Origin of the sequence: Anabaena sp. CA = ATCC 33047, from assembly GCF_963870205.1 — a bacterium.
In the GTDB taxonomy this organism is placed as follows: Bacteria; Cyanobacteriota; Cyanobacteriia; order Cyanobacteriales; family Nostocaceae; genus Trichormus.
The window spans coordinates 61,942-119,612 of record NZ_CAWMSA010000036.1 but is presented as its reverse complement, the minus strand read 5'-3'; the positions used below and the strand labels follow the sequence as shown (position 1 = coordinate 119,612).

The window sequence follows — 57,671 nt, the reverse complement described above, 5'->3', positions numbered from 1 at the left end:
TGAATCTAAAATGCGACCAAAACCCAAGGCACAAGATGAGCAACATCGGGGTAGTGGTAAATTACAGGATAAAGTCGCCTTAATTACAGGTGGAGATAGTGGTATTGGTCGTGCTGTAGCGATCGCATTTGCCAAAGAAGGTGCAGATGTGGCGTTTGTTTATCTAGAAGAACACGGTGATGCGGAAGAAACTAAAAATTTAGTAGCAGAACATGGACGACGGGCATTATCGATAGCCGGTGATATTGCTGATGAAGCTTTTTGTCAGCGTGTTGTCAAACAAACAGTAGATGAGTTTGGTAAACTAGACATTCTCATCAATAATGCTGCTGAACAACACCCCCAACAAAGCATTGAAGATATTAGTCAAGAACAATTAGAGCGCACATTCCGCACTAATATCTTTTCAATGTTTTATTTTACTAAAGCAGCAATGAAACATTTAAAAGAAGGAAGTGCAATTATCAATACCACATCGGTCACAGCTTATAAAGGTAATCAGTATTTGCTAGATTACTCATCTACAAAAGGTGCAATTGTCGCCTTTACTCGTTCCTTATCACAAAATTTAATCGGCAAGGGAATTAGGGTAAATGCAGTTGCACCCGGCCCGATTTGGACACCTTTAATACCCGCGACTTTCCCAGCCGATCAAGTGGCAAATTTTGGCAAACAAGTACCCATGCAAAGAGCAGGACAACCAGAAGAAGTTGCTCCCAGCTACGTTTTCTTAGCTTCTGATGATGCTTCTTATATGTCCGGTCAAGTTTTACATCCCAATGGTGGCGAAATTGTCAATGGTTAATCAGTAACTCCACTAAAAAACGTCATACCCAAATCTCCGACTTCTTTGAGAAGTCGGGGATATATCCCTTAGTCATTTGCTGATGAATGATTTGAGTTTTGCATGATTGTGTCTATCAATGGGGGGATGATTGCAGACGAAACAATTGGTAATCTAGCTAAGGAAAAACATTTAAAAAGATAGCAACTAAAGTTTATGGCATCTCCAAAACCATTGCATGGCACAGATTTAGTAGATTGTGCTAGGGCTAATGCCAAGCAGGGAATCGAAACTGCTGCTTATCAATGTGGCTATGGTGATGATATCAATACATTTGCACGAGAACTGAAGCAAGCTTGTGAGCAAATGAATTTACAAGTTAAGGAACTCAGCCAACTAATTACTGACCAGGATATGATACTGAACTTGGGTACGGGAGATATCATCGCCCCAGACACATCATCAGAGCTGTAAAATTATCCGTGCTAAGTTGAAGTAGATTAAAACGCCCAGAACATCAACGGCTGTCGTGATAAATGGCGCAGACATCAACGCCGGATCTAAACGCAGCAACCGAAATAAAAATGGTAGTGCGGAACCAGAAACGGAAGCTAACACCGAAATAGCTACTAAACTGCTACCTACAGCGATCGCCACTTCTAATCTACCCTGCAAAAAGAAAGCCCAGACTGTGGCGATAGTACCTAACATACCACCTAACAAAGCACCAGCGATCGCTTCCCGGCCAATCACCTGCATCGCCCCAAGGGATCTAATTTCTTCAGTATTCATCCCCCGAATTACCACCGTTGAAGACTGTGCGCCCACATTACCGCCAGTACCCGTGAGTAACGGGATAAATGCCGTTAATGTCACCACTTTCGTTAAAATATCTTCTTGCGATTTAATAATTGTGCCTGTGACGGTATTAGTAATCAGCAACACGAATAACCACAATACCCGCTTGCGGGCTACTTGCAATAAATCCATCTGAAAATAATTATCGCCATCAGCCTGTACACCACCACCCACGGCGTAGATATCTTCAGTAGTTTCTTGTTGCAAAATATCAATCACATCATCAACGGTGACAATACCCACTAATCTGTCTTCTCTATCCACAACCGGCACAGCCAAAAAATCATACCGTTGAATTAATCTGGCTACTTCTTCTTGATCTGTATCGGTGTGAACCAGAATCACATCCCGTGTCATAATCTCGCCAATAATTTGCTCAGGCTGCGATGTCACCAGTTCCCGCAGCGAAACAATCCCCGTTAACCGTCTAGCTGCATCAGTCACGTAAAGATAATAAATCATCTCACTGGCATTAGCTAGTCGGCGCATCCTTTCTAGGGCTTGAGTGACTGTAAAGTTTTCTTTGAGCGCAATAAATTCTAAAGTCATTATCCGCCCAGCTGTACCAGCTTCATAACCCAAAAGTAAAGCTGTCGCTTGCCGTTCTACAGGACTAAGTTGTTCTAAGAGGCGATTGACGATTTTTGCAGGTAATTCATCAAATAACCTCGCTCGATCATCAGAAGACATTTGATCGACAATATCCCGGACTTCTTGACTTTTTAGTTCCTCAATCAGCCTTTCTTGCACGCTATAGTCCAGATATTCATAAACTTCAATCGCCTCACTTTTTGAAAGTAAGCGAAACGCCAAAGCGTGCATTGCTTCTGGTAAACCTTCAATCGCTTCCGCAATATCCGCAGGCTGCACAGGTACAAGAATCGCTTTCGCTCCTTGTAAGTCTCCAGCTTCTAATAGCATTCGCAGTTGAGTCCGCACTAAATCGCGCAATTCCCTACGTGACACATCCTGAAGGGCAGAGTTTAAATTGTTCGTCTCCGTCACTTTTCACTTTCCTCGACCAATGTGAACAAGGTTGCTGCCCTTAGTCTAAGGGATAGTGGCAGATGAGAGGTTAAACTTATGGTGATTTTTCCTACTTTAGATATGGTGTCTGGCAAAGTGGCTGATATCCTATGTTTCATGCCCAGCCTCATGAGGTTATATCTTGAGGACTTACGCAAGTGTGATCATGAAACTTTCTTGTAGGGTGCGTCAGCGCAGATAATATGGTAAAAATCAGCAGATTTTTGACATCTGACGCACCCTACTAAGGTGCCAGTTGCGTAAGTCCTGTCTTGTCAGGTGAAAAATTGATTATTCAGGGCGTAGGGAAGTTCTGAGCAGGGAAAAGAGAATTCTGCACAAATGCGGGGATGATAACTATTTAATCGAACATGATATTAATTTTTTATCTCTCTATTATGGAACATTGTTTCATACTCTTTTAGCAATATTTATTAATACAACTATAGTCAGACGCTCAGTTTTAACATAGCGTCTAAATTAAAGCCTATGAGGTGATTGAACTCGATCATAACAATTCATCAAAGAGGCTTTGAATATGGCTATACAACAATTAACCTTGCAAAAAGTTAACCAACAAAACCAAGAATGTATTCAAAACTGTTTAGACTGCTCTAATATTTGTTTAAATACTGCTACTGCCTACTGCACCACAAAAGGTGGTATGCACACAGAATCACAGCATCTACGATTAATGCTCGATTGCGCTGAGATTTGCCAAACCAGTGCTAATTTTATGTTACGTGGTTCTGACTTGGATGTGCGTACCTGTGCTGTTTGTGCTGAGGTGTGTGAACGATGCGCTCAGAATTGCGATCGCTTCGAGAATGATTCACAAATGAAGGCTTGCGCTGATATGTGTCGCCGTTGTGCTGAGTCTTGCCGCAGAATGTCTATGGCAAGGGCTTAATTTATCACCGACATTTTTATCGGTTAGATTATTACTACAGATGGATGTGCAATCATCAACCCACAGTTTAACTTAGATCCAGTTAAAAATAAACCTCTCCAATTTAATGTTTGAGAGGTTTATTTTATTAATATCCCAAAAAATTCATATAAATTAAATAATCATCCTATATCATTCATGGAAAAACATGATACTCGACTTCTGTGAGAGGTTGAGTATTTTTTAGTGAGCATTCAATAATACTGATTAAGATTTTTGTTCCTTATGTTACATTAAACCCAGCTAATTCAAATAAATATACTGCTATGCTATAGTATATATTGATAAACGTGATGTTTGTAATCATTACTTTGATTACTTCAACCTACTGCTGAGATACTCAATAATATCTAAATAAAAGTAGCTACGCAGTCATTAACCTAGTTAACTGTTGATGATAAGGTGATCACAGCATCAGTAAATCTACAAACATAGTCTGTAGCAAATACTGATTCTAAACTAATAATCTCTTGTGTAAATAAATCTCATCCTTTTGTCACTTACACTTTAGATAAAAACTCAGTTTTTACTACAATTTCAATTGTCCACTGACTCAAATGTAAATTAGTTTAGATTGTAGATTTGATGCAGCCAAATTTGAGAAATCAACACCTACATGAAAACAAAATCAAGTATGATTGTCATGGATACACCGAATAACAAATCAATTCCTTTGTCACCAAAATTAACAGAAGAAATCATGGAAGAACAGCGTATCCATGATGTACTACTTTTGTTAGAGAATTTATCATACAGAGAAGAAACAACAGTTAAGTTGATCATAGATTGTTTGTATGATGTAGGAGCTACTAACCTGATTAATCAAAAGTTTAATTCATACGCCATAAATGGGACAGTTAAGAAAGTTGCCAGATTTTCTAAGCCTGTATTCAGAATGATTGCTTGGCGATGGTTTAAGAAAAACTGTCCCCAACTAATTACGAATTGGCTGCATGATCAGGTGAGGTTTAAAAAAGCAATTCCAACACAGCCAGAAATAGTTGTAGAACAGGTACCAATTCAGCAAGATTTACCAATAATATTAGAAGATAAGAACAGAGAAGTTAAATATCTTCGTTCTCAAGTCAGATTATTAATTGCGATTTTTATCCTGGCAGTCACTTCATTTAGTGGTAGTTTTTTATGGCTCAATTATAGATTCGAGCAAGCCAACCTACAAACACTCGAACAACTACAAACTCAACTCAAAATCAAAGAGGCGAGTGTGAATAATCCTTAAACTTTGGGGTGTCGTACTCTCCACTAACCCAACCTACTGGACTGACACGACTAAAAGGATGCAAAAAAGTTGTAGGTTGGGGAGCCATCGCCGTTGACGGGTTTCCCGGCTTGGGGCGAATGGCGTTTGACGTAGGAAACCCAACACCAATATCTTAGTTGGGTTGCGCTACGCTTAACCCAACCTACATCTATTGCACTATTTTAGCTGTGTCAATCCACTACTTATCTGTGAGAAAAATCTCCATCAAGAAAACTTGGTCAAAAATGCCAAAAGTTTTTTTGTCTTGGGTGTTAGCAGTGTCCGACGATAAGCATCTGCGGCTTTTTTAATAGCTTCAGCTTGGGTGGGGTAGGGATGAATCACATTACTTAACTTATTTAAACCAATTTTATTAACTATTGCTGTCGTTACTTCTGAAATCATCTCACCTGCATGAGTCGCTACAATAGTTGCGCCGAGAATTTCATCAGTACCTTTTTTGTGATGAATTTTCAAAAATCCGACTTCTTCGGCATCTGCGATCGCTCGATCTACACTACTAAAAGGTATCTTAATTGTTTCCACATCAATCCCCATCTCCCTGGCTTGCTGTTCATACATCCCCACATGGGCAATCTCAGGATCAGTATATGTCACCCAAGGCATGACTAAACTACTCAATTGAGAACGTCCCAAACCAAAGGGAGAAAACAACGCATTCTTAATTACAATTCTCGCCGCCGAGTCAGCCGCATGGGTAAATTTCCAATTCATGCAGATATCACCCGCCGCATATATCTTGGGGTTGGTAGTTTGCAAGTAATCATTCACCTTGACACCGTGGCGTTTGTCATACTCTACCCCCACAGCTTCTAAATTTAATCCTTCCACATTCGGCGCACGTCCCGCACCTACTAAAATCTCATCTACCGTTACCGAATCTCGATGAGTATTGGAGGAAAAATACAACCGCTTTCCTTCGGTGACAGTCACCACTTCTTCTAACTTGCAATTCAGCACCAAGCGAATACCTTCTCGAATCAACGCTTGCTGTACAATTTCCGCCGCATCAGCATCTTCTTTATTGAGAACATGAGAACCGCTATGAAACAGCACCACCTCACAACCCAAACGCCGGAATGCTTGCGCCAATTCGCAACCAATAGGGCCACCACCTATCACCGCTAACCTTTCCGGGCGTTGAATTAAAGAAAAAACCGTTTCATTAGTCAAATAACCTACGTCTTCAATTCCTCTGATAGCTGGTGATTTCGCCCTTGCACCAGTAGCAATCACAGCTTTTTTAAACTTGAGAATTTTACCATCAACTTCTACAGTATCTTGACTAGCAAATCGACCGCTACCCAAGAAAACATCAACCCCCAGCGATGCAAAGCGTTCCGCCGAGTCATGATGACTAATTCCCGCCCGTACTCGCCGCATTCGCGCCATAACTGCGGAAAAATCCACATTAATCTGTTGTTTGGGAATATTTACCCCTAAATTTTGAGCATTCCAGATTTCACCCACCACCCGCGCCGACCGAATGATAGTTTTAGAAGGTACGCAACCGACATTTAAGCAATCTCCACCCATGAGATGCTTTTCAATTAACGCTACTTTCAAACCCAAACCCAAACCAGCCGCACCCGCCGCTACTACTAATCCCGCCGTACCAGCACCAATTACCACTAAGTCATAACAATCAGCCGGTTGAGGATTTACCCAATTTTTGGGATGGACATGAGCAATCAACTTCTGGTTATACTCATCTACTGGGCGAACAATCACTCTGTTGATTTCAGAATTGGACATCGGCGATATCTCCCTCAACAATTTAACTTTCAAAATTCCCAATTCAAAATCAGGACATTCCACCTCATGGTGTCAAGACTGGCGCATACAAGAGAGGACTAAAGTCCTCACTACGAACTTATAAAACTTCTTCTTCTAAAGCTTTGCGGGCGATACGGGTGACATAAATTGTCACGGCGACAGTGGCGAGAAAACCGATAATTCTAATTGTCCATTGTGCTGTGGGGTTGGTAGGTTGGCTGTCAGTCCCTATCATGGCGAGGTTTCCCGCCAGAGAACCAATATAAACGTACATGATAGTTCCGGGTATCATCCCTACTGAACCTATAAAGTAGTCTTTAAGTGTAACTCCTGTAATTCCAAAGGCGTAATTTAATAAGTTGAAGGGAAATATAGGGGATAGACGGGTTAACAGGACGATTTTTAAGCCTTCTCTACCAACTGCTTTGTCAATTGCGGCGAATTTTTTGTTATCTGCGATTTTCCGCGCTACCCAACCTCTGGCTAAATAACGTCCTACTAAAAATGCGGCTGTAGCTCCTAGGGTAGCACCGATGAATACGTAAACAGAACCCCAGCCGACACCAAAGACTACTCCAGCACCCAAGGTGAGAATTGAGCCGGGTAAAAAGGCGACGGTGGCAATAATATAAAGTAAGATAAATGCGATCGCTCCCCATGTGCCTATACTATTAATCCATTGCAAAGCATCACGTAAAATCGTCTGGGGATTAAAAGAATTGCTATTCGCTGATGCTTGCGCCCAGGCAAAATCTGTAGGGATGAAGTAGGCGATCGCTACTATCAAAAATGTTAGACTAACTAATCTAAAATTTCTGCTGTTAAATAGATTTCTGATAATTTGATTTTTCATTATTAAACGCAGATGGACGCAGATAAACGCAGATAAATTTATACTCAGGAGACTAGAAAAGGTTATATATTGCTACTGCTGGAAAAACTAAAATTTTTTTCTTTCCTTGTTTCCTACCTCCATGACGACAGTTTGAGCTAAAGCCTTTTGAGCAATCTTCGTGACATACACCGTCACACCTACAGTTGCCATTAATCCTAAGCCTTGGATGACCCATTGCATAATTTGGGTTTCTGGCGTAACCTGTTGATGATTAATATCCGCCATTGCCAAATTTGTGGCGAGAGAACCGATATAAACATACATCACAGTTCCCGGAATAATTCCTAAAGAACCTAATATATAATCTTTTAAAGATATCTGCGTCACTCCAAAAGCATAATTTAATAAATTGAAGGGAAAAATTGGAGAAAGGCGCGTTAACAGCACAATTTTCCATCCTTCTTTACCCACAGCTTGATCAATGGCTTGAAATTTCGGATGTTTAGCTATTTGTCGCGCTACCCAATCCCGTGTAAGATAGCGTCCGATGAGAAAAGCCAAAGTTGCACCAACTGTTGCGGCGATTAACACATAGACTGAACCCCAAAACACACCAAATAGACAACCACCTTTGAGTGTCAGCAGAGAACCGGGGATAAATAACAATGTAGCTAAATTGTAAATGATTATGTAGGCGATCGCCCCGAAAATTCCCAAACTCTCAACCCACAGCACTAATTGGTTGATAACTACTGAAAAGTTGAATTGTTTAGCAATAATTATCAGAATGACCACGATCAAACTTAACAGCAGTAGTTTGAGTTTGCTATTTAATCGCCGTTGATGCTTTGGAATCATGGGATTACCTAAGTTTTTACTGTTATTGTCCAGTATTTAGGGGTAATACTGATTTCCACAGTCAAAAAGCGCAATATTCCTGAAATTGCAGTTTTTTTAAAGACCTTTAACTAGAATATGCCAGTTTCATTAGCAACAGCTTAAATTTCAATTAATATTTATCCGTAATATTTTAAATTTTAAATTTTAAATTTTGAATTTTGAATTTTGAATTCCCCCGCAGGGGGTTGACGATACCATTGGCGAATTCGTTCTGGTTTGACTCCGAGTAAATAAGCAATAATCACGATTTGATTAATCAGCGTAGTTTTAAAGACTCCCTTTTTTATCCATCTCCGGGCAGAAGTAACAACGGGTACAGGAATTATAGTAATTTTCCCTATACGTTGTAAACGCCGTATTAGTTCAAAGTCTTCCATAATCGGAAGTTCCGGAAAACCGCCTATTTTTTCAAATATGGATTTAGTAATAAAAATTGCTTGGTCGCCGTAGGGCATTTGTAAAAGGCGCGATCGCCAGTTTACTCCTTTCTCGACCCAGCGCAACCCCCCTAAAGCCGCATCTATCCGCAACTCAAACGCACCTGCTACCACCTGCGGCTGTTGTAATGCGCTAGCAATCATCTCATCAAAACCCATTGGTAAGCGGGTATCTGCATGGAGAAACAGCAAAATTTCACCATTAGCTACCGTTGCACCTGCGTTCATCTGCACAGCACGACCAGGAGAAGATGAGATAACTTTTACACCTAATGATTGGGCTAGGGCGACAGTTTCATCCTGTGAGCCACCATCTACAACAATAATCTCTGTATTTATCCTGGGGTTAATCGTATTAATTACTGCTGTAATATTTGCAGCTTCGTTAAGTGTAGGGATGATCACAGAAATTGGCGGATGGTGAAGATTTTGACCCATAATGAAAGAAGAAGGGGATAGTAGGCGATCGCATCATAAAATAGAAAAGCGGCTTGATGACAATTGTTGTAGGGTGGGCATTCCTAACAACGTAAAACTAAATATTTTAGCAACTGGTAAGCAATGCCCACCTGACGCTAATTGAGAATAGTAGAAGATATCGCATCATAAATAAAAAAGGGATGATTTTCTAAATCCCTTTTCTACCAACAAATTTAATATTCAGTTTAAGTAATTAAAACACCCGAAAAATAAACGGATAACGGAACGGTTCATCAGGTTGGGTAAAACAGTGAACTAACGCCCAAATAGTTAAACCCCAGTGCAGTAAAAACCCAAAAGCCACCAAAGGGAAAAACAAAAGACCGCCCAGACCAAAGGTCAGCCAAGATATAATCCCAACAGGTACACCAATCACAGTTGCCCAGAACCAGACATTAAAGTGAAAATTAATCGATTCTTTGGCGTTACTTTTGACAACTGGATCATCAGAAACCAAGTTTATGGCAATGGGAACACCAATGGAAACTAACGCTGTACTAAAGAAAATCGCCCCATGACACAGACTTGATAGCAGTTTGCGCTTATCAGAATCGAATGTAACTTGCATCCTGGTGGCTCCTCAATTGACTTTATAGCTTCAATTTTAGAGGATACCGCAGAGATTTTGTGTTACTGTTTCCCGCACTCCAGCATTTTTCTGACTTTTCCTCGTGATCTGTAAGTTTTGTCTGCAACTAATCACGTTCAGAATATGAGGTTTACCGAACCCATAACTATGAAATAATCAAGAGTAGACCAAAGGTCTACCCTCAAAATAAAATGATGTGATCATTAAGCGTGGTGTTGTTTGCGTTTTAAGAGTGAACTTGCAGCAAAAGTACCAAATGCCAAAAGACCTAAGATAGAAGTAGGTTCAGGAACACTTTGAACAGTTCCTCTATATTTGATATCACCAATCCCAATACCATGATTACGCGGATTTATGGACGGATTGATGTCATCACCATCGGTGAAAACTAACTCAAAACCATCAATAGCACTAGCAAAGCTGACTAATACACTACCCTGATCTCCGTTCTCATTGTCCGACAGACTTCTAATACCATCTAGGGTGAAAGTATCGACTATCTGAACGGTGTTTTGAGCTAAAACTGGGGTAAAAATCGGGTTAACAACTTGGTTTCCCAACAATCCCTTAATAATTACTCTGTCTTGCCATGAGTTTCTACTAATGTCAATGTCATACAGCATGAATGAAACATCGGTGAGAGGGTTAGTAAAACCCTTAAAGCTAGTAGTCATAGTCATTGAGTTATTCCCCTTGATCAAACCCACTGCTTGTGCATCTATTTGTAAATGTAAACTTTTGTTATCTGCACCCTGACTACCATTAAGAGTGCTGCTAATAGCAGGAGTTATACTACCACCAAATCCCACAAAATTGATTTGTGAACCAAGCTCAAACTTCAAGTCAACCGTTCCTTCTCCGGCATTAAAGGTACGAATTTGACCCGAACTTGGGGCAGTCCATCCACTGGCTAGCTGATCCCAATCTATTAAAAATTGAGTATTATCCGCAACAGTTGCCCTGGCTACGGCTGGCATCAAAACTGCACCTGTTACAGCGATAAAACAACTAATGCGAGATAAAAAACGGTTATGAAACATATCAATAGTTATTTTTGATTTTTTTGCAGTAAGAGATTAGAGAATTGAGCTAACACGGATAATCGGAAAGATGCAGATATTAATACAGCAAATTTCCTCAGAGCTTGCAGTATGACGGTGACACAAGTTTTTATTAGTTAGCTTCACTTAATCTCATCATGTCATACCTCATGAAAAATAACTAGCAACTTATTTGTATCTTATTGTTTTCAGTGTAAATACAGAGAAAATCTTCAGACAATATTATTTAGTCATCTGAAAATCTAGAATCCTATTTTTAAAAGGCTTTGACGATGATCAAAGGCATCTTGATGTTAGCTAAAATAGAGATGTTGCTAATAGAAATTGTAAAATTAGTGTAAAGATATCTCTCGGTGGAGGTATCTCTTTTCTCCGTATTTAATAATTTGAAATTTTAAAAAATATATATTTATACGGTAACTTGCTGTTTCTCAACTAACATCAAATTATGTGCAACTGGTATTTTACCTGATATCAAACTTATTTAACAGAGGCAATTTACAATGGGTAGAATCAATCCCTACACACTGCAAATGCAGATTACTCGGATGTTTGAACAAGGACAATCATTCTTTGCTACGACCAAAGTGCAAGAATGGTTAAAAGAACGCAATCATAATCCATTAGACTATGAGATTATTTTCCATAAAAAACCTGCTCCCCCTGGTTCTCAAGAGGTGATGGTAGTAGAAATTGAATTGCGGCGTAAAGATGGACAACCTGTAGATCCTTGGTTGCAAGAACAAGCTAACCTTCATGCTTAATTTTCAGTTTCTAGTAGTAGGGGTTATATGCGTAGTTCCTCTCAGAGAAACTACGCATAGCTTGCTTACCCGCATCACAGTTTTTTACTTGTTTTGAATCTCACTCGCCATTTTAATATAATAATCCATCTTGGAACTTGGACGGCGACGTTCAGAGGTGGAAATGTTCGGTGTGGTATCTGGCTGGGTTTCCGTTGATTGTTTTTCTGAAGATTTCTTAATGCTTTTTGCTTCTTCAGAGTCTAAAAAATAACCAGGCTTATTTAATCCCAATAACCTGGAAAAAGCATTAAAAGCATTTCCAACTAAACCAAAAGTGTTTTTGATGCCAACAGATACAAAAGCCAGGACGCGAATTAAGGTATTTTGGATGATTTGAGTGAAACGAGCCATAGTAGTGGTTTTTTATATTTGTTTAGTTATTGTCGTATCAGTATCATGATTCTATATATAAGTTTTAAATGTCTCTATCGGTAGATGTGTTTTTATAGCTAACACTCATTTAATTGCCGAATCTATTACTTTCAATTAGCAATATCCTGCGAACAATTATTGTCAAAAAATAACTTAATAGACCAAAATCTAAACTTTTTATCTATACCCCTGCGTGAACCAACGCCAAATCAGCCTATGCCACTTTTTTCTTGTGCGTAATTGAGAAAGCAGACTCATGAATGTATACTGCTACAAATAAAGGTAAGAACCTCATCCAACATGAATTATTAGCAAAAATCGAAAATTGACAATGAACAAAAAACCCCGGCTATGAAACCGAGGTGATTGGGAGAAGTCCAAATGTTAGTGGAAGATATGGAAGATACCGATACCGAAGTCAGTTTGATATGAACTAAATTTACAAGAAACCTTTTTTTTGACGGCGTTGACAATTCAGTTGATAATTCCGCCTAGTCAACTGCAACAACCTTGCTGCTTTACGTAGTGATCAACAACTTGGTTGATTTTTGGTTTATTAGCTCAATATGTTGTCTTGTGTAAATAATTGTAACGAATTTGAAACAAATTCTGCAATAAAACTTGACATAGTAAATCAAATATATTTCATAATTAAATCTTATACTTCAGCCTAATAATGATTAAAGACTAGAGACTGAGAATTACTGTTAACTGATTTAAGTGGTATGGTAAGTGAGTTAACATATTCGTGTCAGACAGCTAGATATCAGCTAGCTTTGTATGATGACTTCCTCCGTAATTAAATAGGACAAATTAGGAGGCAACTATATCTTGGCAAATCATTCAGAAAGACTACATTCACAAAATGTTAAGCATCACTCTGATTTAGTAGTAGGCTTGCATATTCTGGTTGTAGATGATAATGATGACAGTCTGTTGTTAACTGCTTGTATTTTGGAAAGCTACGGTATTAAGGTATCAACAGCAACAACTGCCTTACAGGCTTTAGAGGCGATCGCTCAATTTCAATTCGATGGATTAATTTTTGACATTGCTATGCCGGATATAGACGGATATTCATTAATACGACAAGTCAGAGAAAATCAACTTTTAGCAGCGCGAACTGTTCCGGCGATCGCTCTGACGGCTTTAGGTTGCGAAGAAAGTTACAATCTGGCTTTGCAAGCTGGTTTTCAAAGCTACATGAATAAACCTATAGAACCGAATCTTTTGATAGCAGAACTGATGCAAGTCATGAATATTTCTGCCTGAGAAAATGGGAAAGAACAGGCATCATACAAATTAGTCATATCTGGCAAAAACTTACTACTTAATTATTCCCAAATTGCCGTCAAGATGTTGAAACAGCTATCAGCAAACAGATAAATAATAAACCCAGGATTAACAGCAAAGGCTGATGGCGTTTGAGCCAATTTTTGACAGTTTCTTGCCAACTACTAGCAGCACGCTGTTGTGCTAACTCAGATTCCCGTTCAGCAATATTTTGATAAAGGGTACACTCTTTTGCATAAGGACGTTGGGGAAAGTTGCAAGTATTATCAGCATGATAAGTACAACTGTCACACAGATACTCATTTTTGCTAGCACGGTGTAGCGGAATTCCGGGATGACCGTATGCTTTCAGTGCTGTGCGACAATAGGGACAAGTAAGAGCCTGACTGTCAATTATTTGGTGACAGTGGGGACAAGAGACAGTAGCCACAACTTCAACACAATTCAGGAAACATTCTGATTTTAGTACATTAAAGCAGGTGAGCAGGGACGCAGGGGACTTCCAGATAAAAAAAATATCTAAAGTGTAGGGTGCGTCAGTACGAGAAACCCTAGCTATAACAAGAAAATATTCATCCTGACGCACCCTACTAACAGTCGATTTGGATAATTTATGTTTTGGTGTTCCCTAATGACTAATAACTAAAGACTAATGACTATTAATTAGCGATCGCTCAATTTTGGTTAAGCTGGACTTGATACTCGTTTGACTCTACTAACTTATAACTATTTCCCAACGCTGCATTAAACTCTTGCTCTATCACCTCTAACTCGCTTGGGGGTATGGCTTGCCACTGCTCTTTAGTTGCCCAACGCATGATACATATAATTTCTGTAGAGTCATGGGGATTAATCCAGACTTCTTTACCCAAAAACCCTGGATACTTAGCCAAAGCTGTTGTCCAAATTTCTGCATCCTTCTCGATAAAACTGGCTTCCATGCCAGCAGCCACTTGAAACTTAAGAAATTCTATAATCAACTTCTTTCACCCTATGCCTTTGCCAATCTGCCAAAATAGAGTTGTAGGCTAGAATAACTACGCTTCCAGCATAGCTTGATTACACACACTCACAAGCTCAGGTCGGCTGGGTTGAAACAAGTAACGGGAAAAGAGTATGGATAGCAACAACTGGTTGCAGCAGTTAATGATGCTCGGTATTGGCACAACGTCTTTAGTGGCAGACAAACTCAAGCAAGTGAGTGATGAATTAGTCAAAGACGGTAAACTCAATCCTGAGCAAGCTAAGGCTGTAATGGATGACATTGTAGAACAGTTAAAGTCAGAGCAGGGAACTTGGGAAACCCAAATGCAAAGGCAAATGCGAAATATGATGCAAGATTTAGGAGTAGCGCGCCAGTCTGAGGTAGATGAACTACGGGGGAGAATTGACCGCTTAGAACGTCAAATACGCGATTTAGAAAATAAGCTTTGGCGTTAGGATATCCTTGTGATTTAAACTAAATTGTGTCCTGTTGGTAATGATCATTGCCAAACCACCCAAATAGGGAGGGCTAATTTTGAAAGCAATTTTACTCAGCGTGGGCTTAATGCTGGTCTGTGTTGTAGTTTTGGTACTGTCACAAATTGGCGGTAAGCAGGAATCTGCTGTAGCAGCTTCTTTAACCCAAACTCCAGCCGCACCCACAACTGTTACAGAAAACAATACCTTAATAGCGAGCAATATTATGGCTGATGCCTCCAACGTCGTTACTACCCCTTCCGGTTTGAAATATGTTGAACTAGAAGAAGGAACTGGTGCAACACCTGAACGTGGACAAACAGTAACAGTTCACTACACTGGTACTTTAGAAGATGGTAGTAAATTTGATAGTTCACGCGATCGCAATCGTCCCTTTAGCTTCACCATCGGCGTTGGACAGGTAATCAAAGGCTGGGATGAAGGACTTAGCACCATGAAAGTCGGTGGCCGTCGTCAATTAATCATCCCCTCAGAATTAGGTTATGGTGCGCGTGGTGCTGGTGGTGTGATTCCCCCCAACGCTACCCTACTATTTGACGTGGAATTACTTGACGTTAAATAAAAACTGGTGACTAGGGACAAATAAATTCAAAATACTCCTAGGTCGAAGCAAGCTACAAAAGTCAAAATTCAAAATTTTTGAATTTTGACTTGTTTGTTGCCCCATGCCCCATTTACTATGCCTAATCTCTAATTTAAAATGTCTAAAAATCCTGCTCAAAGTCGTCTGTTTTCTGCAAATGCTCACTCTGATCAATGGCAACAGAGGTTAGGACAGGTAGCATTACGCTTTAATAAACAGTATCAAAATCAATCTTTTGAACTGCCAGCAGAAGTTCAGGCGATGCCGATATTTCAAGAGTGGGCTTCGGGGTTGTTGACAGGGAGACTGGTTTCGCCGTTCTGGGAAATTGCTAAACCGCAAAAAAATCAGCATTGTTTAGACATTGGTTGCGGTGTCAGCTTTTTAATCTATCCTTGGCGAGATTGGCAAGCATTTTTTTATGGGCAAGAAATCAGTAATATAGCCAGAGATACGCTGAATGCTCGCGGTTCGCAGTTGAATTCTAAGCTGTTTAAAGGTGTGGAATTGGGCGCGGCGCATCAATTAAATTATGCTCCAGGGCAATTTGATTTAGCGATCGCTACAGGATTTAGCTGCTATTTTCCCCTAGAATACTGGAATATTGTCTTGGGCGAAGTCAAACGAGTCTTAAAACCCGGCGGACAATTTGTGTTTGATATCCTGAATTCCGCACAGCCTTTAGCAGAAGATTGGGCAGTTCTAGAAACTTATTTGGGTGCGGAAGTGTATCTAGAACCTGTCGCTGAATGGGAAAAAATAATTAAAGCTGCTGGTGGGAAGGTAGTGACACGGCAATCAGGAGAATTATTTGATTTGTATAAAGTGCGGTTTTAACCACAGAATTTAATAATTACCTGGTCTCGCTAAATTTTTAAACTTAGTAAATTGCGGATCAAATAATAGTTTAACAGTCCCAGTGGGGCCGTTGCGGTGCTTGGCGATAATCACCTCGGCAATACCGCGATCAGGACTATCAGGATTATAATAATCATCTCGATATAACATGATTACTAAATCCGCATCTTGTTCAATCGATCCCGATTCTCTTAAATCTGACAACATCGGACGCTTATTAGTGCGTGCTTCTACCCCACGACTTAGCTGTGAAAGTGCAACCACCGGGACGGATAACTCCCGCGCTAAACTTTTCAGAGAACGGGTGATTTTAGATAATTCTTGGACACGATTATCACCTGCACCTTCCATCAATTGCAGATAATCTATTAAAATTAAACCTAATTCTGTATTTTGTTCTGCTTGCAGTCGTCGTGCCTGACTACGCATTTCTGTAATAGTTATATTGGGAGTATCATCAATAAAAATTGGCATATCTTCAAGAATCTGAATGGCATGAGTTAATTGTTCCCATTGATTCTGACTAATGCGACCACTCCGCAAATAACTACTTTCAATTGCTGCTTCACTTGCTAATAAACGTTGTGCCAATTGTTCTCTAGACATTTCTAAGCTGAATATAGCTGTTGGTAGTCTTAAACTACTAGCTATGTAGTGAGCTATATTCATAGAAAAGCTGGTTTTTCCCATTGCCGGCCTGCCAGCAACTATAATTAGGTCAGAACGCTGAAAACCACCGTTAACCATTGAATCTAAATCATAAAATCCAGAGGATATGCCAGGTAAGGCGATACCTTGGTTACGTTCTTCAATATCTTGGAAGTTATTAATTAAAGCATCAGATATGTGGATTAATCCTGATTGGGGTTTTTCTTGGGTAACGCCAAATACTTTCTGTTCTGCTTTGTCGAGGACTACGGGTAACTCTGTTTCTGTCTCGTAACCGAGTTGAACAACTTCATTTCCGGCTTTGATTAATTGCCGTCGCAAGTATTTTTCTACAACTAACCCGGCTAAGGCATCTATGTTGACTGCGGAAACTGTACGGTCTAAAAGAGTTGCTAGTTTATTTCTACCACCTATTTTAGTGAGTAAGTCATGGTCAGCTAACCAACTGGTGACTGAGAGTAAGTCTGTGGGTTGCCCTTGTTGGTGTAGACGCAGTGCGGCTTGATAGATGTCTTTGTGCGCGCTAATGTAAAACATTTCCGGTTTGAGGCGATCGCTCACTCGATTAATCGCCTCTGGATCTAGTAAGATGCCTCCCAAAATTGCCTCTTCCGCCTCGATATTTTGGGGAGGTAGGCGATCGCTACCCAACGATGCAAAACTTAATTCTTCAGCCATAACCTATCCATTGGGGATTGGGGATTAGGGATTGGAGATTGGGGATTGGGAAAGAAGAATTGGGGCAGGTTGCAGGGATGCACAGGGGAGAGAACTTTCCCCGTTTCTCCCTGCTCAGAGATCCCTTGCCTCCTCTGCTTCAAGAGGCTCCCTCTGCTCCCCTGCTCAAGAGCTTCTTAACAGTCCCTAGTCCCTAGTTTAACTAGCCACTACTTGAATATTGATTTGCGCTGTGACTTCAGAGTGCAACTTAATATCTGCTTTGTAAGTACCCAACTTGCCAATATCTGGGATGCTAATACCACGACGATCTATTTCTTGGCCTGTCGCTGCTTGGATAGCATCAGCCACATCTTGAGTAGTGACAGTACCAAAAATCGCTTCGTTTTCACCAACTTGTTTGGCGATTGTCAAGTTGCCAACTTTTTCTAAAGCGGCTTTTTGTTCTTGTGCTTGTTGTTTGAGTTCTAATTGACGCTGCCTTTCGATTTCTCTACGGCGTTCTACTTGCTTGAGAATACCTGGAGTAACATGAGTTGCCAAGTTCTGAGGCAGTAAATAATTCCGAGCATAGCCAGGAGCTACATCCACTAAGTCGCCAGATTTTCCTAGTTTACTGACATCCTGAGTTAAAACTAATTGTACGCGTTTCGCCATGATTTTCTGTTTTTCCTGTAAAATCTCATTAACTTGGGTTGCAGCTGGATCATCTACATGAGTGTAGCTGTATCCCAAGCAGCTGTAACTATACCCCAAAGCTTACAGATCCTAGCGAAAGGTAGGGGGCGATCGCAACTATTATCTGCGAAAAAATCTAAAAATGGGGATTGGGGATTGGGGATTGGGTAGGCAAGGGAGCAGGGGAGCGGAAAAAGAAAAACTAATGACTAATGACTAATGACTAATGACTCGTAACTAAAACATATCCTTCATTCCCCGAATTCGCGCAAAGGTTTGCACTGGATCACTACTGTTAGCTGCTAATTGTAGTGCTGGTTGTTCCCAACGTAAAAAGGGATTGGTCAGCTTTTCTATCCCTAACAGTGACGGTACTGTAGCTTCTTGGCGACTGCGTTGTGTTTTCACTTCATAAATGCGTTTTTGTAGTTCGGTATTATTACCATCTACTGTCAGGGCAAACTGTAAATTTTTTAACGTGTATTCGTGGGCGCACCACACACGGGTATTATTTGGTAAAGACCTGAGTTTAGTTAAAGATTCCACCATTTGTGCAGGTGTTCCCTCAAATAAGCGACCACAACCACCAGCAAACAGGGTGTCACCACAAAATAATTCTCCTGGTTCGTCGGCTGTTTCCGGTGGAAAGTAGTAAGCAATATGAGCGCGGGTATGGCCAGGGACAAAGAAAACCTCAGCTACTCGATCAGCAAACTTGACGCGATCGCCTTGTTGCAAAAACACCTGTTGTCCTGGTATTCTCCCTTGATCTTCCGCACCACCATAAACTTTTACTTGCGGAAATTTTTGCATTAACTGCTGATTACCACCTACATGATCATGGTGGTGATGTGTATTAAAAATTGCCACTAATTCCGCATTTAATTGTGCCAGTTGCTTGAGAACTGGTTGAGACTCTGCCGGATCTACAACAGCCGCAATATTTTGTTTATGGTCATGTAGCAGGAATATATAGTTGTCTGAGAGTGCCTCAAGACGGATAATCTGCATTGGCTCTACTCCCTCACTGGATAACAGTTTATATTTATTAACGATTCTTTATCCCAGTAATTAATTAATTTCTTCACAAAAGCCATATCAACTACGGATATATTTTCTTGATTACAGCTTAACTCTTTATCAACGATCATAATACACAACCGTACTTACACTGAAAATGTACTCACACACAACAAAGAATATCTTGATTTATCAGTAAAACTGCTCTGGGAATAACTATAAATCCAAAGTTAAATTTGTTTTGTGCTTTTTAGCACCCCCAACCCCCAAGAAATTATGTACAAAAAAACACTACGTAGTATTTTTTAGTGAAAATTTTACATAGTTTTTCAATTGTTACATATATCTTCTTGTTCACTAAAGAAGCAAATTTCGCTATCAAACTTGGTCTTGAAAGAAAAAATATATGAGTAGTTACCAAAGCGACATCTACACTTACAGTGAGCATCCATCAGAGGTGCAAGTCAAGAAACTTGCGGATAAAATTTTACGCTCTGGTAAAATCAGTCCTCAAGACTACGAATTGTTTACCTCTACAGCTTTCAATAACGGTGATGACATAAGTGACGGCAAGCGTCGTCAAATTAATCGTATTTTTGACCAAATCCAAATGGGGCAACTTAAATTAGTCAACTGGTAATTCCAATGATGTTGATGCTGGTTGAGCCAGCATACACTTCAGTTAGAAACAAAGCTAACTCAAATATTCTCATGGATGAGGCTATTTTGATGACTATAGCCTTGACAGTCAAAAAAATATGATACAATTTACACAGATATTTAAAAATATCAGTATTATTACGGAGGATATATTTAATTAAAATTAACCAAACAACTTCATAATCCCTAACACAATCAACAAAAGTCAAAATTTAGAATTTAAAAAACTCTACCCAGGCAAAATAGAGTTTTAGATTACTGATATATAAGACTTGTTGTGCCTCAAGTTCGGCTTGGTTTTCCACAAATATTCATCCGTCAGTCACACACAATAAGCCAGATGAATTCTGACTTTTGATTGGCGAATTATAGACCAAAAAAATTAATCGCTATTGTAATTACATTAAACTATCACGGAAATATAAAATCGTGAAGCTACAGGAGAATAAATCCCAGTTGAAGATTTCCATAGTTGTCAGTGACTTATCCATTGCTGGTGCAGGAAGGTGGGGAGGTGGTTCTGTTCGTTCCTTTCTACTGGCTCAAGCACTACAGAAGCTGAACTATCAAGTCGAGATTTTAGGATTTGTTTTTGGTGAGACAGCAGCAGTATTTCCGCCATCTGCAATTCAGATAAATCAATTTATAGGTCATAAATACCCAAAATTTTTATTGTCGGCGGCTCAACTTTTAAAAAAACTGGATGGTGATATTATTTATGCGATGAGACCTAAACCCACAACTTTAGGTTTATCCTTATGGCACAAAATCAGAAAACATCGGCCTGTAATTTTAGATATCGATGATTGGGAACTCAGTTGGTATGGTGGCGAAAAGTGGCAGTATAACCCCTCTTTAAAGCAACTTTATCGAGACATTTTCAAACCGGATGCTGCGTTACGCAATCCCGATCATCCCCTATATTTAAAATTTGTGGAAGGGATGTCATCACAAGCTGATGCAATCACCATTCACACAAAGTTTTTACAAGAACGTTTCGGTGGGATTTATGTCCCCAATGGCAAAGATACTGATTTATTTAATCCTACACATTATGATGCAGAAACAAGTCGAGCCTATTATGGTTTGTCAGGCTACAAAATTTTAATGTTTCCCGGTGCGCCTAGACCATATAAAGGTGTAGAAGATGTGCTAATGGCGTTGGATATACTCAACGAACCTGACTTAAAACTGGTGATTGTGGGTGGTAGCCCTTACGATGACTATGATACTCAACTCACGGAAAAATGGGGGCGTTGGATTATCAAACTGCCAAAGTATCCGCCTACAGAAATGCCGAAAATTGTAGCGGCTGCACATCTGATTGTTGTTCCCCAAAGGAATACATCGGCGGCTTTAGCGCAATTCCCCTTGAAATTAACTGATGGTATGGCAATGGCAAAGCCAGTTTTGGCAACACGAGTTGGTGATATTCCCGAAATTGTCGGTAATACTGCTTACTTAGTAGAGCCTGCTTGCCCTGAACAAATGGCAACAGAAATTAAATTGATATTTCAAGATTTAGAAGCAGCTAACGAGCGAGGTCGTCAAGCTAGAATAAGATGTATAGAAAAATACAGTATAGATGCTATGGCTTCTACTTTACAATCAGTGATTACTAATTTGTAGATGTTGATAGTACAAGAAGATGATTGCTGGCAAAGAAATTAGAAATTAATCCCAGGCTTAAAGGTTTATTTCCCAAAAATCCACCACTGTTACCTAAATAATTAAATGTCTACCAGGAGCCTACTACTAAAATTTGCGAAACCCTACCCAGGGTTAGTGATGCTGACAATATTATTAGGATTTTCTGGAGCTTTATTTAATGGGGTGAGTACGGCTCTGATTGTGCCAGTAATTTTAAGAATAGTGGGGCAATCAGTAGACTTAAAAGGCTCTCCGGCTTTACTCCAAGCTATCATGACTCCATTTGATCAAGTTCCAGAAAACTACCGCATTGGAGTAATGGCGGGAGCAATTATTTTCACAATTACCTTAAAAAACTTAGCTACATATTTTAGTTCATTAGTATCGAAAACTTTAACCCGTAGACTAACATCGGATATCCGGGAAGAAGGAATAAATTTATTACTAAATATTGATATAGATTACTATGCGAAAACAAAAGTTGGTGATATCATCAACCTTTTGGGTGGAGAAATTGGACGTGCTGCCACTTCTATAGGGAATGCAATTAAATTATTTGTCCTGATTGCTACTATTTTAGTTTTTATAGGTTTGTTATTGTCAATTTCTTGGCAATTAACTATAGCTGCCACAATCTTGCTGTCATTGGTGACGTTGATTAATCAATCTGTAGTTGCGCGTTCTCGGAAGTTTGGCAAGCAGCTAAGTGAAATGTCAAAAGCCTATTCTATCTCAGTGCTGGAAACACTCAATGGTATTCGTTTAGTCAAAACTACAGGCAACGAAAACAGAGAATATGAAAAGCTGAAACAGTTAATTCATGAGCGGGAAAAAGCAGATTTTAATTCTCAAGTAAATTCCGAATTAATCGGGCCAGTCAGTGAAGTGATGGGTATTACATCCCTGCTGTTCATTGTGTTTTTAAGTAAAACATTCTTTTCTGAACAAATTTCTGCTTTATCAGCTGTACTACTGACTTATTTATTAGTATTACTGCGACTGTTACCCTTAGTTTCTCAGTTGAATAGTCTTCGGGGTAGCTTTGCTAATAATTCCCCCAGCGTCAAGATTATTAGTGAGTTTTTACGTCGTGATGATAAGCCATTCATGAGGAATGGTAATGTGATATACACAAAATTACAGGAGGGAGTGCATTTTAACTCTGTGTCATTTGCCTATCCAGGCAATGAGAAGTTAATACTCAAAGAGATAAATTTATATTTACCCCGTGGTACAACTTTAGCGTTAGTAGGGGGTTCTGGTGCTGGTAAATCCACATTAGCAGAGCTATTACCCAGATTTTATGACCCCACCTCTGGCAATATTACTATTGACGGTAAAGATTTACGTGAATTTGATATTTCATCGTTGCGAAAGCGAATGGGAGTAGTTAGTCAAGATACTTTTCTTTTCAATGACTCAGTGCGAAATAATCTAGCCTATGGTGTCCGAGAAGCTACTGAAGACGAAATTATCATGGCTGCAAAGCGGGCAAATGCTTACGAATTTATTGAGAAATTACCACAAGGATTTGAGACAATCATCGGCGATCGCGGTGTGATGTTATCCGGTGGACAAAGACAAAGATTAGCGATCGCCCGCGCTTTGCTGCAAAACCCAGAAATCTTAATTTTAGATGAAGCTACCAGTGCTTTAGATACTGTTTCCGAACGTTTGGTACAGGAAGCTTTGGATGATTTGAGTCGTGATCGCACCACCTTAGTAATTGCTCACCGTCTTTCCACAGTCCAAAACGCTGATCAAATCGCCGTCTTAGATCAAGGAAAGGTAGTTGAAGTCGGAACCCACGAGCAACTTTTACAAAAAGGTGGTTACTACTCACATTTGTACTCAATGCAATTTTCTAGTAGTTCTGAATCTTCCGAAAAAAAGAGTAAGATATTAAGCCGGGTTTCTTATGAAATACGCACACAATTAAACTCGATGATGGGTTTACTCGGCCTCGTACTTGATGATTTGGTTGATCACCCTCAAGAACGCCAGGGATTAATTCAAGAATCGTACAAATCAGCCTGGAGAATTCTTAACACTATAGATATTTGTGATGATATTATCAATCAGCAAAATCAAGGATTATTGGTGGAATTAGATGAAGAAAACCGTAGTCGAATTACTAACTATTATCAAAAATTAAATCATATTTTTGTTGATATTCGCAATTGTATAAATCCTCTAGTTAGCTGTCTTTGCAACCTCTTAGATAATGAAGTTTATTCCAGCGAAGAACAAAATAAACTAATTGGCCAAGCTTATGAATATACAACTTATCTCTTAAGTAACTTAGGCAAGCTTGAAAATAGTATCAATGGATAAAATGTAATATGAAAAAATCCCACAACAACTATATTTTTTTCGTGAACTCAGAGTTACCCCAACCAGAAGCTCACCTTGTACAATCTACCAATGCAGCTAACGGAGCAGCTAATTTAGGTTATTCTACAGTTCTAGTTTATCCCCAAAAAGGATTAGCAGCAGTTAACCCTCTTTCTTTAGCTCGTCCTTTTCAACCACGAAAAATCGACTCAAAATTAATTAATTATTACAATCTTCAAGATAAATTAAAAGCTGCTCCTTTACCAATGCCTTGGCCAATTGATTATTTTAAGAGCAAATTTACCAACTCTAATACTATAGCTACTAAATATTATTTTCCTGTTCATATTATCCCCTACACCAAACTTGTACATAGTCGTAGCTGGAACTTTATCAAAGCAGCAATTAAAAATGGCATTCCAGCAATTTACGAACATCATCATCATGAAGATAAACAATTTGAGCCAGAAATTGTGCATAACCCCCTGTTACAAATTACCGTAACAGTTGTAGAAACAGTCCGGGAAAGCATGATAAAAAACGGCATACCACCAGAAAAAGTAATTACATTACACAATGGTTTTAATCGTTTATTTATAGAGAGACAACCAGAAAAAGCTGCCATTTGGCGAGGAAAGTTATTGCAAGATGGCAGAAAGCATTTAGTAGTATATGCAGGAGCATTACAGAAATTTAAAGGAATTGATTTACTAATTGATGTTGCTAAAGAAATGCCCAATGTACAATTTGCTTGTGCAGGAGGTAAACCAGAGGAGGTGGAATACTATCAGCAATTGGTAAAAGATCAGCAAGTTAATAATTTGAAATTTTTGGGCTACGTCTTACATAATGATTTACCCTCTCTGCTGCAAGCTGCGGACATTTTAGCTCATCCACATTGTTTAGGAAAAGCAGCAACTTTCACTTCTCCCCTGAAGCTATTTGATTATTTAGCCTCTGGTACTCCGATTGTTGCCACAAGAATTCCCTCATTAATTGAGTTTGAAAATACCCCGGCAGTTGCTGCTTGGTGTGAACCTGATAACCCTAGTCAATTTGTAGCTTGTCTGCAACAGGTGTTAGAAACTCATCCTAGAAAGATAGATGGTTACGAGAAAATGATTGAGTTTGTCAAGCAATTTTCTTGGGAAAATCGCGCCGCTAAAATTCTCAGCCATGTTGATCAATCTTTGCTTCCTGCCATCACAGGATAAATCAACCAACTCCATTTTAAGTATTCACTAATAACTCACCAGGAAAATGTCTTTAAAAACTGTCGGAATGATTAGCGGTTATCGTAATCTTAACAAAAGAGGTGATTGGTTATGGCAACAAACTCCACATACCTTTGGAGTTTGGGGAAATATCCAAATGCAAGCATTGGCGGAAAAACCAGATTTTTTGCTGATGTATCAATTTGATTTCCCTAAAAAAAACCAGCCACAATCTTGGCTAGATAAATTACGACGAAAACACCCAAAACCAAAAATTAATGTGGAATCCCTCATCAGAAATGTACCCCAAGAAAGGATAATTTATCTGTTACGAGAACCGCCATTAGATGAGGTAATTGAAACTACTAAGCACAATTATCAACAAGCAAAACAGTATTGTGGGTATGTTTCAGGCCCGGATGATTTTGCTCCTACTCCTGATTATATGCCAGCTATTTGGTATCATAGCAACTCATTTCGGGAACTCAATGAAATGCCCATACCCGAAAAAGTTTCTGCTTGCAGTTGGATTACTTCTGGAATTAACCGCAGTGTTAATCATCGTCGTCGATTGCAGTTTTTAGAACTCCTGCAATCTAGTGAAGTTCAGTGTCATTTGTATGGACGCGATTTACCTCAATGGGCAGAATCATCAGGAGAATTGGGTAATAAGTGGTATGGAATGTCTCCTTATTATTACAATTTATCCATTGAAAATTATGCTGAAAACGATTGGTATGTCAGCGAAAAATTATGGGATGCTTTGCTGGCTTGGTGTTTACCAATTTATTATGGTGGTGCGGCGGCTGATAAGTTATTACCACCAGGTAGTTTTTTACGCTTACCTAGTTTAGATGAAAAAGGTATTGCTTATATCAAAGAAGTAACTGCAACTCCTGATGCTTGGTATGCGGCTAAGGATGCGATCGCCGAAGCCCGTCAAATCATTTTACATAAATTAAATCTGCTCAATTGGCTGTCTAATTTTGTTTCTCAATCCTAAGAAATTATGAATGGTATTTGCACCCTCGCTAATGACTATGTTTTCGATCAATTAGTGGCTTTGCTCAACAGTATTGATGTGATATTAGGCAAAGAAACCCCTGTCTGTATTTATCCTTTTGATCAGCAAACACAACGCATTGCTGAGGAAATAGCTAAACGTCCTAATGTATTTCTTTACGATGATCAAGCATCGATTAATCGTTGGGATCAATTTATGCTAAAAGCAGCAGCAGAACGGATGAATCCTAGTAAACACCGTCTCTATGGCGCACACCGTCGTTTTTGTGCTTTTGATGGCCCTTTCGATAAATTTATCTACTTAGATGCAGATACCTTAGTTATGAATTCACTGGATGCAGTGTTTCATCAGCTAGATGTTTATGACTTTATTGTTTACGATTTTCAATTTAAAGATATTAGTAAAATATATAATACCAAATCACCTAAATTACTGCAAGTTTTCCCCCAATCACGCCTCAATACAGAAATATTTTGTTCAGGATTCTATGGCGCAAAACGTGGCTTGTTTAATTCAGAACAAACAGATTGGCTGATAGAAAATCTCCAAAATGGTGAAGCCGAAATTTTGTATGGCGGTGCGGGTGAACAACCACTGCTCAATTATATGGTGATGAAGTCTGGATTGAAAACTTATAACTTTGCTCAACAATTACCAGAGAATCAAAAAACAGGCTGTTCTGCTACTTCTAAACACTTTGAAGAACAAGATTATATTCTTTATGACAAAGGTAATAGACTTACTTACCTGCATTATATTGGAGTTCCTCCTCAAGTGACTCAAGCAGTATGTGCAGGTGAAAATATTGATTTTCCCTATCGAGATTTATTCCTGCACTACCGTTATTTGCACGAACCAGAAAACCGTCCAAATTTCACCACTACTGCACAGTCTTATCAAGCTCCAGCACCGAATTTACTGACAAGAGCTTTGAAAAAAATCAATTTAATCAAATAAGGATTATTTATGACTAGGGGAATTTATATAGTTGCTAATGACCGCGTAATTGAGAATGCGATCGCACTCCTCAATAGCATTCGTTGTTACGATTTAGAAGTTCCAGTTTATCTCATACCATTTAATGAAAATTCTCAGAAAGTAGCAGATACACTGTCTAGTTTACATCAAGTACAAGTTTTTCCCTATCTCCAACTTGTCGAGGAATTTACCAATCGTATAGGAGAAATTTTTGCTCAAGATTTTTTAGCTCTACCAAACAAAATGCGTAAATTGGTAGCATGGTTTGGCCCTTTAGATGAGTTCATTTATATCGACACGGATATTGTTGTCTTTGAAAAAATTGCCGATAATTTAGACAAACTTTCAGAAGTTGATTTCTTCTGCTGTGACTATCACCATGCTAATGACAAGCTAAGAAATATCTTTTCACCCTTAGTCAAAGAGCAACAAATTTTTACAGACGCACAATTAGAAGATGTATTTAATAGTGGCTTTTGGGGTTCACGCAAGGGTATTATAACTCAGGAACAAATGGAAGCTACACTACGCGAATGTGCAGAACATCGAGAATATTTTGATTTTACAGAAGGAGTTACAGACCAACCTATTCTAAATTTTTTAGTTCTCAAATTAATTGCCAAACGTGGCAATCTCGTCAAAATTCCAGGGGGAGGTGCTGGTAGTTGGGCAGGTTCTCCCAATTTCCAACAACAAAATTATATGCTTTATGACAAAGGAAAACGACTAAAATATCTGCATTGGGCAGGGATAAAAATGAAGCCTGGTAGTCCTTATTGGCAATTATGGCAACACTATCGTTATCTACATCATGGTAAATTTGCCTTGGTTCCTAAAGTCACCAGTCGTTTATTTTCTTTAATTAAATAACTGAATTCAATATTAAGGAGTATTCCTATGGTTAACGGTATTTACACCCTAGCTAATGACGTAGTTTATGACCAATTAGTAGCTTTACTCAACAGTATAGAAGTTAATGCTGGTAGAGAAATTCCTGTTTGTGTGATTCCCTATGATCATAGATTAGAAAAAGTCAAGGCAGAGATTAAGACTAGAAAAAATGTCACCTTATTTGATGACGCTGCTTCTCTAGCTCGTTGGGAAGAATTTGGGAGTCGTGTATGTCAAGCCCATACTAGATCACAAGAATTAATGAAACAACAGGGTTTACCACCTAATTTCCGCACTCAAAGATACCGTAAACTTTGCTGTCTAGATGGAATGTTTGACAAGTTTATCTTCTTTGATGGTGATACACTTTTGATGAAGCCACTGGATGAAGTTTACCAAAGGTTAGATGAGTATGATTGGCTGACAAATGATTTTCAATATAAATCCGATCTCCACTATATTTTTAATTGGACAGAAGAAAAAATCAAGGAAGTTTTTCAAAGAGAAAACATCAGAAATGATGTTTTTTGTTCTGGTTGGTTTGCTTCTAAAAACTCGGTTTTTGATCAGACAATGTTAGCAGACTTACTAGATAAATTGGAATCAGGTGAAGCTGATGTATTACATTGGATTGCATCTGATCAAACGCTGATCAACTATTTAGTTTTACGTAGTGGAATTTCCTATTATAATTATGCTTATCATGGTGAAGGAACTGGATGTCATTGGTCTTCTAAATTTGATGTTGTAGATAATATTCTTTACGATAAAGGGAAACAGATAACTTATCTTCATTACATGAGTGTATATGCTTCAGATTTTACGCGGCTTTGTAGCGGTGAAGATGTTGGTATTCCCTATCGTGATGTTTTCCTACATTATCGCTACTTAAAGTCACCTGAAGCCAGACCAAAAAATTTTAAGCGTCCAAGTCAATTCCAGCGTTGGCAAGAGAAGGCTAGAAATTTTTTCAAACCAAAAAATCAGAAAATTCAGTTAAAGTCTCGTAATTTTCCCGAAAAAAAATGAGTAAATCACTAAAATTTTACATAAATACAGTAAATTTCATCTGAGTGAAGTACATAAGGGCGGGCTTTCCTGCCCACCCCACAAGATTGATGATATTAAATGTGTACCTGATTTATCTCTCAAGTGGTGTAAGTCCGCATGGGCGGACTAGGAAAAAGCAGGGGTTAGCCTGATGTATTTAGGGTAAAGAATCTAAATCTAGCGATCGCAGTCCTTGACGTTGTGCAAATGTGAGCATACTTCCCAACTGCAACCACACTAATAAGCAAGTCAAAATACTCAGGGGTAAACCAACTCCTAACGCCAGAAAGGAGGGAAAGCCGAATATTTCTAACCCTGAAGCCATAAATAAACAAACTCCCGCCGTAATTCCCAGAAAAGGTACAGATAATCTTTTTCGGAATGCAGCATTAGTTAAGGGATTTTCTGGATTATTCTTTTGCCATTTTTGGACAATTGATTGCAGTGTGCCAGATAAAGCAAAACCAGAAGTTATTGCCATAAACAAGCCCACAAATAGTAGAAAATATGGCGGTTGCAGAGGATAATAGTACATGAAGACTCCCAAAAATTAAAAAATAAATGGTCTCAATGAGCGAGTAAAAACTTTGATTTTTACTGTTGATTTTTTGATGTTTTGTCATCAAAAAATGCTAAAGATGTAGCTTGAGGTAGAATAGCAGCTACTCCTTCTCTAGATAAATCTGCTAGTAAACCCATTGCTACATTTAACAGCCGATTGGGGTTGATGTCATCTTTAACTAGAAGCCACAAACGTTGTACTTCTTCTGTGTGGAGTCGATCATCTTCTGTTAGTGCTAGTACCAACTGGCGGCGGAGAAATTTACCTTCATCAGATAGTAGATATTGCAACCCCATTCTGGCGGTAGGCAATATATCAAAATTACCATCGGTGCGGGCGATCGCAATTAAATTTTCCAAGCGTTGCCACTGAAATTTACCATCTTTAAATAAGACATTCAGTAATCGCCGCCTGAGTTCGGGAGATTCTCCCGTCAGCAACCGCCTAGCCACATAAGGATAACTCACCTCGACAATTTTGAAATTGGCATTGAGACTCAAAGCAATCCCTTCCTGCGTCACCAGAGAACGAATAATTAAAGCAAACTTGGCAGGGACGCGAAACGGATATTCATACATCAGTTCTGAGAACTGATCGGTAATAGTTTTAAAGTTGAAGTCTCCGACATTTTTACCAATGGCATTGCCTAAAACCGCCTCTAATGCCGGGACAATGGGAGCAATATTGGTGTCTGGAGTTAAAAAACCCAGATTGACAAAATCTGTCGCTAAATCGTTGTAGTCTTGATTCACCAGATGCACTACTGCATCAACTAGCGTTTCCTTGGTGGTTTCCTCCAACTGATCCATCATGCCAAAGTCAATGTAAGCCATGCGACCATCAGGCATCGCAAACAAATTACCAGGATGGGGGTCAGCGTGAAAGAAGCCGTATTCTAATAATTGTTGTAAGCCAGAGGTGACACCAATACGGATGATTGCTTCTGGATCTAAACCTGCTTCTTTAATTCGTTTTGTATCGGTTAGCTTGAAGCCGTTAATCCACTCCAACGTTAAAACCCGACTACTGGTAAATTGCCAGTAAATCATCGGAACTTTGACTTGGGGATCATTGCGGAAGTTGTTCGCAAATTTTTCCGCATTCCGACCTTCATTGAGGTAGTCAATTTCTTCAAATAACTTAGTGCCGAACTCGTCCACAATCAAAGTTAGATCATGACCGAGATTCAGAGGTAGCCAAGGGGCTAACCAAGAAGCAGCCCAACGCATTAAATACAGGTCGAGGGTGAGAACTGGGCGTAAGTACGGACGTTGTACTTTTACCGCTACTTCTTCACCAGTGAACAAACGACCGCGATACACTTGACCTAAACTAGCTGCCGCGACTGGAGCAGGCGACAGTTCACTGAAAATCTCAGAAACTGACTTATCTAATTCAGTTTCGATAATTTGATAGGCGATCGCATTATCAAACGCTGGTAATTGGTCTTGTAGTTTGATCAGTTCTTCTAAGAAATCTTTGCGGATTAAGTCAGGACGGGTTGACAGGGCTTGACCAACTTTAATAAATGTCGGGCCTAGCTTGGTGAGTAACTCTCTTAACTGGGTAGCCCGTTTTTCTCGGTTCTGCTCGACCTGATTTTGCCATTCATCCCATTTCAGACCGAAAACAAATACTGCAAAAGACCAAGTTATTGTTATTAACCGCCCCCAAACCTGCCAAGGGCGATAGCGATAATAACGAGCGATCGCGTCTGGATTGTAGCGTCTTAGCTGACCAGGTTGATACTGACCCACGCCTTTGTTTGCCTCTTCTACTACTGGAAAATTTACAATTTTGTTGGTTTTTTGAACTGCAAGCTGTTACGCTGCTGAGGATATCAATAATTTTTTATAAAAAAAACGATATAGAACATATAGCAGCAGTTTGGCGGTTTAGCTGTTGTCTACTGCCCAAATGTTTTGTATCTTCTTCTTAATTATACTTTATAAAAGTACAGCAATTTTTAGTTGCTTGTTAGTTATCAGGCGCAAATGGGAACTTTATGTATATTCCCATGTTGTTATAATGATTACAGGCTAAATTCATGTCTTTCCTTTCAAAACTCTATAAACGCCAGTGGCGACTACGTATATTCGCGGTGTTAGCAAGTCTGATAGCTACACTTTTGTTTACTCTGCCAGCAACATCTAGCTTCCCCACGACACGAGACAAATTTCAATGGCCCTTTTCGTCCACATCAATTTGGAATATGCCGCTTGGCTCAGGTGCGCGTTACATACCAGCCAAGATTCAAAAAGCGGGAAGGATATTATCAGATGACGAGCATTTTTTCCAGGTAAATACTGCTGATCCCAAACGTCCTGTTTATGCGAATGGTAGCTGGACTCAAAGATGTTCGGGTAGTAATTTTCTGAATTTCTACTTACCGATTCCTGATAGTTTAATTGTTCCCGACGCTACACTGGAGCCATATAGTACCCCAAATAATGTTTCTGCTTTTCTCATGCCGGATGGTCAAACTTTGGTACAACTTTCGCCTTTAGCTCGCTGTGTACAAGGAGGGCCTATATATGGTCAACGCTATTCTCCTGATGTGAATATATATGGTCAGGGAATAGGTGGAGCGCATTTTGGCTCAGGACTGTCTTCTATAGGTGGCTCTATTCGCAAAGGTGAACTCACAGGTAGTCAACCAATTCGGCACACTCTCAAGTTGTTGCTATGGGCCAAAAAATATTTGTATTATTCTGCAAGTGTGCCTGGATATCGCTGGCCAGCCGACAGAGCTGATAGCTATGCAGCAACTACTTATGGTGGTACAAACCCGGCTTTAGTGGAAGGAACGCTCTTGGCAATTCCGCCATTTATGTCTGAATCCACTCTCCAATTAAAAACACCAGCCGCCAAAAAGATTTTTCATGCACTGCAAGATTACGGTGGCTATGTGGTTGATGACGCAGCCTGGGACGCTCATTATATAGCTATGGAGAAAGGCGTTACTGATGAGTTTCGTCAAGCCTACGGCTATGAGTTTAATACCTCAACCGGAGTCTTCTACGAAGATATGATGAGAATATTTCAAAATCTTTACATCATCAATAACAATGGCCCAAATAGCATTGGCGGAGGTGGAAGCAGAAGACGCGCTCCTCTAGCTCCACCCATTGGAAATTGAGTTATTAGTTATTAGTCATTAGTTATTAGTCATTAGTTATTAGTCATGGGACAGGGGGCATAAAACAAGTCAAAAGTCCAAAATTTTGACTTGATTTTTCCCCAGTCCCCAGTCTAATGTTTAACAGTCTGAGATTTAGCTTCTAAATTTTCTAGACGGCTTTTGAGTTCTTGGTTTTGCTGTTTGAGTTGATCAAGTTCCTCCCGTAACTGACGCAGGGCTGTGTCTGTACCTATGTTTTTCTGCACCTTGGTAATTTGTTCTTCGGCAGAGCGACACACACGCCCATCTGCTGTTTGATTGGCTAGCGATCGCAACACTCCTAATGCTTTGGGTGTCTCCATTTGCCCCAAGGATGCTACTACCGCCATTTGCGTCAAAAAGAAGGTTTCTTTGGCTAGTTCTGCAAGTCTGTCTACTACCCGTTCTAAATTAACCGGACTTTGACCTACAGAAATTTTACCTAATGCACGAATTGCTGCTAAACGCAAGGGTTGCGGCACACCATTTTTAGTGTATTCCAGTAACAAATCTAGGGCTGCTGCTGAAGTTTTCAGTTCTGCTAAACCCCCAATTGCGCCACTGCGAACAACTTCATTCCAACCGGCTCTTGCTGCTAAAACAGATTGTAGAAGTTTGATCACCTTTTCTTCTTTGGGTTTATCTTCTAAATTAGCAGCTGCGATCGCTCCTAAACTCCGACAAGCAGCAGCTTCCACATAGTAACTGCGATCGCCATCTTTAACTACCTTTTTTACAGCCTTATAGCTAGCGCGAGTTTTAATTTCTCCCAATGCTTCTAATACCGCCCGTCGCACATAAGCATTCTCATCTTCTAAACCCGCAACTAACCCATCAAAAACTTGATCTAACTTAATCTCTGCCAATTCTTTAGCTACTTCTACCCGCACACCCCAAAATGGATCATGTTTCAAAGCTGCGGCTAAAGCTTTGATCGCTTCTAATCCGCCTTTTTTCGCCAAAGCTGTAGCTGCATAAATCCGAGAAATCGGGTCTGGGTCAGCTACTAACTGCGCTTTTAACTCTGGGATGGGATACTCCAAACAGACAGTCTTGAGAAAATTATTCCCCACATCAAAGCTGATAAAATCTGGTTTCTTGGCTAATGGGAAATAAAAACTCTGTTCCCGTTCATGTACTCTGACTGTAAAAGTTTGCAGTTTTGCTGTTTTCCCTGGTTGGGTGTAGCCAAAAGCAACGGGAATCTTTAAATCAAATAACTCTTTACTATTATTGTCTTTGGCTTGGGTTTGCGTCACCGTCAGTTTTGCTAACTTCGCCTCACCATCCCAACTATAAGCCACCTTAAAATCAGGATGACCACCACGATAAACATACTGATCAAACAAGAAAGCCAGATTTCGACCCGTGGCTTTTTCTATGGCTCGCAGTAAGTCGATAGTTTCCACCGTTTGGTGAGCATGATTCTGAACAAAAGTCTGAATTGCTGGCCAAAACAATTCTTCGCCCAGTTCCGCGCGAATCATATGATAAACACAAGACCCTTTTTCATAGATGTGGCGGTCATACAGTTCAATAGCGACGCGGTAAATGTGCGTTACCATTGGGCGACGGTAGCGGCTACTATCTTCACTCAGGTAACTACGAGCTTCTAATAATCGATAGTAAGCTGCTTCTTCCGAACCATACTCTTGTTCTGTCCACATCACTTCGGAATAAGAAGCCATCCCTTCCTTAATCCAAGCATGAGACCAATGCTTAATGACTAATAAATCACCAAACCATTGATGTGCTAGTTCATGAACCACTAAGCTTTCAGCATTGCGGTTATCTAAAGCGGCGCGTTCATCTAATAGACATCGGTCTGTTAACAGGGTGGTAGAAGTGTTTTCCATCCCGCCAAAGATAAAGTCACTGACGCAAACTTGGGCGTATTTGGGAAAAGGGTAAGCATAACCATACTTTTCACTCAGAAACTCAATCATGCGGGGAGTTTTTCCCATGCTACGTTTAGCGTCTGCTTCCCGTCCTTTTTCTACGTAGTAGGTAACGGGTTTACCTTGCCACTCTTCCCGAATTTCCGCGAAATCACCAACAGCGAGCGTCATTAAGTAGGTAGGATGTACTTGTTGTTGTGACCAATGGTAGATTTTGTCATTGCCATCTTCTCTAGCTTCAATCAATTCGCCGTTAGAGATGGCGATTAAATGTTTGGGAACACGGACACGAATTTCCGAAGTGGATAGTTGTCCGGGGTAGTCGAAGCAGGGAAACCAGAAGCGAGAGTCTTCATCTTCTCCTTGAGTCCAGACTTGAATGGGCTTGTCGGGGTAGTGTGCGTCTGGTTGAATAAAGTAAATACCACGTTGGGGTTTTTCCACAGAGTAGGCGATCGCAATCAATAACCGTTTCCCGACTTTGGTAGGCTCAGATAGCTCAATAGTTAGCTGTTCGCCGTCATAATCAAAGCTTTGCCCTACTTCATCTACCTGTACAGACTCGATATTCAAGTTAACCGCATCTAAAGTTAAGCGGTCAATACCGTTACGTATCGGTGATAGCCGAATATTACAAACACCCTGGTAACTTTGCTTGGGAATATCCAAGTTCAAGTCCAGAAAAATATGCTCTACCTGTCCAGGGCGATCTGGATTGTAGTGGGGTTTCGCCCCAGGTAACTCAAAAGATTTACGTCCGTTATTTTCTGTATCAAAATAATAAGAGTGAGGCATTGATGATGACTGACCTTTTATACTGAAACTTCTAGTTGTATATATTTTCCAAAATATATCGCTTATTTGTCCTGTGCAGTCAACTCTGCCAGCGAAAACAGACACTGATGCTCAAATGCGTCGAGTATCAATTTTCTCTGACAAATCAGGATACTCTGCACCTCATGTTGCTATTCATGAACTATCAAAGCTGGAAACTATTTCCATAGCTTAGGATAGCTTGTTGGTTTCCACCAAGCTATTTTTTTTGATTTTGACTATTTCGGTTGCGGATTTACTGGTCAGGATTTTGTAGTATTTTTTGGTGTCTTTGTCTAGTAATAGGGCAGAAATTGCATATTTCTACCAGTTAATTCGGAAAAATCAGTACATATCACGAAATAATTCCATAAACTCTACAATGACGTTTTTGTTAACCTCAGTCACAATTTGAGGAAAAGAGGATCATAACAATGCCCGAAACTAAATCCAAGTTTTTAATTCCTGCGGTTGGTGCTGCTGTAGTTGTCGCAGGAAGTGTAGCAGCTTATATATATCTCAAAGGCCCCTCTGGTGATGGTTCAGGTGCTTTAAGTAGTGCTAAATTTGTACCTGCTTCTGCATACATGGCTACCTATATTACTACAGACCCCCAAGCCTGGGCGAAGTTGCAGCAATTCGGTACACCAGAAGCACAAAAGTTACTGGCTCAAGGTTTTGAAAGTTTGAATCAAGATTTGTTGAGTGATAGTAACATTACTTACGAAAAAGATATTAAACCTTGGGTGGGTGGGGTAATGATGGCTGTGTTACCGCCAAACCCCACTAAAACCAACCAATTGAATACAGAATCGTCGGCAACACCAACACCAATTAAGCGACAGCAAGAACCACAAGTCTTAATGGTATTGGGGATTAAAGATAAACTGAGTGCTTTAAACTTTGCCAATAAATTAAAGGCACAAAAAGGGGTAAAAACTAAAGAAACTGATTATAAAGGCGAAAAAATTACCGAAACCGCGTCAGAAAATGGTAAGGCAACCTACACGGCGGTTTTAAATAATAGCTATATTGTATTTTCTCCTGAAAAACCAGCAGTTGAACAATCAATTGATGCTTTTAAAGGTCAACCTTCCTTGGCTAATAAAGCAGGTGCGAATACCATTTTGGCTAAAAATGTAGATGTGAAGAATTCCTTGGCTCAAGTTTACATCCCAGATTATCCGGGTATGATCCAGCAACTTGTGGCTGCCAATCCCCAGTCTAGCTTGACACCGCAAACCTTAAAACAGCTACAACAGGTAAAATCAGTGGTAGCGGCTGTGGGTGTGGATGACGCTGGGTTAAGATTAAAGGCGATCGCTAACTTAGATCCCCAACTCAACAAGTTTGAATATCAAAATTCTCCCTCTAAAATAGTCGGGCAATTTCCCAGCGATACTTTTGCTTTAATTAGTGGCCAAGGAATCAGTCAAAGTTGGTCAACACTGGTAGCACAATCTCAAGAATATCCCGAATTTAATCAAGTTTTAGAACAAGCCAGGGGACAACTCCAATTAGTCAATATCGACCTAGATAAAGAAGTTTTTGGTTGGATGAATGGGGAATTTGCCTTTGCCGCTATCCCCTCGAATCAAGGTATACTAGCTAGTATAGGTTTTGGGGGTGCAATGGTTTTTGATACGAGCGATCGCAAAACCGCCGAAGCTACCTTAACTAAATTAGATAATCTCGCCAAAGCCCAAACAATTAATGTCACCACCAGAAATATTGGTGGTAAAAATATCACAGAATGGCAAATACCGCAACAAGGTGCTTTATTCGCCCACGGTTGGTTAGATCAAGATACTGTATTTTTAGCTGTTGGCGGCCCCGTAGCAGAAGCACTGGCAAATAACAAAAATCAATCTTTGGAAAACAGCGATACCTTTAAAGCCATCACTGCTTCCTTGCAAAAACCCAATGGTGGTTACTTCTACCTAGATATGGACAAAACCATGTCCTTAGTTAATCGTTTTGCCGCACCAACTCAATCCATACCCCCAGAAGCTAATGCTATTCTCAGTTCTATTCGTGGTTTGGGTGTTACCGCTACCAGTCCCGATAAATCTACCAGTCAATTGGAGATGTTATTAGCTCTTAAACCCAGCACCGCCAAATAGTATCCTGTACACGGAAATACTGATATAATTGTACTCATAGGTGAAATACTGACCGTATTCCCACCAAAACTTTCATTGTTTGTAGTGAGGACTTTAGTCCTCTCTCAAAATCAGGACTTCAGTCCTAACTACAAACCCAACTCCGGTGATTCTCTAAACCGCCATGTTATCTAGTTCCAACGCCGTCAACAGCTGCCTTGCACCTGGTAATTTGCGTAAAGTGCATCATATTGCCCTCAATGTTCAAGATATGCAAGCATCTCGACATTTCTATGGCAATATCCTGGGTTTGCATGAACTGACTGGGGATGAAATCCCTACAACATTGGTAGAACTGGTAGCATCGGGGAAAGTTGCTAATTTCATCACTCCCGATGGTACGATTTTAGATTTATTTGGGACACCGGATTTAACCCCACCCCATCCCAACCCAGAACAGAGTTTTACCAGAGCATATCATCTAGCGTTTGACATTGACCCAGAATTATTTGAGCAAGCTGTGGCAGTTTTGCGAGACAATCAAATTCAGATAGCTCATGGCCCAGTCAGTCGTCCTACTGGTAGGGGTGTGTATTTTTATGACCCTGATGGCTTTATGATTGAAATTCGTTGCGACCCACAATAATAGTATGTCAATGCAGATATTTCAAGTTATTGAAGACGTAATCACAAAGCCAGCCATTCCCCACGAACCACATAAACAATCATTAAAAGCCTGGGCTATGTATTGTCTGCGAGATCGAGGGTTTATAGTTGTCTATGCTCAAAACGCTGACTTCGCTATTGAAGTCAAGGGTGGAAATAAGCTTTATTTTAAGGTGACGAAAAATCCCTCTGAGGTAGATAATTCTTGTAATTGGATAGTTTGGGATAGTGCCACCCATAGGGCTAGTCTGATTACACCACAGGCTTGAAGGTTTTAACAAAAAAAATTATTTTTCTCTACATACTGATAACAGTCCCAGATTATTTGTTATCCCCAACATACCCGACTGCTTTCAAACGTCGGGTATCTTTGTTTAGCAATTCTCACTACAGACTCTCATCCCGATGCTCTATCAAGACGGGCTTGATTAGAACCCCCTGTAGTCCCCTCTAGGCAGTCGGGGCATTCGCTGGGGTGATATTGCAGCTTCATAAAGAAACTTATAACAGCCGAATCATATTATTTAAATCAAGAAAATCAGTTTTATTTTCGTGATTACATATCAGATAAATGCAATTTTAGTTATAAAATTACTGTATTTTTATTGATTAAATTAGAGATTTGATTAACAAAAATTTTACCCATATTTTCCTCTGAAAATAGAGAAAAATAATATATATTTATTCCTAAATAAACTATAAAAAATATGATTGCTAATTAAAGATGATTATGTGATACTGGCACGTAAATATACTGGTATCTATTAAGAATTTTCAGCAAACATCATGTAATTTACATGACTGATATCGAAGTGAGAATGTATTGTTAGTTGATACCAGCGATCGCCAATCTCGTAACCACAAACTGGAATCTTATGAACAAGTTTCAATCTTTATTCCTTGGGGCAACTATGGCAGCCGCAACAGCCACAGTTGTATCCTTTGCCCCTTCTGCTGCTTTGGCCATTCAGCTATACGGGAACATCAGCATTCGTGGCGATGCTAACTTAGGTCCTAACAACCAAACTCCTGCAAATACTGCCATTACATGGACGAATGCTTCAGGTACAGTTAGTAACAACTCTAACGGTAGCTTTTTTGATTTGCGAAACACGACAGCCACTTTGCAAAACATCGCTTTGACCATCGCTGACCTTGCAAATGTTAGTAACACAGCACCCAGTTCTGCTGTCTATAACTTTGGAGCTATTGATAACTTCGCTAATTTTGGTAATGTTACTTTAGACGGAATAAATGGCCTACTGGCTTTTCACCTAGACCCTGGTAGCCTGACTAGAACAGTATTAGGAAATGATACTGTTGTAGTAACTCTAGACCAGGTTACTGGGAGATTTGATTTTAACGGCACAACTTTTGCCACCGCCGTGATGAGTGGAGAACAAAGTGGCAGTAGTGGCACTTTTGGTATATCTGCAACTGCTGTACCTGAACCTCTGACAATGACAGGTTTAGCCCTAGGTGTAGGCTTTGGAGGATTTCTTAAAACTCGCTATTCCAAAAAAGAAAAGCAACTTGAGAAAGTATAAACTCCAACCCTTGAGCTAACTTAACATCAAATCACAAGTATAAATTATATTTTGTGTTTCGGTGAGAGTCCACTCAACCCAAAACTCAAACCCAACTTTTGTAATTTTCTGCTCAACAGGCTAGGAATTAGAAGAAGTTTGGTAATTCTCAAAGTATACTAAAAACCCTTCTTCCATTCTCAACTTTAGAAATGTAGAGACGTTTCATGAAACGTCTTTACATATTTCACCATCTTCTTGTAGAAAAGAGGCTGGTGAGGTTTCCAAGACTTTGATGTTAATAGCAATACTGTTCCAACATCTTCTCAAATAGCTTGGTTAGAGTGTGGCCTCATAAGTGTTGATAAGTAAATAAATCTTTTGTATCCTGACATAAGGATAATTTAAACTTATTTTTATAAAAACTCAGTCACAAATATTCATAGTTGTGGGTGTGGTTACAAGTTGGTCTCTTTCTTTTTCTGCCTACCCCCACGGTAATTCATGCTTTGTAACGGCTTATTACATCGATGGACAGGAGAGCCGAAAAGTTTTACAATCTAAACTAAATAGAGTAAATCTACCTATTCCCCAATCAACCTGACCATAGTAAAGATTTTCTGGGGATTCCGCTAGAGGCGTGAATCAAGCTATTAATATAAAAAAGTATTTATCAGAGGGTTATAATCCAATGGAAGTAAAGCTTATTTTAGTGGGTTTAACTGTTATATTTACGATTTCGTGCCTGTTTTTTGGGACGAAAAACGGATTTTATGATTCAGACAACTACCACGGTAATGGCTCTGCTCATTGATCACACAACAATAAAAGGCAAGTTCCCTTGTCCCTTGGTTTGAGGGTTAATCAACAGTTTCTCGTGACTGAGGTTCTGATAACCAGTGCGGGTTAGCAAGAGGTGTCCTCTCCAATCTACAATCCAAATTCATAGGCTTTAGGGAGGCACTACGCAATTTACCCCTAGGCTATAAAACCCAAATCCGCATAAAACGGGGCGTTTGGGATATGTCAATGACAATGAGGTTGGAGGGGAAGGAAGCATGAGAGATAAGTTGTCAGAACACTCTCGTGTTGATACACAGGAAACAGCAACTGAACTAGAATGTTTTCCCTATAGTGTTCAACATCACGATGAGGGTGTGTGTTTATTGGTGCGGATGGGGCCACATCGCATCTTGCTAGACTGTGGGATGGCGGACATTTCATCTTTAAAAAAGAGTGTCACCACATCCACAGAGTTACCAGCAGATTTAGTCTTAGTCTCTCATGCCCACCCAGACCATGCTAGAGGGTTACTCTCTCTGCATCAAGCTTTCCCGAATTTACCCATCTATGCCAGTGAAGTCACCTGTAAATTGCTACCTTTGAATTGGCTAGATCAAGAAGCTCAAACAATTCCCCAGTTTTGTCACGCATTACCATTGCGATCGCCTATCGAACTACATGATGGGCTAGTTGTGGAAATCTTTCCGGCTGGGCATTTACCAGGGGCAGTAGCCATTCTCCTCACTTATACCACAGAGCAACGTCTGTATAAGCTGCTATACACAGGAGACTTTTTCTTATCAAATTCCCGGTTAGTAGAAGGTTTGCGGTTAGAAGAACTGCGGGGAATGGATTTGAATGTGTTGATTATTGAAGGCACTTATGGTACATCCCGTCACCCCCACCGCCGCAACCAAGAAAACCAACTAGCCGAACGAATTAATCGGGCGATCGCAGATGGTTGTTCTGTGCTAATTCCCACACCCGCTTTAGGTTTAGGGCAAGAACTCTTAATGCTGCTGCGTTCTCATCACCATTTCACCGGCAGAGACTTAGATATCTGGGTTGATGGTGCTGTGGCTATAGGATGCGATGCTTACCTGGAATTATTACCGCATTTACCCCCATCAGTACAAAACTTTGCCCGCCATCAGCCCTTGTTTTGGGATGAACGAGTCCGTCCCCGGATGCGGCGGTTGCTGCCAGAACATCACGCCACTGTGGGCAAATCTCCCTGTATTGTCCTCACAGATATCACAGCAGATTTTAACCAATACTGCCAACCGGAAACCGGGCCATGGCTAATTTTATTACCAGAAAAAATTGATGTCAATATTAACAAACAATATGCCACACCTACAACCATCGAAACCTATCTCCTAGCACAACATAGTGATGGCCCTGGTACTACCCAGTTAATTCACAACTTGCGTCCGCAACATGTTGTGTTTGTGCATGGTTCCTCTAGTTACTTGGCAGACTTAACCAGTTTAGAGGAGTTACAAAACCGCTACCACGTTCATTCACCATTACCAGGGACGCTGGTAGAATTGCCCATTGGCGAGACATTTTTACAACCAGCCGCCCCAGAGACAAACTATGAAGGTGAACTGACAGAATTAGGTACGGTGATTAACATTAGCCTTCCCGAAGCGATTACCGCCGATCCCCGTTGGCGACAGTTTGCCGATACCGGTTTAATTGAAGCCCGTTGGCAAGGGGAAGAATTAGTCTTGAGAGGATTAACCCAACGAGAACTGCTCAATCAAAATAGCGATCGCTATATTACCCCTGATATCGATTGCTGCGGTACCTGCCGACACCAAAGAGGACAACGGTGTTGGAATCCGGCTTCACCATTATATAACTTTAGAGTTACCTTAGAAGGTTATTGTCCGGCTTTTGAACGGCCAGCAGGTAATAGTCATTAGTTATTAGTCATTAGTCATTAGTTTTTCTTCTCTCCCCTGCTTCCTCATCCCCCAGTCCCCAGTCCTCACAAATTATCAATCCTGAGTAAGATAATTTACTCAGGATTGATAAATCGATGAATAAACAACAGGAGTGATGAGTGCTGAGTCAAGATTACTAGCTGTTGACAAGCTTCTCGCCTCAACACCTCTAGCCTCTAGCCCCGATGGCGTTTATTCAGGATTAGATTCAGGATAGTGGTTGCGGATACGTTCGGCTTCTGGACAGTCTTCAGTTAGGAGTGGCTCTATATTACCGCGTGGCACTGAAGCTAATTTTTGAGTCACAGCACCGATGCTTTCAAGACGAACCATCTCCTCCCAAGAACAAATTTCGTCTTCTTCATCTGTTTCATAGCGCAGGGTAACTAAATCTCCCTCTATGTCGATGATGCGGGCGCGTTCTATCCAGCGTTGCTGGTCCCGCAAGAAAACACATACCTCCCGCCCATCGCAACACAGTTGATAAATCTTGCGGTGTAGCATGTACTGCTTCTGCCTTTTTAAACAACGTCGTAGTTAAACTTTTGAAAATTTGGGTTTTACCCCAATCAGATGACACCCCTAGGAGGTCAGCTTCACGGTTCAGAATCAATGACCCAAACACTTAATCGTATGTTTAATACATCTAGGGAAATTTTGGGTCATACAGTGGTGGTTACTGCACCAAGATTCTATCTCTTTTAGGGTGATTTAGCGAATGTCTACTCCTTCATAGAAGTTCAACCATTCGGCAGTTTTACTCACCAGATGAATATTTGCTGGTAAGTCATTCCTACCATTATGTAATAATAAATACTCCAAATCAAGCGACGATTGCGGTTGTTTAATTTGCCTACTTGTAATCATTGGCATTGCTGAGAAGCCTGGGGCTTCGGCTTGACTGTTACCCCTATGTATTTGATCTTAACTCATTCTTTTGCTGACCATCACGGTTTTCAACAATAAAGCCCGAATAGTTTTGAGATGAGGATGGTTTGCTGAGTCAGTTTAACGATATCAATGCCAGAATGGGGCAGTATTAGCAAGTTTTGTAGGAGGTGAGAGACTCTAGAACCACTGGCGAAGATCCTTCTCGTTTAATTTTACCTGCCTGCACAGCTTCATATAAATCTGCCAAAGCTGCCAAATCTTCAGGCTGATAGCACTTATTAGCCAGCACTTGATGGAGTAAACCCTCAGATTCAACACTAAGATATCCAGTTTGGAAGGCAGATTCAATGAGTGCGCGAATCATCGTAGTTGGGGTAAAGTAAGCGGTTGATTACCTCCAGTTTGGAATATTTTCCATTCTTACTAATTGATATGGAACAGCCAGTATTGGTGATTTTAATGACAAATTTTTGTGATCCTGATCACATTTACTGACAATTGGGGATTGGGAAAGACCGAATATTCGTATTTTTCCTGAGTTGCTGCCGGGGTTTAGGCTGGCTTATCCTGGAAAAAACTGACGGAAGTCTTCATCTTTGCGGCTGAGTTGCACCCAATCTAAGTGTAAAGACTGAAATTTTTGTACTAAGCATTTACAGGCCGGGCGTTCAGTGGCATAGTGTCCAGCATCAATTAAAATTATATTGCGATCGCGGCTTTCTTGAAATTGGTGGAATTTACAGTCAGAAGTCAGATAAGCTTGCGCGCCTGTTTTCGCTACCGCCGAAATAAAACTCGCTCCCGAACCACCTAACACCGCGACTCTGGATATTGTCTGCTGTAAGTCCGCACTAGGGGAAAATATTAACTTTGGAGGTGCCAGGCGGTTGTGAATCACTGTCAGTAATTCCTCTAAAGTCAAGGATGGTTCTAATAACCCTACCCTGCCATAACCTAAACCGGCTTGAGTGGGTACGATGGGAGTCACATCCTTAAGTGCTAAAATTTGCGCTAAAACGTCTGCCGTACCGTCTGCAACTTGATCAAAATTCGTATGGGCGGAGTATACCCCAATATTGTGGGTAAAGGCTAACCGCGCCATTTCCGCAATTGGTTCACCAGTGCAGAGAGACTTGGGAGGACTAAAAATTAACGGATGATGGGCAAAGATGAGATTAGCATGACAGGCGATCGCTTCTTCCATTACCGCCAAAGTTGGGGTTAAACATACCAACACTCTCGCCGACTCTTGTAACACACCCGGCTCTATCTGCCAGCCACAATTATCCCAACTTTCGCACCAGCTTGGATTTGCCCACGCTTCAAACCAACTAATTAAATCAGCAATTTTCATTAATGTTTTTGCGGTTGAATGTTCAACTCTAATGCTAATTGCTCACGCATTTCCTGAAAAGGTTTGTTCCAACTGGGGTAAGCGTTCCAATCCCAAGCAGCCACAGGAATCAGTTCGGCTTGCGCTAAATAAGTTAATAAACGATATTCATCTTCTGGTTCGCGGGAGAATGCAAAAGGATTGCGAAAACCGTTATCACACAACTTATAATACTGGGACTGCCCAAGATGAATGCGTTGTATCAGTTCCTGCCCTTTCAGCAGTAGATAATCTAAAAACATTAAACTAAAAGGCTGGATGTTGCCGCGATTTTGTGGCTCTTTTTGTACCCACCTCGCCCAATCAAAACCATAAATAAAATCATGGACATAGCGAAATCTAATTGCATTATTAATACCAAATAACTCGGAAAGTATTACCATTTTTTTGCCAAAAATTTCTATAAAATCTACCGCCCCCTCTTCAGCTTCTAACGCCTGATTCAGCATACTAATTACCATAAAATCAAAATCCCAGAAGATATTTTCTGGGAAATTTATTACTTGGGAAATAACTATATTTTCTAATGTATTTTGCAGAGCATTAATTACTTGCTTATCTGTAACAATTTCTGGTATGATTTCCCCCATTTCTTCAAAGCTGGTCATGATTTTTTTATGGGGATTAAGAGTTAATAGATTAACAGAGTGTTGATTCAAAATTTCATCAATAAACTGGAAAGCATTATTGGGTACAATGTTTTGCTTCATTTTTATTGAAATAGCCTAAAAGCTGCAAATAAATTTAATTGTATCTCTAAGTTTGACATTTTTTAATCTAAAATAAACAAACTTAACTATTTGCGCTGAAAAATGACAAGCACAACAAGCTAAAGGTTTACTCTAAATTTGTAAACCTCCAGCAGTTATTTGAGATTTTGTTGACAAATCTAGCCGGAAATATGGACAACTAATTCTCTGGTATGACTACGCTGCCGATGTTCCCAAATATAAATTCCTTGCCAAGTTCCCAGCACTAAATGACCGCAATTTATGGGAATATGTTCAGAGGTGTGAGTCAGTGCTGTCCGTATATGTGCTGGCATATCGTCCGCACCTTCAGCATCATGAATGTATTGCCCTGATTCGGGTACAAGTTTCGCCATGAAGTTGGCTAAGTCAACCAGTACATCAGGATCGGCGTTTTCTTGAATGACTAAACTGGCGGAAGTGTGGCGTAAAAATAATGTACAAAGTCCTGTTTCTATTCCTGATTCGGCAACTATTGTCTCGATTTTTGAGGTGATGTTGTGAAAGGTTTTACCGTTTGTTGTGATTCTGAGCAGTTTTTGGTGGTGAGTCATGTTTGGTAAGGGGTAAGAGTTTTAAAACGCAGAGGTACGCTGAGGTAAGCGCAGAGGTACGCGGAGTTTTTTTGTTAGGTTTTTTGAGTGTGGAGATAATTGATGATGGTTTGTGCGATCGCTTGATTTCCATCTTTGGCAATTGGTTGTGTTTGCTTTGCTGGTTGCATTGGTTGATGGAGAAATTCCCAATTACCGTTAAACAATTCCTGTGGTGTCAAGATTTGATGAGTATTGTAATTCTTTAGCCCTTCTACTAGAAATGCTGCTTCGGCAAAATCATCACGGGTAATGGTGACAACTGGGATATCTAGTAGGGTGGCTTCGGCAAATGTTCCGTAACCAGGTTTAGATATGACTCTGCTACAGACAGGCATGAAATCTACAGGGCGGTATTTACGGTCATGAATTTTGATAAAATTGGCTAGGTCTGGGGCAGTCTGATCAAAAACTATAAATTGCCAGTCGCGGAAATGGCGGAGTTTTTCGTAGGGTATTTGTTGTAATCCTAAACCGCCAAAGGTGAGTAAGATTGTTTTGTCTTGTGGTGCGGTGATTCCCCAAATTGAACGGATTTCATCGGCACTGTAACGGGGAGTGCCACCAGTTAAGCCTACATCTATTATATGGGGGAAGGCTTGTAAAGGTTCGTGGAAAGGTAGACGAAACCAGCGATCGCTTTCTCGATAACATTCGCTAATCCAATCAGCAATCGGCACAAATTCGCCGCCCCAATCCCGGTAGACTAAATCCCAGCCAAAATTACTCATCATCCAACAAGGTATACCTGCTGCTTTCGCAAATACAGGCGCAAGAAATGGCACATCCGCTAATATCAACTGCACGCGATTTTGGCGAATAAAATTAACTTCGGAAGCTATTAAGGAATTTTGCTGTTTTTTGATATCTCGCAACTTTGTCAAAGTCGCTTCTTTATCCATCTTCAAGCTATCCGCTTGTACTACACCTAAATCAAAAGCGCGGGGACGATGGATAAAATCACCATCAATATAACATTCTAGTAACCACCTGGGCGCGGTAGTCACCATAATTAACAGCACTTCTGGACATAACTTTTGAATTGTTGCCGCTACTGATGCGGTGCGGGCAGCATGACCAAATCCGTGGTTTGTGATAGCTATGTATAAAATGGGGCGGTTCATCTTGGGGATTAATAACTAATGACTAATGACTAATAACTATTGACTATTGACTATTGAAATTTTTCTACTGCTGCCACCAACTTGTCAATTTCTGACTCTAAAGTTAAGTAGTGAACGGTGGCGCGAATGCAGTTTGGATCGGCAATGGTACGGGTTAAGATGTTTTGGGAATCTAAAAACTGCACTAACTTTAAAGGTTGCTGGTGAGTTAGTTGAAAAGAGACAATACCGCTTTCTGGGGGTGCGGTGCGGAGACATTTAACATGGGGTAATGTGGCTAACCTGCGCCAGAGATATTCACTGTTCTGGCGAATTTGGGCGTAACGTTCCTGGGGTGTTCCCCATTGTTGATGGGTGGCGATCGCCTCCCTCAAACCAAAGTACAATGGGTAAGCTGGGGTAGATACTTCATACCTTCTTGCATCCGGTTTCCAACTCACTGGTTGGGCTTGGCTATTGGTAATAATTCCGTACAAACCGATAAAAGTCGGTTGTAAACTTTCCTGAATCTCTGGACGCACATACAAACCCCCTACACCTTCAGGCCCGCATAACCACTTATGTCCTGTGAAAGCATAGAAATCTACGCCCAATTCTGTTAAGTTCAAAGGTAAAGCACCTACAGATTGGGCCGCATCTATGAGTAAGAAAGTGTGATTGTTTCTGCATACCTCCACAATTTTCTCTAGAGGTAGCACTTGTCCAGTGTTCCAAAAAACGTGACTCAGTACCACTAAGCGAGTATTTGGACGTAAATGTTCTGTAATTACTGCTACCGGGTCGCCCTCATTTAACGTAGCTTGCAGGGGACAGGTAGTCACTTCCACGCCAAACCTACGGCTAATTTCTTGGGTAGCCGCAATTACACCAGGGTGTTCGCAGTCAGACAGTAAAAGATGGTCGCCTGCTTGCCAGGATATCCCCCACAAGGCGATATTACAACCCACAGTGACATTATCAGTAAAAGCAATTGTATCAGGTGTGACATTCAACTCAGAGGCGATCGCTTCTCTCACAGTTTGCATTTGCGCGGTTAACCAACGCCCTGCCTCACTGCCAAAAGGGCCGATTTGCTGAATATGCGCTATTGTTTGGGTAATGGTGTCCATTGCGGCTTTTGGCATTGCCCCCTGTCCACCATAGTTAAAATAAGTCTTATTCCCTAAAGCTGGAAATTGTTCTCGATGCTGATGCAACCTAGCCTGTGCAGTGGAAATAGTAGTCATAAACAATTTAAAATTCAAAATAGTCCATTTTCTTAGTTTCCCATTCTCTGAGACTATTGAGGGAGCCGAAGCAGCAGGGGAGGCAGGGGAGGCAGGGAGCAGGAAGCGGAGGAGAGAAACTAATGACTAATGACTAATGACTAATAACTAATGACTAATGACTATTAACTAATGACTATTAACCAGATTGAATGTTAATTAATGCTGAACACCTTCTGCAATACCAACGCTGTAAACGCCGCCCTGTTTTAGATATTCACGGTGACAAAAGTCGGCGAGATGCGCCGAGTGAATTGTTGCTGAAACTGCAACAAGACAAAAACGCTTATCATCAAAGTATTGTGGCTCAGTACACATATCACCAACCCAATTATCCCAAAGGCAACTGGGAAGCAGGACAAGCCGCTACTGTAGAATTGATGCAGCGTGGAGTTGAGTATATCTATAAAGGAGTGCTGTTAGCTAAATACAGTCAGTTAGTAGATGCAGAACCGGATGTCAACTATACCCTCCTCAGTTGTCCCGATTTACTGGTTAAACAGCCAGGAGAATCTTGTTTTGGTGACTGGGTATATCAACCTGTCAATATAGAACTCGGTAAGCGTCCCAAACAAGAATACCAAGTTGCCACCGCTTTTCACGCCCAAGTTTTAGCCACAGTGCAGGGTGTTGCACCGCAAACCGCTTGGCTGATTCTGCGTAGTAAAAATCCCAACTATGCAGTAGATTTGTCTAAGTGGACTTTACAAATGCAAGCAATTTTGCAGGAGTTCATCGAGAGTTTACAGGTGACGACTGTACCAGAAATATTTATTTCCCGTCAGAAGTGTAATCTTTGTCTTTGGTATAGTCAATGTTATGCGATCGCTCAATCTCAGCAACATCTGTCACTGTTACCTGGAGTGACACCCATTCGTTACAGCCAACTACAAAGTCTTTCTATCACTACATTAGAATCTTTGGCTAATACCAGTTCCTCTATTTTAGAAAATCTCACAGGTTTTGATGCTCAAGTCGCAGCTAAATTAGTTCTACAAGCACAATCAGTTTTAGCAAAAACACCGATAATTTTACCTTTCCCACCGCCCAATGGGAATCTGACAAGTAACTCTCCTGTAGAACTCTACTTTGATATTGAAGCGCAGCCAGACTTAAATTTAGATTATCTTTTAGGGGTTTTGGTTGTGAATAAGCAAACCAATACCGAAGAATTTTATTCTTTTTTAGCAGAGAAGCCAGAAGAAGAAGAATTAATTTGGCAACAATTTTTAGATTTAGTTTGGCAATATCCCGAAGCCCCAATTTATCATTTTTGTGTTTACGAACTAGATACAGTCAAACGTCTAGCCAAGTTGTACCGTACTCCTCACACATTAGTACAACCCCTACTGAATCGGTTTATTGATATTTATGAATACTTAACCCAAACTGTAGCTTTACCAATAGAAAGTTACGCCCTCAAAGCTATTGCTAGGTGGTTAGGTTTTGAGTGGCGTGATCAAGAAGCTAGTGGTGCCAAGTGTATTTACTGGTATGAACAATGGTTAGAAACAGGCGATCGCAGTTTAATAGAAATCATCAGCCGCTACAATGAAGACGACTGTCGCGCCACCCGTCAAGTCAAAGACTGGCTAGAGAAGTTTTTAGCCTCAGCACCCCTAGACCTGTCTGCAATTAGGCGTGATATCTTGCTATAGATTGGGAAAATAATCTGATTTTTTTGCCTGACTCATGAAAAAGAAAATCTGGAAACAACCCAGAATAATTTATCTAGCGATCGCAATATTAATTATCAGCTTCTTTGTAGTTAATTTAGATAATAGTGCTGTTGAAATTAGTAACCTAGAGTTCATTGGACAAGCCACATTACCCAAAGGATTATCCTTCCAGAAAACAGAACTTGGCGGGTTATCTGGTATTACCTATGATGCCCAAAATGACCTTTATTACGCTATTTCCGATGATAGAGGTCAAAAAGCTCCCCCCCGTTTCTACAGCCTCAAAATCGATTTGAGTCAAGGTAACTTACAAGAAGGCGGAGTAATTCCAGTTGCTGTCACCACACTATTAAATGAGAATAATCAACCTTTCCCACCTAGCGAAACAGACACAGAAGGTATTGCTGTCACTAAAGCCGGAACAGTCTTTATTTCTTCAGAAGGCGATGTTGGTCGATTAAATCCACCTTTTATTAAAGAATTTGCCTTAGCTTCTGGTAAAGTCAATCGCACACTACCCATCCCCAACAAATTTTTACCTAATAAAAATGGTCAGCAAGGTATCCGTAATAATTTAGCTTTTGAAAGTCTCACAATTACACCTGATAATAAATATTTATTTACCGCCACAGAAAATGCTCTGATTCAAGATGGTTCAGCAGCTAAACCTAATCTTGGTAGTCCTTGCCGAATTTTACAATATAATCTGGTGAGTAATCAACCAGAAAAAGAGTTTCTTTACCCAACCGAACCAGTACCATCATATTTTAATCTTACAGGTAAATTTGCCAGTGGATTACCAGATTTACTCGCTTTAGATAATCAAGGTAACTTCTTAAGTATAGAAAGGTCTTTTACAGGTTTAGGGTTTGCTGTATCCTTATTTCAGGTTTCTTTAAAAGCAACCGACAATATTAAGAATATCAATAGTTTATTAGCAGTCGATACCCAAAAAATCAAACCAGTTCAGAAAAAACTTATCTTAGATTTAAGAACTATAAATGCACCACTAGACAACATAGAAGGACTAACTTTCGGCGCAAGGCTACCTGATGGTAAACGTGCATTAATCCTGATTAGTGATAATAATTTTAATGCTATACAACGCAACCAGATTCTAGCGTTTAAAGTCACAACGAAGTCAGCAATTACTAGGTTAGTAAATCGTTTCTTACCACTAGATTAAAATCTCTCATCCCCATTCTCAACGCAAAACTTCCTGTCTGGAAAATACTCTGGTGTTGGTAGTTGAAGATTTTTTTACCACCGACACCAGCAAAGAAAAACACAGTTGCTGGTGAAAGTCAGTCCTGAGCCACTATTTATTGGTACTTTTACCGTAAATATACTGAGGTTTTTTGTCCCAGCAATTTTGTCTATTTAGGGATTACGTGGATTTCCTCATAGCTTTTGCTTAAGCAATATGTTACATAGTATTTAGGCAATTTTCATGAAAAGCTGAAAATGCTTTACAGCAAGTTTCATATTGCATAATTAACTCTACACAATTTCTCAAACCTGAGAGTTAAAATTAATTTTAACAGATTTTAAAATTATATGATAGCGTCAAATTTCCAAATATGGTCAATTCAAAAACAGAACCAGATACTTATATTGGAAAATTTTTAAACAATCGCTATTTAATCATAGATTTGATTGGTAAAGGAGGCATGGGGCGAGTTTACTTAGCAGAAGATACCGCTAAAGGTAGGAGAAAAGTTGCATTAAAAATTCTCATGCTAAGTTTAGCAAATCAACATTTATCTCAACGCTTCGGTAGAGAAATTTTTATTGGTGCGCAATTGGGACGTAAAAGTAAAAATATTGTGCGAGTGCTGAGTTATGGACTAACAGAAGATAAAACTCCGTTTTATGTGATGGAGTACCTGAAAGGTAAGAACTTAAAGCAGATTATTAAGGTTAAACCATTAACAACCGAAAAATTTCTCGATATTTGTTATCAAATTTGTTTAGGTTTGGAATGCGCTCATCAAGGTATTAGCCTCAAAGGTGAGATTTATCCAATTGTGCATAGAGATATCAAGCCAGAGAATATATTTATTACCGAAGATGACAAACAAAATGAGATTGTCAAAATTCTTGACTTTGGGATTGCCAAATTTTTAACAGAACGCAGTGGGATGACACTGACAGATTCTTTTATTGGCAGTTTACCTTACTGTTCTCCAGAACACATGGAAGGACGCAAACTACTGGATGTCCGTTCTGATATTTATAGTTTGGGAGTTTTAATGTTTGAGATGTTAACTACAAAACATCCATTTCAAACCCCAACAAACTCTTTTGGTAGCTGGTATCAAGCTCATCGCTTTCAAACTCCACCGAAGTTTACAGAAGTCGATGCTCAACTAAAAATTCCCCAGGAATTACAACAATTAGTGATGAGTTGTTTAGCCAAAGAAGTAGGCGATCGCCCGCAAAATGTTCATCAAATATTACAAGTTTTAGCACAAGTTAAAACCCAAATAGCAAATAATGCTAATTATCATGATATTTGGGAAACTCAAACAACAGTCCAGTTAGTCCCTGTCACCGCCATATCAGAAAAAGAATGTTTACAAAAAACTTGGCCGAAAAATAAACCAGTAGGTTCTATAGGCTTTCCACATTTACTACATACAACCCAAGGTGTTGTTCCCACTTATTGGGCAATGTTACCCAAACAAGAAATTGCTTATTTTTTAAATCAATCTCATACTATAGAATTTATTAGTAAAATACCCGTCTACCCCATGATTTTGTGGGTGACAGTCCTATACGATGCTAAATCTTCTCTAATTCGTTGGCTCACTTGCTTTATAAATTTAACAGAAAACAGAGGGCAAAAACTAGCCACAATTTTAGCAGATATAGGATATTACCACATTTTATTATTTACCTTAGAAGAGCCTACTAATTGCGCTCATGTCCTCACATTAACACTCACAGCTAAACAGCGACAGCAACTCATAGATTGGTTAAAAATCAATAAAAATACAGAGGAATCAAAGACAGCAATTACATCTCAGGAAGCTAAAAAAATTCTCAAAGAAGAATATGATAAAATGAAACTAGAACTTATGCAAAAATTAGCAAATAACAATCAAATCGAAACCCTAGAATTTAAAAATTGCTTATCTAAGTTTTTTGAAAATTTTCGCCGATTTTTCCAACCTAACTAACGATATTTTATTTTGATTGCCAAAATTAAAATGTGGCGATATTAGAGGTCATCAAAGTGAACCAAAGTGCATTTGCATCTCCACAAAGTACCGGGTTAATCGCCAATCGTTATCAACTGCAACGATTAATTGGTAGCGGTGGTATGGGTGAAGTTTTTTTAGCAACTGATATTGTGCTGGGAGGAACACCAGTTGCTATCAAATTTCTCACCCAAACTGTATCTGATGCCAAAATCCGCAAAGATTTTGCGCGGGAAGCACTCATGAGTGCAGCCTTAAGTCAAAAGAGTTTACATATCGTCAGAGCCTACGATTATGGTGTGAGTGAAACAGGTAAACCGTTTTATGTGATGGAATATCTCAACGGTAAAAGTTTAAAAGAATTAATTCCCCTATCATTGCCCCAGTTTTTAAATTTGACACGCCAGATATGTTTAGGTTTACAGTGCGCTCACGAGGGGATTCAAATTGATGGGAAGGTTTACCCTTTAGTACATCGAGATATTAAACCAGCCAATATATTAGTTGTTCCCGATCCCATATTAGGGCAGTTAGTCAAAATTCTCGATTTTGGTATTGCTAAATTTGTCAATTATGCAGTTACAGTTAGTACCAACAAAGGATTTCACGGGACTTTACCCTACTGTTCACCAGAGCAACTAGAAGGAGAAAAATTAGATAGTCGCTCAGATATTTATAGCTTGGGTGTGATGATGTTTGAAATGCTCACTAAAGCTAAACCTTGGCAACCAGAAACCGATTTATTTGGCGCGTGGTATAAAGCACATCACTTTGAACCACCCAGAAAAATTACAGATGTCAATCCCCGACTAAAAACGCCGCCAAAACTCAACGATTTAATTATGGCTTGTCTGGAGAAAAAAGCCAGCGATCGCCCCCAAAGCGTGACAGAAATTCTCCAAGTTTTAGACAGTTTAGAACAGTCCAGATGTGCCAATTTGCCCTCAACTTTCACCGCTAAAACTGCCCCAAAAATTACCGTAGCTTCTCAGCTACTCCTAGCATTAGCAAAAAATTATCGAAAACTTACCTGGCCTGAAGACAAACCCAAACAAGAAATAGTCTTCCCTTATTTAATCAATACCCCCCAAGGAAGTGCAGCTACAATCTGGCTGATGCTACCAGCCACAGAAATACATAAGCGTTTAAATTCCCAAATACACAACCGATTTATTTTTGTCACATCGCCCCATCCCATGCTTTTATGGGTAACACTACTCTACAAACCAGAACTAGAACCTAAGTGGCTACCATGTTACCTAGATATGCAACATCCCCAAAATCGTCGGTTGGTGACATCCCTAACTAACAATCCCAGCTATCCGCTTATTTGCTTTACCCTAGAACCACCCCATTCCTGTATTCAAGTTCTCAGCAGCAACATTGATCCTAGCCAACGCCAAAAGCTAAAAATTTGGGTAGAACAAAGCCAGACACTACCATCAGTCAATCAACCCCAGTTGAGTAAAAATCTGCTCAAGCAGCAGTACAAGCAAATGCAATCCCAGATGCTTCAGCATTTGTCATCTCAGCGTCAAATGGAACAATTAGCCAAATGAGCAGGAAATTAACCGCAGCTCGGTGAAAAAAATTTTAGAAAAAATTTTCCCACAGAGGTTGACAACTCCTGTAGGGCGCGTCATAATAGAGTGGTTGGAAATCAAGGGACTGTAGTTCAATTGGTTAGAGCACCGCCCTGTCACGGCGGAAGTTGCGGGTTCGAGCCCCGTCAGTCCCGTTCAAAGAAATGAGTAACAAGTGCTGAGTCCTGAGTAAGATACGGATAGGACATAGGCAGTTGATTAATGCTGTACAGTCTGTTTACCTAGAATTCTATCAGGATTCAGGACTGAGAGCTTAAATATTAAGCTAAATTTATTCATGCTTTGCGAAAGAGAGAACTACTGTGACTGTTAGAGTCAGAATAGCACCCAGCCCAACGGGAAATTTACATATTGGCACAGCCAGGACGGCTGTTTTTAACTGGTTATTTGCTCGCCACCACGGCGGACAATTTATTTTGCGAATTGAAGACACAGACCTAGAGCGATCGCGCCCCGAATATACAGAAAATATCATGACCGGGTTGCGTTGGCTAGGACTCAACTGGGATGAAGGGCCATTTTTCCAATCCCAACGCTTAGATTTGTACCAAACAGCCGTACAAAAACTTTTAGCGCAAGGTTTAGCCTATCGCTGCTACACCACCCCCGAAGAATTAGAAGCGTTGCGCGAAACCCAAAAAGCCAAAGGTGAAGCACCCCGTTACGACAACCGTCACCGCCACCTCACCCCAGAACAAGAAGCGGAATTTCAAGCCCAAGGGCGTAGTTTCGTCATCCGCTTTAAAATCGACGACGACAGAGAAATCGTCTGGAATGACTTAGTACGGGGTAAAATGGTTTGGCGTGGTAGTGATTTGGGTGGTGATATGGTCATCGCTCGCGCCTCAGAATCAGGAATTGGTCAACCACTGTATAACTTTGTCGTGGTAATTGATGACATAGATATGCAAATTAGTCATGTCATCAGAGGAGAAGACCACATTGCCAATACAGCCAAGCAGATTCTACTATATGAAGCCTTTGGTGCAAAAATCCCAGAATTTGCTCACACACCCTTAATTTTAAATATGGATGGGCGCAAGCTCTCCAAACGGGATGGGGTGACATCCATCTCAGACTTTAAGCAAATGGGCTTTACGGCGGAAGCTTTAGATAACTACATGACCCTACTTGGTTGGTCGCCACTAGATTCTACACAAGAAATCTTTACTTTAGAAGCTGCCGCCAAAGACTTTAGTTTTGAGCGTGTCAATAAAGCCGGGGCAAAATTTGACTGGGCGAAACTTGATTGGTTAAACAGTCAGTATATCCATAATATGCCCATAGCTCAACTGACAGATTTAATTCTTCCTTATTGGCAGGAAGCGGGATATAAAATTGATGGTAGAGAACGTGCTTGGTTAGAGCAGTTAGTCAGTTTAATCGCTCCTAGTATGACTCGGTTAACAGATGCGGTGGCGATGAGTCAAATGTTTTTCACCGATACAGTCGAACTGAGTGCAGAGGGTAGCCAACAATTACAACAAGAAGGTTCTGGTGCTGTTCTCCAGGGAATTATCACCGCCTTAGAAAATCAACCCCAACTGACAGAGACTACGGCACAAGACATTATAAAACAAGTAGTAAAAGCCCAAAACGTCAAGAAAGGTTTAGTCATGCGATCGCTCAGAGCCGCACTGACTGGAGACGTACATGGCCCTGACTTGATCCAATCTTGGTTGCTGTTAAATCAAGTTGGTTTAGACAAAACCCGTTTAAATCAGGCGATAAGCAAAGCTTAAGCCGAGGGCGATCGCTACCCATTCAATTTTTAGCAAATTTTTAGATTGGGGGACACACATCTGTGTGTCTCTCTGCATAAGGAAAATCAGTCAAAGTTACAGCCAAGCACTGCTCATCTACTCATGGATATTTCCTGAGCAACAATCTAAAATTTATAGTCAAATTCTCTCATTTTTGGAACTTCATCTGTAAAATTAATGTCTTCTCAAATACTGAGAAGATGATATAAAAACAATGTTGAAAACAACGCTAAATAAAGGCATTAGATTATCTTTAATCATAGTTACCCTTGGCATTATATCGGCACTTCCTACTAGAAGTAACGCTCAAGAAACGCCACCGATATTTGGAGATATTACCATCAGTTCTAAATTTTCTCCAGACCCCCTGGTAGTCAGGGGTATGAGTGGCGGCTCAGTAGCAGGAAAGCAAGTTGCAGGCAGAATAGAAACACCCACTGGCCCCTGTACCGGGTTTGTGGATGAAACACCAGACCATACCCTCAAACTCACCAGTAAATTTGACTACCTAAAACTACAAGTGCAATCTCCACAAGACACCACCATCATAGTCAAAGGCCCTGGTGGTACTTGGTGTAACGACGACTTAGATAGCAAAAATCCCGGCATAGTTGGCGAATGGCTACCAGGAGAATACCAAGTTTGGATCGGTTCTTACAAAAAAGGTAAATATTTTCCTTATACGTTACAAGTGACAGAAGTCAAGTAGTTATTAGTCATTGGTCATT

The 57,671-nt window shown here is 40.1% G+C and carries 53 protein-coding genes, 1 tRNA gene and 1 pseudogene (1 of these 55 running past the window's edge); 30 read left to right on the top strand and 25 right to left on the bottom strand.

Translation table 11 applies throughout. From position 1 onward, the window contains the following. A protein-coding gene (locus tag AACS98_RS09010) for an SDR family oxidoreductase (RefSeq protein ID WP_066378550.1) crosses the window boundary here: on the top strand, positions 1-805 show its 3' portion. 53 nt of this gene lie to the left of the window's left edge; the window shows 805 of its 858 coding nt (coding positions 54-858); its start codon lies beyond the left edge, outside the window; it ends in the stop codon at positions 803-805. Positions 806-1,000: 195 nt separating this feature from the next. Continuing rightward, a complete protein-coding gene (locus AACS98_RS09005; protein WP_066378548.1) occupies positions 1,001-1,258 on the top strand; it encodes a hypothetical protein in 258 nt (85 codons plus the stop codon). On the opposite strand, the gene mgtE is transcribed toward AACS98_RS09005, so the two are convergent. Next, complete coding sequence (gene mgtE / locus AACS98_RS09000) at positions 1,247-2,647, bottom strand: magnesium transporter (RefSeq protein WP_066378546.1); 1,401 nt, start codon at positions 2,645-2,647, stop codon at positions 1,247-1,249. The two genes, AACS98_RS09005 and mgtE, sit on opposite strands and share 12 nt — an antisense overlap. A 559-nt stretch (positions 2,648-3,206) precedes the next feature. Between mgtE and AACS98_RS08995 the strand changes: the two genes are divergently transcribed. Next, positions 3,207-3,578, top strand: a complete 372-nt coding sequence (locus AACS98_RS08995) for a four-helix bundle copper-binding protein (RefSeq protein ID WP_066378543.1) — start codon at positions 3,207-3,209, stop codon at positions 3,576-3,578. Positions 3,579-4,233: 655 nt separating this feature from the next. Further along, positions 4,234-4,857, top strand: a complete 624-nt coding sequence (locus tag AACS98_RS08990; RefSeq protein WP_066378541.1) for a hypothetical protein — start codon at positions 4,234-4,236, stop codon at positions 4,855-4,857. Positions 4,858-5,103: 246 nt separating this feature from the next. Here AACS98_RS08990 and AACS98_RS08985 read toward each other — a convergent pair whose 3' ends face one another. From AACS98_RS08985 to AACS98_RS23595, 6 genes and pseudogenes are all read right to left on the bottom strand, one after another. Further along, positions 5,104-6,654: a mercuric reductase gene (locus AACS98_RS08985; protein ID WP_066378537.1), complete on the bottom strand. Its 1,551-nt coding sequence runs from the start codon at positions 6,652-6,654 to the stop codon at positions 5,104-5,106. Positions 6,655-6,772: 118 nt separating this feature from the next. After that, positions 6,773-7,528: a TVP38/TMEM64 family protein gene (locus AACS98_RS08980; RefSeq protein ID WP_066378533.1), complete on the bottom strand. Its 756-nt coding sequence runs from the start codon at positions 7,526-7,528 to the stop codon at positions 6,773-6,775. Positions 7,529-7,615: 87 nt separating this feature from the next. Next, on the bottom strand, positions 7,616-8,368 hold the full coding sequence (locus AACS98_RS08975; RefSeq protein ID WP_066378530.1) for a TVP38/TMEM64 family protein: 753 nt from the start codon (positions 8,366-8,368) through the stop codon (positions 7,616-7,618). Positions 8,369-8,547: 179 nt separating this feature from the next. Then, positions 8,548-9,285: a TIGR04283 family arsenosugar biosynthesis glycosyltransferase gene (locus tag AACS98_RS08970; protein WP_066378527.1), complete on the bottom strand. Its 738-nt coding sequence runs from the start codon at positions 9,283-9,285 to the stop codon at positions 8,548-8,550. Positions 9,286-9,520: 235 nt separating this feature from the next. Then, positions 9,521-9,895, bottom strand: a complete 375-nt coding sequence (locus AACS98_RS08965; protein WP_066378520.1) for a DUF4870 domain-containing protein — start codon at positions 9,893-9,895, stop codon at positions 9,521-9,523. A 224-nt stretch (positions 9,896-10,119) separates the two neighbouring features. Beyond that, positions 10,120-10,215, bottom strand: a pseudogene (locus AACS98_RS23595) (PEP-CTERM sorting domain-containing protein); the annotation flags it as partial. A 1,265-nt stretch (positions 10,216-11,480) separates the two neighbouring features. On the opposite strand from AACS98_RS23595, the gene AACS98_RS08955 reads away from it, so the two are divergent. Next, positions 11,481-11,741: a hypothetical protein gene (locus AACS98_RS08955; RefSeq protein WP_066378514.1), complete on the top strand. Its 261-nt coding sequence runs from the start codon at positions 11,481-11,483 to the stop codon at positions 11,739-11,741. 84 nt (positions 11,742-11,825) lie between these two features. Here the strand turns inward: AACS98_RS08955 and AACS98_RS08950 are convergent, their stop codons facing one another. Then, positions 11,826-12,134, bottom strand: a complete 309-nt coding sequence (locus tag AACS98_RS08950; protein WP_066378511.1) for a hypothetical protein — start codon at positions 12,132-12,134, stop codon at positions 11,826-11,828. Between the two features lie 852 nt (positions 12,135-12,986). On the opposite strand from AACS98_RS08950, the gene AACS98_RS08945 reads away from it, so the two are divergent. Next, positions 12,987-13,427 (top strand): response regulator, encoded by a 441-nt coding sequence (locus AACS98_RS08945; protein WP_066378507.1) that lies wholly within the window; start codon positions 12,987-12,989, stop codon positions 13,425-13,427. A 79-nt stretch (positions 13,428-13,506) separates the two neighbouring features. On the opposite strand, the gene AACS98_RS08940 is transcribed toward AACS98_RS08945, so the two are convergent. Beyond that, positions 13,507-13,878 carry a zinc ribbon domain-containing protein gene (locus AACS98_RS08940; RefSeq protein ID WP_066378666.1) on the bottom strand — a complete coding sequence of 124 codons (372 nt, stop codon included), beginning with the start codon at positions 13,876-13,878 and terminating at the stop codon, positions 13,507-13,509. A 244-nt stretch (positions 13,879-14,122) separates the two neighbouring features. Continuing rightward, a complete protein-coding gene (locus AACS98_RS08935; RefSeq protein ID WP_066378504.1) occupies positions 14,123-14,428 on the bottom strand; it encodes a TIGR03792 family protein in 306 nt (101 codons plus the stop codon). A gap of 136 nt (positions 14,429-14,564) precedes the next feature. On the opposite strand from AACS98_RS08935, the gene AACS98_RS08930 reads away from it, so the two are divergent. The 3 genes from AACS98_RS08930 to AACS98_RS08920 all read left to right on the top strand — a co-directional run bounded on the left by AACS98_RS08930 (position 14,565) and on the right by AACS98_RS08920 (position 16,350). Continuing rightward, positions 14,565-14,888 (top strand): phasin family protein, encoded by a 324-nt coding sequence (locus AACS98_RS08930; protein ID WP_066378503.1) that lies wholly within the window; start codon positions 14,565-14,567, stop codon positions 14,886-14,888. Between the two features lie 79 nt (positions 14,889-14,967). Further along, on the top strand, positions 14,968-15,492 hold the full coding sequence (locus tag AACS98_RS08925) for an FKBP-type peptidyl-prolyl cis-trans isomerase (RefSeq protein ID WP_082803802.1): 525 nt from the start codon (positions 14,968-14,970) through the stop codon (positions 15,490-15,492). Positions 15,493-15,630: 138 nt separating this feature from the next. Continuing rightward, positions 15,631-16,350 (top strand): class I SAM-dependent methyltransferase, encoded by a 720-nt coding sequence (locus AACS98_RS08920; protein ID WP_066378499.1) that lies wholly within the window; start codon positions 15,631-15,633, stop codon positions 16,348-16,350. Between the two features lie 9 nt (positions 16,351-16,359). Here AACS98_RS08920 and dnaB read toward each other — a convergent pair whose 3' ends face one another. The 3 genes from dnaB to gloB form a co-directional block, all read right to left on the bottom strand. Then, positions 16,360-17,718 (bottom strand): replicative DNA helicase, encoded by a 1,359-nt coding sequence (dnaB, locus tag AACS98_RS08915; RefSeq protein WP_066378495.1) that lies wholly within the window; start codon positions 17,716-17,718, stop codon positions 16,360-16,362. Between the two features lie 198 nt (positions 17,719-17,916). Then, a complete protein-coding gene (rplI, locus tag AACS98_RS08910) occupies positions 17,917-18,375 on the bottom strand; it encodes a 50S ribosomal protein L9 (protein ID WP_066378664.1) in 459 nt (152 codons plus the stop codon). Between the two features lie 258 nt (positions 18,376-18,633). Beyond that, entirely contained in the window at positions 18,634-19,407 is a 774-nt protein-coding gene (gloB, locus tag AACS98_RS08905; RefSeq protein WP_066378494.1) for a hydroxyacylglutathione hydrolase, read from the bottom strand. A gap of 415 nt (positions 19,408-19,822) precedes the next feature. Here gloB and AACS98_RS08900 point away from each other — a divergent pair, with 415 nt between their 5' ends. The 8 genes from AACS98_RS08900 (at position 19,823) to AACS98_RS08865 (ending at position 29,196) form a co-directional block, all read left to right on the top strand. Beyond that, entirely contained in the window at positions 19,823-20,056 is a 234-nt protein-coding gene (locus tag AACS98_RS08900) for a hypothetical protein (protein ID WP_066378492.1), read from the top strand. Positions 20,057-20,505: 449 nt separating this feature from the next. Further along, the gene (locus AACS98_RS08895) at positions 20,506-21,705 is read left to right on the top strand and encodes a glycosyltransferase family 4 protein (RefSeq protein ID WP_066378489.1); all 1,200 of its coding nucleotides are present in this window, start codon (positions 20,506-20,508) and stop codon (positions 21,703-21,705) included. Between the two features lie 105 nt (positions 21,706-21,810). After that, complete coding sequence (locus AACS98_RS08890) at positions 21,811-24,060, top strand: ABC transporter ATP-binding protein (protein WP_066378487.1); 2,250 nt, start codon at positions 21,811-21,813, stop codon at positions 24,058-24,060. 8 nt (positions 24,061-24,068) lie between these two features. After that, the gene (locus AACS98_RS08885; RefSeq protein ID WP_066378485.1) at positions 24,069-25,274 is read left to right on the top strand and encodes a glycosyltransferase family 4 protein; all 1,206 of its coding nucleotides are present in this window, start codon (positions 24,069-24,071) and stop codon (positions 25,272-25,274) included. A 46-nt stretch (positions 25,275-25,320) separates the two neighbouring features. Then, positions 25,321-26,277: a glycosyltransferase family 10 domain-containing protein gene (locus AACS98_RS08880; protein WP_066378482.1), complete on the top strand. Its 957-nt coding sequence runs from the start codon at positions 25,321-25,323 to the stop codon at positions 26,275-26,277. Between the two features lie 6 nt (positions 26,278-26,283). Next, positions 26,284-27,255 (top strand): Npun_R2821/Npun_R2822 family protein, encoded by a 972-nt coding sequence (locus AACS98_RS08875; protein WP_066378480.1) that lies wholly within the window; start codon positions 26,284-26,286, stop codon positions 27,253-27,255. Positions 27,256-27,264: 9 nt separating this feature from the next. Next, complete coding sequence (locus AACS98_RS08870; protein WP_066378478.1) at positions 27,265-28,146, top strand: Npun_R2821/Npun_R2822 family protein; 882 nt, start codon at positions 27,265-27,267, stop codon at positions 28,144-28,146. Between the two features lie 27 nt (positions 28,147-28,173). Then, a complete protein-coding gene (locus AACS98_RS08865) occupies positions 28,174-29,196 on the top strand; it encodes an Npun_R2821/Npun_R2822 family protein (protein ID WP_066378475.1) in 1,023 nt (340 codons plus the stop codon). 178 nt (positions 29,197-29,374) lie between these two features. On the opposite strand, the gene AACS98_RS08860 is transcribed toward AACS98_RS08865, so the two are convergent. Next, the gene (locus AACS98_RS08860; protein WP_066378469.1) at positions 29,375-29,752 is read right to left on the bottom strand and encodes a hypothetical protein; all 378 of its coding nucleotides are present in this window, start codon (positions 29,750-29,752) and stop codon (positions 29,375-29,377) included. Between the two features lie 59 nt (positions 29,753-29,811). Beyond that, on the bottom strand, positions 29,812-31,536 hold the full coding sequence (locus tag AACS98_RS08855) for an ABC1 kinase family protein (protein ID WP_066378467.1): 1,725 nt from the start codon (positions 31,534-31,536) through the stop codon (positions 29,812-29,814). A 290-nt stretch (positions 31,537-31,826) separates the two neighbouring features. Here AACS98_RS08855 and AACS98_RS08850 point away from each other — a divergent pair, with 290 nt between their 5' ends. After that, positions 31,827-32,918, top strand: a complete 1,092-nt coding sequence (locus AACS98_RS08850) for a hypothetical protein (RefSeq protein WP_066378465.1) — start codon at positions 31,827-31,829, stop codon at positions 32,916-32,918. Between the two features lie 113 nt (positions 32,919-33,031). On the opposite strand, the gene AACS98_RS08845 is transcribed toward AACS98_RS08850, so the two are convergent. Continuing rightward, complete coding sequence (locus AACS98_RS08845) at positions 33,032-35,632, bottom strand: M1 family metallopeptidase (protein ID WP_066378464.1); 2,601 nt, start codon at positions 35,630-35,632, stop codon at positions 33,032-33,034. A 452-nt stretch (positions 35,633-36,084) separates the two neighbouring features. Between AACS98_RS08845 and AACS98_RS08840 the strand changes: the two genes are divergently transcribed. From AACS98_RS08840 to AACS98_RS08830, 3 genes are all read left to right on the top strand, one after another. Next, the gene (locus tag AACS98_RS08840) at positions 36,085-37,773 is read left to right on the top strand and encodes a DUF3352 domain-containing protein (protein ID WP_066378462.1); all 1,689 of its coding nucleotides are present in this window, start codon (positions 36,085-36,087) and stop codon (positions 37,771-37,773) included. A gap of 163 nt (positions 37,774-37,936) precedes the next feature. Then, positions 37,937-38,398: a VOC family protein gene (locus AACS98_RS08835; RefSeq protein ID WP_066378450.1), complete on the top strand. Its 462-nt coding sequence runs from the start codon at positions 37,937-37,939 to the stop codon at positions 38,396-38,398. 10 nt (positions 38,399-38,408) lie between these two features. After that, a complete protein-coding gene (locus tag AACS98_RS08830) occupies positions 38,409-38,687 on the top strand; it encodes a hypothetical protein (protein WP_066378662.1) in 279 nt (92 codons plus the stop codon). A gap of 495 nt (positions 38,688-39,182) precedes the next feature. Here the strand turns inward: AACS98_RS08830 and AACS98_RS08825 are convergent, their stop codons facing one another. Then, a complete protein-coding gene (locus AACS98_RS08825; protein WP_255362877.1) occupies positions 39,183-39,308 on the bottom strand; it encodes a hypothetical protein in 126 nt (41 codons plus the stop codon). Positions 39,309-39,329: 21 nt separating this feature from the next. On the opposite strand from AACS98_RS08825, the gene AACS98_RS08820 reads away from it, so the two are divergent. Together AACS98_RS08820 and AACS98_RS08815 are read left to right on the top strand one after the other, a co-directional pair. Next, positions 39,330-39,965, top strand: coding sequence for a PEP-CTERM sorting domain-containing protein (locus AACS98_RS08820; protein ID WP_198161125.1), 636 nt, complete (start codon positions 39,330-39,332; stop codon positions 39,963-39,965). Positions 39,966-41,002: 1,037 nt separating this feature from the next. After that, the gene (locus AACS98_RS08815) at positions 41,003-42,658 is read left to right on the top strand and encodes an MBL fold metallo-hydrolase (protein ID WP_066378445.1); all 1,656 of its coding nucleotides are present in this window, start codon (positions 41,003-41,005) and stop codon (positions 42,656-42,658) included. A gap of 213 nt (positions 42,659-42,871) precedes the next feature. Here AACS98_RS08815 and AACS98_RS08810 read toward each other — a convergent pair whose 3' ends face one another. From AACS98_RS08810 to AACS98_RS08775, 8 genes are all read right to left on the bottom strand, one after another. Next, the gene (locus tag AACS98_RS08810; protein WP_066378443.1) at positions 42,872-43,183 is read right to left on the bottom strand and encodes a DUF6679 family protein; all 312 of its coding nucleotides are present in this window, start codon (positions 43,181-43,183) and stop codon (positions 42,872-42,874) included. A 207-nt stretch (positions 43,184-43,390) separates the two neighbouring features. Beyond that, positions 43,391-43,546, bottom strand: a complete 156-nt coding sequence (locus AACS98_RS08805) for a hypothetical protein (protein WP_198161129.1) — start codon at positions 43,544-43,546, stop codon at positions 43,391-43,393. A gap of 172 nt (positions 43,547-43,718) precedes the next feature. After that, positions 43,719-43,934 (bottom strand): hypothetical protein, encoded by a 216-nt coding sequence (locus AACS98_RS08800; protein ID WP_066378441.1) that lies wholly within the window; start codon positions 43,932-43,934, stop codon positions 43,719-43,721. 198 nt (positions 43,935-44,132) lie between these two features. Next, the gene (locus AACS98_RS08795; RefSeq protein WP_066378439.1) at positions 44,133-44,924 is read right to left on the bottom strand and encodes a Nif3-like dinuclear metal center hexameric protein; all 792 of its coding nucleotides are present in this window, start codon (positions 44,922-44,924) and stop codon (positions 44,133-44,135) included. Next, entirely contained in the window at positions 44,924-45,673 is a 750-nt protein-coding gene (locus AACS98_RS08790; protein ID WP_066378437.1) for a hypothetical protein, read from the bottom strand. The genes AACS98_RS08795 and AACS98_RS08790 overlap by 1 nt, the downstream gene beginning before the upstream one ends. A gap of 179 nt (positions 45,674-45,852) precedes the next feature. Further along, positions 45,853-46,266 (bottom strand): secondary thiamine-phosphate synthase enzyme YjbQ, encoded by a 414-nt coding sequence (locus AACS98_RS08785; RefSeq protein ID WP_066378430.1) that lies wholly within the window; start codon positions 46,264-46,266, stop codon positions 45,853-45,855. Positions 46,267-46,340: 74 nt separating this feature from the next. Next, positions 46,341-47,429, bottom strand: a complete 1,089-nt coding sequence (locus tag AACS98_RS08780) for a glycosyl transferase (protein WP_066378427.1) — start codon at positions 47,427-47,429, stop codon at positions 46,341-46,343. Between the two features lie 50 nt (positions 47,430-47,479). Then, on the bottom strand, positions 47,480-48,655 hold the full coding sequence (locus tag AACS98_RS08775; protein ID WP_066378425.1) for an aminotransferase class V-fold PLP-dependent enzyme: 1,176 nt from the start codon (positions 48,653-48,655) through the stop codon (positions 47,480-47,482). 191 nt (positions 48,656-48,846) lie between these two features. Between AACS98_RS08775 and AACS98_RS08770 the strand changes: the two genes are divergently transcribed. From AACS98_RS08770 to AACS98_RS08740, 7 genes are all read left to right on the top strand, one after another. Beyond that, entirely contained in the window at positions 48,847-50,352 is a 1,506-nt protein-coding gene (locus AACS98_RS08770; RefSeq protein WP_066378423.1) for a TM0106 family RecB-like putative nuclease, read from the top strand. 34 nt (positions 50,353-50,386) lie between these two features. Then, complete coding sequence (locus AACS98_RS08765; RefSeq protein ID WP_066378421.1) at positions 50,387-51,559, top strand: esterase-like activity of phytase family protein; 1,173 nt, start codon at positions 50,387-50,389, stop codon at positions 51,557-51,559. A 394-nt stretch (positions 51,560-51,953) separates the two neighbouring features. Continuing rightward, positions 51,954-53,555 carry a serine/threonine protein kinase gene (locus AACS98_RS08760; protein WP_066378417.1) on the top strand — a complete coding sequence of 534 codons (1,602 nt, stop codon included), beginning with the start codon at positions 51,954-51,956 and terminating at the stop codon, positions 53,553-53,555. Between the two features lie 56 nt (positions 53,556-53,611). After that, positions 53,612-55,135, top strand: a complete 1,524-nt coding sequence (locus tag AACS98_RS08755; RefSeq protein ID WP_066378659.1) for a serine/threonine protein kinase — start codon at positions 53,612-53,614, stop codon at positions 55,133-55,135. A 105-nt stretch (positions 55,136-55,240) separates the two neighbouring features. After that, a tRNA-Asp gene (locus tag AACS98_RS08750) sits at positions 55,241-55,314 on the top strand. A 168-nt stretch (positions 55,315-55,482) separates the two neighbouring features. Next, positions 55,483-56,922, top strand: a complete 1,440-nt coding sequence (gene gltX / locus AACS98_RS08745; protein WP_066378413.1) for a glutamate--tRNA ligase — start codon at positions 55,483-55,485, stop codon at positions 56,920-56,922. Positions 56,923-57,157: 235 nt separating this feature from the next. Then, on the top strand, positions 57,158-57,652 hold the full coding sequence (locus tag AACS98_RS08740) for a hypothetical protein (protein ID WP_197480199.1): 495 nt from the start codon (positions 57,158-57,160) through the stop codon (positions 57,650-57,652). Positions 57,653-57,671: the final 19 nt, after the last annotated feature.

Excerpts from the sequence above, each read along its gene's own strand:
- AACS98_RS08860 (WP_066378469.1), bottom strand. The coding sequence starts at position 29,752 with ATGTACTATTATCCTCTGCAACCGCCATATTTTCTACTATTTGTGGGC.
- AACS98_RS08805 (WP_198161129.1), bottom strand. The coding sequence starts at position 43,546 with ATGATTACAAGTAGGCAAATTAAACAACCGCAATCGTCGCTTGATTTG.
- AACS98_RS08955 (WP_066378514.1), top strand. The coding sequence starts at position 11,481 with ATGGGTAGAATCAATCCCTACACACTGCAAATGCAGATTACTCGGATG.
- AACS98_RS09005 (WP_066378548.1), top strand. The coding sequence starts at position 1,001 with ATGGCATCTCCAAAACCATTGCATGGCACAGATTTAGTAGATTGTGCT.
- AACS98_RS08980 (WP_066378533.1), bottom strand. The coding sequence starts at position 7,528 with ATGAAAAATCAAATTATCAGAAATCTATTTAACAGCAGAAATTTTAGA.
- AACS98_RS08740 (WP_197480199.1), top strand. The coding sequence starts at position 57,158 with ATGTTGAAAACAACGCTAAATAAAGGCATTAGATTATCTTTAATCATA.
- AACS98_RS08970 (WP_066378527.1), bottom strand. The coding sequence starts at position 9,285 with ATGGGTCAAAATCTTCACCATCCGCCAATTTCTGTGATCATCCCTACA.
- AACS98_RS08900 (WP_066378492.1), top strand. The coding sequence starts at position 19,823 with ATGAGTAGTTACCAAAGCGACATCTACACTTACAGTGAGCATCCATCA.
- AACS98_RS08830 (WP_066378662.1), top strand. The coding sequence starts at position 38,409 with ATGCAGATATTTCAAGTTATTGAAGACGTAATCACAAAGCCAGCCATT.
- AACS98_RS08835 (WP_066378450.1), top strand. The coding sequence starts at position 37,937 with ATGTTATCTAGTTCCAACGCCGTCAACAGCTGCCTTGCACCTGGTAAT.
- AACS98_RS08875 (WP_066378480.1), top strand. The coding sequence starts at position 26,284 with ATGAATGGTATTTGCACCCTCGCTAATGACTATGTTTTCGATCAATTA.
- dnaB (WP_066378495.1), bottom strand. The coding sequence starts at position 17,718 with ATGGCTGAAGAATTAAGTTTTGCATCGTTGGGTAGCGATCGCCTACCT.
- AACS98_RS08810 (WP_066378443.1), bottom strand. The coding sequence starts at position 43,183 with ATGCTACACCGCAAGATTTATCAACTGTGTTGCGATGGGCGGGAGGTA.
- AACS98_RS08975 (WP_066378530.1), bottom strand. The coding sequence starts at position 8,368 with ATGATTCCAAAGCATCAACGGCGATTAAATAGCAAACTCAAACTACTG.
- gloB (WP_066378494.1), bottom strand. The coding sequence starts at position 19,407 with ATGCAGATTATCCGTCTTGAGGCACTCTCAGACAACTATATATTCCTG.
- AACS98_RS08920 (WP_066378499.1), top strand. The coding sequence starts at position 15,631 with ATGTCTAAAAATCCTGCTCAAAGTCGTCTGTTTTCTGCAAATGCTCAC.
- AACS98_RS08765 (WP_066378421.1), top strand. The coding sequence starts at position 50,387 with ATGAAAAAGAAAATCTGGAAACAACCCAGAATAATTTATCTAGCGATC.
- AACS98_RS08995 (WP_066378543.1), top strand. The coding sequence starts at position 3,207 with ATGGCTATACAACAATTAACCTTGCAAAAAGTTAACCAACAAAACCAA.
- AACS98_RS08760 (WP_066378417.1), top strand. The coding sequence starts at position 51,954 with ATGGTCAATTCAAAAACAGAACCAGATACTTATATTGGAAAATTTTTA.
- AACS98_RS08990 (WP_066378541.1), top strand. The coding sequence starts at position 4,234 with ATGAAAACAAAATCAAGTATGATTGTCATGGATACACCGAATAACAAA.
- AACS98_RS08775 (WP_066378425.1), bottom strand. The coding sequence starts at position 48,655 with ATGACTACTATTTCCACTGCACAGGCTAGGTTGCATCAGCATCGAGAA.
- AACS98_RS08890 (WP_066378487.1), top strand. The coding sequence starts at position 21,811 with ATGTCTACCAGGAGCCTACTACTAAAATTTGCGAAACCCTACCCAGGG.
- AACS98_RS08845 (WP_066378464.1), bottom strand. The coding sequence starts at position 35,632 with ATGCCTCACTCTTATTATTTTGATACAGAAAATAACGGACGTAAATCT.
- AACS98_RS08820 (WP_198161125.1), top strand. The coding sequence starts at position 39,330 with ATGGCAGCCGCAACAGCCACAGTTGTATCCTTTGCCCCTTCTGCTGCT.
- AACS98_RS08985 (WP_066378537.1), bottom strand. The coding sequence starts at position 6,654 with ATGTCCAATTCTGAAATCAACAGAGTGATTGTTCGCCCAGTAGATGAG.
- AACS98_RS08850 (WP_066378465.1), top strand. The coding sequence starts at position 31,827 with ATGTCTTTCCTTTCAAAACTCTATAAACGCCAGTGGCGACTACGTATA.
- AACS98_RS08790 (WP_066378437.1), bottom strand. The coding sequence starts at position 45,673 with ATGAAGCAAAACATTGTACCCAATAATGCTTTCCAGTTTATTGATGAA.
- AACS98_RS08815 (WP_066378445.1), top strand. The coding sequence starts at position 41,003 with ATGAGAGATAAGTTGTCAGAACACTCTCGTGTTGATACACAGGAAACA.
- AACS98_RS08800 (WP_066378441.1), bottom strand. The coding sequence starts at position 43,934 with ATGATTCGCGCACTCATTGAATCTGCCTTCCAAACTGGATATCTTAGT.
- AACS98_RS08795 (WP_066378439.1), bottom strand. The coding sequence starts at position 44,924 with ATGAAAATTGCTGATTTAATTAGTTGGTTTGAAGCGTGGGCAAATCCA.
- rplI (WP_066378664.1), bottom strand. The coding sequence starts at position 18,375 with ATGGCGAAACGCGTACAATTAGTTTTAACTCAGGATGTCAGTAAACTA.
- AACS98_RS08950 (WP_066378511.1), bottom strand. The coding sequence starts at position 12,134 with ATGGCTCGTTTCACTCAAATCATCCAAAATACCTTAATTCGCGTCCTG.
- AACS98_RS08870 (WP_066378478.1), top strand. The coding sequence starts at position 27,265 with ATGACTAGGGGAATTTATATAGTTGCTAATGACCGCGTAATTGAGAAT.
- AACS98_RS08780 (WP_066378427.1), bottom strand. The coding sequence starts at position 47,429 with ATGAACCGCCCCATTTTATACATAGCTATCACAAACCACGGATTTGGT.
- AACS98_RS08965 (WP_066378520.1), bottom strand. The coding sequence starts at position 9,895 with ATGCAAGTTACATTCGATTCTGATAAGCGCAAACTGCTATCAAGTCTG.
- AACS98_RS08885 (WP_066378485.1), top strand. The coding sequence starts at position 24,069 with ATGAAAAAATCCCACAACAACTATATTTTTTTCGTGAACTCAGAGTTA.
- AACS98_RS08865 (WP_066378475.1), top strand. The coding sequence starts at position 28,174 with ATGGTTAACGGTATTTACACCCTAGCTAATGACGTAGTTTATGACCAA.
- AACS98_RS08880 (WP_066378482.1), top strand. The coding sequence starts at position 25,321 with ATGTCTTTAAAAACTGTCGGAATGATTAGCGGTTATCGTAATCTTAAC.
- AACS98_RS08770 (WP_066378423.1), top strand. The coding sequence starts at position 48,847 with ATGTTAATTAATGCTGAACACCTTCTGCAATACCAACGCTGTAAACGC.
- AACS98_RS08840 (WP_066378462.1), top strand. The coding sequence starts at position 36,085 with ATGCCCGAAACTAAATCCAAGTTTTTAATTCCTGCGGTTGGTGCTGCT.
- AACS98_RS08785 (WP_066378430.1), bottom strand. The coding sequence starts at position 46,266 with ATGACTCACCACCAAAAACTGCTCAGAATCACAACAAACGGTAAAACC.
- AACS98_RS08930 (WP_066378503.1), top strand. The coding sequence starts at position 14,565 with ATGGATAGCAACAACTGGTTGCAGCAGTTAATGATGCTCGGTATTGGC.